The sequence below is a fragment of the Oceanobacillus picturae genome (assembly GCF_000612865.1).
In the GTDB taxonomy this organism is placed as follows: domain Bacteria; phylum Bacillota; class Bacilli; order Bacillales; family Amphibacillaceae; genus Oceanobacillus_B; species Oceanobacillus_B jordanicus.
In genome coordinates, this window is the sequence record NZ_CCAX010000002.1 from 518465 (window position 1) to 576135 (window position 57671).

Here is a 57671-nt window from a genome sequence, read left to right on the forward strand (position 1 = left end):
AGGCTGCTATATAAGATTAAGGACCTATACATTAAAAAGGGCTCTGAAGCATCCAAAAATATTGCTAGGAGAATTTCGAAGGTGTTTGCTAATCGGTTATCTGAATATGGTGCGGAATATCAACCAATCACATCACATGGACGAATTTTAGGCAGCATAAATAGCAAGGATGGTAGCACTATTAAAATGAAAGTATTTGGCCATGATTTTACTATTGAAGGCATAAAGGAGGAGTGGTTAGATCCATTACCAAGTTGGTACTTAGAATGGAAATCCAAGCAAAAGAAAAAAGGCAAAATCATTCATCTTCACAATACCCTCACGCTTAACAAAAAAAGATTAAGAGACTTCTTCCGGATTGTCGATTATTTTGATGGTGATTTAGACGGTAGAAGGTTCCTATGTTTCATGGTCCGATCCCACGCTCTATTAGCTGGATATTCACCAGATGAAGCAAAAGACATGATGTTCGAACTAAATGAACGTTTCAAAACCCCATTAAAAAAATCCTCCATCGACCAAGATACTCGGAACGTAGAACGAAAGCAGTATGCCCCTAAAAATCAAACAATTTTAGAGCATCTTAGCATTCCACCACAAATGGAAGAAAAGTTACAATTACAAACAATTATAAGTGCTGGCGAGAAAAAGAGAAGGAACCGAGTGAAGAAAGCAAGCCAGTACAGAGAAGAAGTATATGGCAACCTCCATATTAGCAAACGCATACTGATAGAGGAGGAAAAGCAAAAAATAATAAACCTCCTGTCCCAGGGTGTTGTAAAAAAAGACATTTGTATTAGGCTAAGCATCCAACCTAAGACACTACAAAGAAGAATAAGAGAGTTGAAAAAAGAAGGTAGACTATAATGACCTTCTTTTTTTAATTGATATTGTAAGCCCTAATTTAGATTTTATATTTTAGGGGCACTATTCATTCTTCCAACAGTGGACATTTTTCTCCTCTTATATGGGAGTACTTAGGCGGGACAGTGCCACCGCATAGAAGAATAAGGCATATACTAAGTAAGCCGAACTCAGTCAATTATATAAGGCACTGAGAAATAGGCTAACTTCATCGCCCAGCAACACCTGTACGTTATTTCTCTTTTATCAAGGTACTAATGCTCTAACACAGGGTTCAAAGGATTTCGTGGTACTTAATTGATAACATAGTCTAAATTTCCCACCTTATTATTTGGGTGAATATTTGGTAGTATAATAGAGGTAGGTTATATAAATTGGTTTTTACATAAAGGAGTTTCACATGATGATAAATTTTCAAGAAAAAGTTTCTTTTATATGGTCTATAGCAGAGTTGCTTAGAGGCCCATATAAGCCCGAAGATTACGGGAAAGTAGTTTTACCAATGGCTGTATTAAGACGTTTTGACAGCGTGTTGGATAGCACTAAAGAAGAGGTGCTAAATCAGTATGAGCAATTTAAGGATATCCCAGAAGAGTCAAGAGATGAAATACTTAACAGAGTGGCAAAACAAAGATTTAGTAATGTAAGTAAATATGACTTCTCTAAATTGCTAAGTGATGCAGATAACATAGCTGATAACTTGCGAGATTATATAAATGGGTTTTCTAAGACAGCAAGAGACATCATCGAGTATTTCGATTTTGATAAGCAGATAGATAAGATGGAGCGTAACGATTTGCTATACCTTGTTGTAAAACGGTTTAGTGAGATAGACTTACATCCAAGTGTCGTATCTAATGTAGAAATGGGATACATATTTGAAGAGTTAATTCGTCGTTTCAGTGAGCATGCAGAGGCTGGTGATCACTACACTCCTCGTGAGGTCGTACGTTTGATGGTAAATCTATTATTTTTAGATGATGAAGATATTTTAACGAAGCAAGGGATAACACAAACATTATATGATTCATGTGCAGGTACAGGTGGTATGGGCTCAGTTGCTCAAGAATACCTAAAGGAATTAAATCCAACAGCAGAGTTAGAATTTTTTGCTCAAGAATTCAATGAGGAATCTTATGCTATTAGTAAGGCTGATGTTTTAATTAAGGGAGAGGAAGCCAAGAATATTCGTTTTGGGAATACTTTATCAAATGATGCCTTTTCTGAAATGACCTTTGATTATCTAATAACTAATCCACCTTATGGAGTGGAATGGAAGCCAGCAGAAAAAGCGGTGAAGACTGAATATGAGGAAAAGGGTTATAACGGAAGGTTTGGAGCAGGCCTGCCTCGTATAAGTGATGGACAACTTCTTTTCTTGCAGCATCTTGTATCCAAAATGAAACCAGTCACGGAAGATAATCCAAAAGGATCCCGTCTTGCCATTATCATGAATGGGTCTCCTTTATTTACTGGAGATGCGGGTAGTGGGGAATCTGAAATACGGAGATATTTAATCGAGAACGATCTGGTTGAAGGAATTGTTGCTATGCCAACTGACCTATTTTACAATACTGGGATTTCAACGTATGTATGGATACTAACTAATAACAAAAGTTCACTTCGTAAAGGGAAAATCCAACTTGTAAATGCCGTAGATTTTTATCAAAAGATGAGAAAGAGTTTAGGTAGCAAACGTAAGGAACTATCTGAGGAGCACATTGCTGAAATAATTAGATTATATGGTGATTTTAAAGAAGGAAAACAGGTGAAGATCTTTGATAATGAAGACTTTGGTTACCAAAAGATAACAGTAGAAAGACCGTTGCGTTTAAACTTCAAGATTAATGAGGAAAGAGTAGAAGAGTTAGATAATCAAACTGCTTTTGCAAACTTAGCTAAGTCCAAGAAAAAGGGTGAAGCAGGATTAGAGGCTATAGAGTTAGGAAAACAACAGCAAAGAAATTTAGTGAATGCTTTACTATCAATGAAATCAGATGAGACATATATGAATAAAGAAGTGTTCACGAAGAAGCTGAAGAAGAAATTTAAAGAAAACGATATAAAGGTCGGTGCCCCCTTATTTAAAGCTATTCTAGCTGCATTGTCTGAGAAAGACGAGACTGCCGATATTTGTTTGGATAGTAAGGGAAATCCTGAGCCAGATGCTGATTTACGTGATACAGAAATTGTGCCATTGAAAGAATCTATTCATGACTACTTTGAAAGAGAAGTAAAACCACATGTTTCAGATGCTAGGATTGATGAATCTAAGACAAAGGTAGGATATGAAGTTCCATTTACACGTCATTTTTATGAATATAAGGAATTGAGAAGTTCGGAAGAGATAAACGAGGAAATAAAAGAGTTGGAAGAGAGTATTTTGGAGAAGTTGAAGAAGGTGATGGAGTAATGGAATCAAACTTACCACAATATGAAGCATACAAAACATTAAGAAATCCGATTTTAAATAATATCCCTTCTCATTGGATTTTTACAAAATTAAGATATGTAACAAAAATACTAACAGATTATACAGCGAATGGTTCATTCAAAAGTTTGGCGGAGAATGTAACATATTTAGATTCACCCAATTATGCTAGATTGATCCGTTTGACTGATTTAAGAACGGATTTAAAAAACAATAACGGAGTGTATGTAAATGAAGACTCATATAGGTTTTTAAGAAAGTCTAGTTTACATGGTGGTGAATTTTTAATTGCGAATGTAGGGGCATATTCTGGGCTTGTAGTACAAATGCCGGATGTTGATTACCGAGCTACGTTGGGTCCAAATATGATGATGGCTAAGTTTGATAATTCAAAAGTGGAAAATAAGTTTATGATTTACGTTGCAAATAGTGAATATGTTCAATCACAATTTTCATTAAAGGCTAATGCTTCTAGTGCACAACCGAAACTAAACAAAGAAGACTTTAGAAATATCTATTTTGCAATGCCCCCACTAGAAGAGCAATCGGAAATTTCGTTATTTCTTAATGACAAAACTTCTGAAATTGACTCACTAATCGCCAACAAAGAAAAGCTCATTGAATTACTTGAGGAAAAACGTCAAGCAATTATTACCGAAGCGGTGACAAAAGGATTAAATCCTGATGTAAAAATGAAGGATTCGGGTGTTGAGTGGATTGGGGAGATACCTGAGTATTGGGAAGTAAAGAAAATGAAGTATTTAGTCTCTTTAAGAAATCATAAGGTAGTTGATGATGAGAAATTACCTTATGTTGGTTTGGAGAATATCGAATCAAAAACAGGAAAATACAAACCGATTATTGATTTAGAAGAAGTAAGTGTAGAAGGCACATCAAACATATTTTATTCTGGTGATGTCCTATTTGGAAAGCTAAGGCCATACTTAGCTAAATGCTATGTTCCTTATTTTGATGGTAAGAGTACAACTGAACTACTTGTACTAAACGTAAATCAAAACTTAATATCAAATGAATACTTGCAATTTGTATTGCTATCAGATAGATATATTCAAATAATTAATTCTTCTACATACGGTGCTAAGATGCCAAGAACAAATTGGGAATTTGTCTCAACATTGTCTGTACCTTTACCTGATTTAAGAGTGCAACTAGAAATCGTTAGTAGTATAAAAGATAAACTTCAAGCTGTTGATGAATTAAGAGAGAAACTTAAATCTCAAAATGAAAAATTAAAAGAATACCGTCAATCTCTAATTTATGAAGTAGTTACAGGAAAGATTGACATTAGAGAACATATATAAAAATATGGAGGTGAGAAGGTGAGCATTGACTATTCTGAAAAAGGTTTTGAAGCTAATATAGAAGCTAATCTGATTAATTCAGGTTATATTCAAAGAACCGTTTCTGGTCAATCCTTAGAGGATTTTAGAAAGTACGCAATTGATGTGGGGACTTTTTTTGAGTTTCTGGAGAATTCCCAACCGAAATCACTCGAACGTTTACGAAAAGCCTATAAAGACCAATACAAAAAGAAAATCTTAGACCGAGTGCACAAGGAACTGGATAAACGTGGAATGATAGACTGCTTGAGGCATGGGATAAAGGATTATGGCGTAAACCTAAAACTGGCATACAACAAGCCTGTCAGCGATATGAATCAAATGCTAATAGATCTCTATGAGAAAAACATCTTTACGGTTAGTAGACAAGTATTCTACAGTAGTAAAAAAAATAATAGCATTGATATGATGCTCTCTCTTAATGGTTTACCCATAGTTGTTCTGGAGTTGAAAAATCAACTAACTAATCAAACGGTAGAAGATTCCAAGAGTCAGTTTAGAAAAGATCGGGATCCTAGAGAGTTGTTATTCCAGTTCAAGAAACGATCCATTGTTTACTTTGCTGTAGATACTGATGAGGTTTACATGACAACACAACTGAATAGAGATAAAACGTTCTTTTTGCCCTTTAATAGAGGAAATGATGGAGGAAAAGGCAATCCAGTTGTCTATAATGACTACCGTACTTCGTACTTATGGAATGATATTCTTCAAAAAGATAGCTTACTAGATATTCTCTTTCGATTCGTCTATGTAAACCAAGAAGACATATTGGATTCTACTGGAGAAATTATAGATAAAAGAGAAACGGTTATCTTCCCTCGCTACCATCAGTTGGATGCAGTAAGAAAAATAGAGCTAGATGTGAAAGAAAAAGGGGTCGGCCAAAACTACTTGATACAACATAGTGCGGGTAGTGGTAAGACCAATAGTATTTCTTGGTTAGCTCATCGTCTTGCTAAACTCCATGATGAAGAAGCTAATGCCATGTTTACGAGCGTAATTGTTATTACGGACAGAAGAGTATTAGATAAGCAGCTACAAGATGCCGTCTATCAATTAGAGCATAAAGCGGGAATGGTAGAGAAAATAGATAAAGATTCTGCACAATTAGCTAATGCTATTGCTGGAGGAACTAGGGTGATTATCACTACGTTACAGAAGTTCCCATTTATTATAGAAAAGTTAGGGGAGTTTTCTGCTGGTAAGTATGGAATAGTAATAGATGAAGCTCATTCATCCCAGGGCGGAAAGGCTTCGACAGCAATGACTAACATCTTATCGGATAAATCGCTAGAAGATGCTTTTGAGGCCGACAGATTAGCAGAAGAAAATATGGAAGACGTAGACGAGAAAATTGCAGAAACTATCGCAAAAAGTGGGAAACAGGCTAACATCTCTTTCTTTGCTTTTACTGCTACACCAAAACCGAAAACGATTGAACGGTTTGGAACCTATGATAAGGATGGAATGCCACATGCTTTCCACGTCTACTCTATGCGACAAGCAATTGAAGAAGGTTTCATTTTAGATGTATTAAAGAATTATACAACGTATAAAACCTTTTATAAAGTGGCCAAAAGTATTGAAGATGATCCAGAGGTTTCTAGTAAAAAGGCAACAAAGCAAATAGCGAAGTATGTATCTTTACATCCACATAACGTAGCTCAGAAAACGGAAATTATTGTGGAACATTTCCGACAAGTAACTAGACATAAGATTGGCGGGCGTGCTAAAGCTATGGTAGTTACAGGTAGTCGTCTTCACGCTGTTAGATACAAGCAAGCATTTGATAAGTATATCAAAGCAAAAGGCTATGGTGATTTAAACACTTTAGTAGCATTTTCAGGAACAGTTGAGGATAAAGGTGTACCCTATACAGAACCAGAGATGAACGGATTTGGAGAAAAAGAATTACCAGATAAGTTTCATACTGATGATTATCAAGTTTTATTGGTTGCAGAGAAATACCAAACTGGTTTTGATGAACCGTTACTTCACTCTATGTATGTTGATAAGCCACTAGATGGGATAAAGGCTGTACAGACACTTTCTAGGCTAAACAGAACTTGTAAGGGTAAGAATGATACCTTCGTACTTGATTTTGTAAATGAGGCAGAAGATATACAAAAGGCATTTCAACCATATTATGAAATCACGGGATTAGAAAGCACAACAGATCCCAACTTGCTCTATGATTTAGAAAGAGAATTAGATGCTTGTCAGGTGTACACAAAGGAAGAAATCGAAGAGGTTTGTAAATTAGAATTTAGTGAAAAAAGGAAAACAAGTAAGACACAGGAGAAGTTGAATTCTATCCTGGATAAAGCGGTGAATCGTTATAATAAAGAACTATCAAAAGAACAGCAAGAAGATTTTAAAGGAGCTACTACCAAATTTGTTCGGACATATTCTTTTATCTTGCAGATAGGTCCATTTGCAGACATTGATCTTCACAAGTTATATGTCTATCTAAATTATCTGTTAAGAAAGCTACCTAAAAATGTTTCTGACGGTGTGTATCTGGCTGATGATGTTGCACTGCAATACTATCGAAATGAAAAAGTATTTGAAGGTAACATATCACTTAATCCTGATGGAGAAACTAAATTAAAGCCTGCAAGTCATGGAAAAGGGCAATCAGGAGATGAGGAAAAAGAAAGGCTCTCTTCGATTATTGACCGATTGAATGAACGATTTGGTACTGAGTTTTCGGAAACAGATAAATTATCCCGAGAACAGATAAAAGAAGATATGATTAATAATGAGGACTTAGCTCAAAAGGCACAGAGTAATACAAGGGAGAATTTTAAGTTTTCCTATGAAAAAGCATTTTTGGATTTTGTTATTTCAAGAATGTCGCAAAATGAAAAATTCTTTATGAAGATGTTAGAAAACGGCGAATTTAGATCGTTTATTATGGATGATATGTTTGAAGAAGTTTACGATGGCTTAAATGAGCGGACAGTTTCATAAGTTAATACAGTGATGAACCACATAATAAAAAGGGACCCTTCGTTTGGGGTCCTTTATGTTTGTGTGAAGAATTAGAAGAGGTCCATAATGATCTCCTTATCTTGCTCATCAATAAATTTTTTAGCTTCTTGAGCACCTGTATTATCAATATGTAATCCGTCTTCTTTCATTCTCTTTGCTACATATTCATATATTTGCTCTAAATCTGAGGTATCTTGTTTTTCCTTGTCATTTCGAATCAATTCCCGAATATAGGCACTTAATCCAATTGACTTTCTTTTGTTCTCAATGTACTGAATCAACTCAGAGTCTTTAGAGAGAATGCTAATGGTATATCTAGCATTAGGCATATTTGACCTCGAGAATTTTGAGGAAAGAGAGGCAATTGCTGTAGAGGGGATTGTCGATAATGACTGCATGGGGAAATAGCTGCTTAATGTACCTTCTTAGAGTAATGGATCCACCTCCTACAAAGTGGATTTCCGACATATTGAAAGTATATCCACGACTCTTGGCGAATTGAACGATTTGTTGCAGGTGATCGTACTTTAGTTCTTCAATAAATACCTTACTATCTTCAAAAATTTCTCCTTTACTCGCAAAGTATCCACTTCTCAATACGTGTTCAAGGTCATCAGAGGAAACAGAAAGTCCATAGCGTTCATTGATAGCTTTTCCGATTTTGCCGAGAAGGATTTTGACACCTAAATCTGATGAAATCATTGTGTTTACCATAGGTTGCACGCCTTTAAACTGGCAATATGTACAGTTTAAACCTCCTACATCTATCACTGTTGTATATCCTTTTCTGTATTTTTCAGGTTTGGCGTACACTTCACCCATACCTTCAAATGCGATGGTAACATCCGATAAGTCAATTGAGAATGCTTTTCCATTTACGATTAAGTGGATTGTTCGATTTTCATTTTCAATCATAGATTTGAAATTCTCTTTTTGAATCTTATCTTTGTAGGCGGAAATTGGTACATTGATGGCCAAGCGGATATCAACGTAACTTGGAGCATTTGCCTTTAGGAGAAGGTTGGTAATAGCTGTGTAAATGGCTACTTTATGGATGAGTGAGTTTTTGGTTAAGTTGAAATCAGAGTAACTTTCAGAGACCATTTCTCCTAGAAGAAATTCATCTCCCTTGTACTCGACTAGATAGGAGTTCGGTTGAATTTCTACTCCGAATCTTTTAACTTGTTGCATTCTCGTTGGAAAAGTTGTTGTGTAAGTTCTACCTTTCCATTTTGCTAGGCCCTTGCTATTTGCTTTGCCGCAATCTACGGCAATTAAAATCTGTTCTTTCATGTAAAACCACTTCCTTTTATTTAATAGATTTAACAGTTCATACTATGCACTTTAGTCATAAATATAAGTAAAATTCATAATAGTAGGGTTCTAGCAAGTGTGATAATTTCATAAGTTTCTTAAATAATGCTAGAACATGGTTGAACCTAATAAACTATTTATTATAGAAGCGAGGCAGTACAATAGAAGTATAAAGAAGAAAAAAATTAATACTTTATAAAGAAAAAGGAGTGAAAGAAAATTGAATAAAAAAGTAGAAGAAATACAAAACTGGTATCGAAATGAAAGAGAACTATCTAACTACAGCATCATGGACATTGGTGATAAACTTAAGAATCTAGCAGAGAAAGGATTAATTTGGGTTCTTAAAGATGTAGATATAACTGAGTCCGAGGAGATTGTGGTTGACTACTACTTGCATAAATATAGAGCTGTTCAAATTTACGATAATCTCCAACACCTCTTCCCAATCCCCCCTTCGAATGATGAGTGTGCAAGTACTCCATCAAAATCATCAAAAAAAGTCACCCCTCTACAAAACCAGCAGCATACCCTTGAAGTAAGAGATGTAAAACAATTTAATGGCTATCAGAAAGCGAAGGAATTAGAAGAACGAATCATTGAACTATGTAAGAACTTTCCTTCATTCGAGTTTGATCATATTGTTAATCAAATTGAGAGGAGTGCAGAATCAATTAAAAAAAGAATACAAATAGGTGAGCAAATCTATATTCGAGAGAAGTTTAACCAATACAGTATAGCGATAGGATCTGCAAAAGAAACTTCTGCATGGCTCCAGGTCTCATTGGGCCAAAAGTATATCACTAAAAACCAATTCGAGGAATTGGATAACATGGTTAATCAAGTGATAGGTATTCTTACAAAAAACTTATCCAATATTAAAGAAAAAGAGGGAAAAGGATTAGATTTGCCAAGCCCATACACACCTAATGTGAAAAACTTTGGAGCGTATGATAATGCTTTGATGTTGGTAGAAAGTATATATAAAGTAACAAGAGAAAAAGCGTTTTGGAAGGAAAGGTATCTTATGAGCAAAATGAGGAAGCAAGCTACTTCATGTGTTGCTAATATTGCCGAAGCACACCAATTATATATTCCAAAGAAATTTCGTTTTTTTAATGATTCTCTGAAATCACTAAGTGGGCTTGAAAGTTCTTTAGAAACCTCGGTAAGCAAAGGCATGATTTCAGAGCAACACTTAGAAAAGATTGATGAGTTGAAAAATTCTATACGAAACGTGCTAACAACAAAAATGTCAAAGATTAGCGATGAGAAAGCAAGTTAACTTTTAGAAAGGATAAGGAGAAATAAATTGATACTCTCTATCCTTTCTTGATAAGTCAAATATACGTTTTAATTTTTATTCTACAAGACCGTATAATGTTGTTTATTTCAGTATGCCAGTTGATAGTATTAATAAGTTTATTTTAATTTAGCTTTAGTCTTTTTTATTTCATCTATTTTTTCTTTTTCTTTATATTCTAAAATATGCAAGTTCATAATTTCCTGAATATTGGAAGGGATACTGTCAAATATCAATTCATTTTTCGTAGTAAAGCCAGTTGGGGAAAGTTTATTATAATCCTCCCTCTTTTCTTGGCTACTAAATTCCCTTTTAAGTTTGTGTAGAAGGGCGAGTGGACATCGGAAATGTTTGTCGTTTAAGTCCTTTTCATGTATAAGGGTTGTAAATTTGCTAAGAATTTGGTCTATCTTATAAATTTGGTGAATTTTCTTTTCAAAAACACTATCTTCTATTCTCACTCCATAAATCACAGCTTTTTCTTTTAACTTTAATTCTTTAGGGAAGTAGTTTAAATCATATTCGGACAAATAATCAACGAAGCGTTTCTCATAATACTCATTATTATTTACAATGCAATATCCATTTTCTTTCATTGCTAAATTTATATCAAAAACATTTTCAAGACGGTAGTTGTCAACATAGGCCCAGGAACCCCACCTGAATAATCTACCAACGGGTTCAACTGGTTTGAGGTGTATTGATAATTTTTTTTTTATGGATTCCGTAGTTACTAATGAAGTTTTATCCTTCAAGTCTGTATAAATCTTTGTATCTAGGACATTTTCTACATCACTTAAACGCACGCAATTATGAAATTCATTATCTGAAAAATATATTGCAGAAGTTGGAATATTTTCTATACTGTTTAGAGGAAATGATGAAACAAGGATAGATTTTGGGATAAACTGCTCATTCCATTTCTTTAAGAATTCTAATTTACGTTTAACACAATATCTTTCAATGGAATAAACTGGGAGTGATTCTTTTTCACTATAACCAGACAAATCTACTGTATTTCCCACATAATCCAACTCAACTTCTATTTCATGAGGTATGTTCAAATTCGAAGTTTTTATAAACATCCATTTATTTATCTCTCTATAATTCAATGAGGGTTCTGAAATAACTTCCCTTTCACGTTTTTTCATATTAGAAATTTCATTTATATTAGCATCTAACTCTGAATCGAGATTAAACACAATTTCTTCATCATTATTACTCAAGTCATACTTTACACCCTCAACAACAAAGGAAAGTTCCATTTCTTCTATTAATATTTTTGAAGATGTGCTTATCCATTTTTCTAAAAAAGTCGATAAATTAGCTAATAGCTCTTCTTTAGTCAATTCCCTAGAAGATATCAGCCTCATAACGATCACCACCCTAATTAATTTACTAACTAAGCATAAAGGGAAAAGATGGCTTAGGGTATAAGTAAATAATTGTAAAACAAGAATATGATGGTATTTTAAGGAGGATTTCGTTCTATCTACATAACTTAGGGTTATTAATGTAATAGGGGGGGATTTTAATAAAAGTATAGGTTAAGAGGAGGTAGGTATATTTTTTATAGCTACCTCTTAAAGAACTACTTATATGCGTCTTGTCTAAACATTTCCTAATGAGAATTGGTTTTTTAGTTTATCCATGTGCTCTTGAATGGGTGAAACAACACCTAACGGTTGTTTGTTCATATCTACTTTAACATAAGCATTGTAACTTCTATCGACATGCGAAGGGGTATTCCTATTATTATTTATCTGTATTTGGTAAAAACGATTATAGTCTCTAATAAACCTAATTCGTTCAAGGTTCTGGTATATTTCCTCATATACATGAACAACTGGTTCAATATTTAGATCATTGTATCTAGCCATCCAAAAGCACTGACCATCAAAAAAGATAAAATGAATATAATTCCTTACTTCTATTGGAAGAGTGTCATAAGCAATTAAAGAATCAAAGTTTATATTAAAAATATTGTCCTTTGATGTCTTTAGTTCTATTAAATGCCAGATGCCATTAAGGTCGGCAATAACATCTCCTACCTTACGAATAAAGTTTTCGTTATGAATGTGAAGTGTAAACTTTTGAATTAACGTTTTATAAAAAGGGTTGCGGTTAATTGCAACATTCCATATTTCATCAAGTTCCTCTTTAATGTCAGTCGACTGATTCCTTAATAAGTCTCTCAAAGCGGACATTTCTGAGTCCACAGGATAAAGTGGTGCTTTAAAAAAATAGTGGTTGTTATTAATTAGGTATTGCAAGACTTTATCATGATAAATGGATCGTTCAAAGCTCATAAGTAAAATCTCCTATTATTTTTTATAATTCTATTCTAATACAAATACTAGAACTATATTTTAGATTCGGACGCTAAGATAGAGAAATAATTTAGTTAGAAATCCTGATACACTAGCTTAGCAACGGTTATCTACAATTTCCTATACTAAGTGATAAGAATCTAAACAATGTAGAAAACTGTGGGGTACTGGTCGATATTCAATAAATTCTGTTATAGCACTAAAACCATGAAAACCACCAATTATTATAAAAAAACATCACTAAAAAATCTAAAAGATGTACATTAATACGATTAACCAAAACTCTGAGATTGGAGTCACAAAACTATAATTTATGACAATGGATAAGAGAGTGTTAGTTCTGTATTGTTTCAGGCTGCACACATATATACTGAAACAGCAAAATACAAATGTTTATTCTGGAGGGTTTAGTGTAAAGGATGATGATTAGAGATATTGGAATAAATAGAAAATAAATTCAAGGAAATATAGTTAGTTACTGAAGCTATTGATATTTGTTTACAAAACCTTGTTCTGTAAACAAAGGAATGCCGTTAAATCAGCATTCCTTTGTTTATTGAACATGTATTGAATACTGAATGTTACTCATTCATTCGATCCATTATATTTAGTAAACATTTAATGAGGTTGGATAGGAGAGGAATACTAAGGGGAGGACTCAGCACAATATTTTACTTTCTTTCAAAAGTTCCTTCCTAAAATTAGGAATTATTATATAAATTCCTTCACTTACTTATCCATGTAATCTCTGATAAATGGTGATTCAATTCTCTGTAAACCTCCCATGTGTGCTGGTAGGGGCAACTCTTTAGCAAATTTGGAATACTTAATCCATGGGAGTTTAATTTTTTTTGTTACTCTATTATTTGTAATACTTATTAGCTGACCATCACTTTCAGTTGAATTGAAGAATTGGACTTCTCGTTCTAAGTCACTAACCTTGGGAGTATTTCTATTTCTTAGATATATTTTTCTAATATAATCTTCTTTAATTCTTTCACTGAAAAACACATTATTGTAAGCGTTTAAATAAAACAGTTCATTTAGATAATCTACTTCTCGAGCTTTATTTAGAAATAGAGTATGATTTACTTTATCTGGAATGTCATATATCAGACTATCATATAAAAGTAAACACTTTTCAGACGAAATAGGAAAAAACAATTGTAATCCCCTAGTGGCATAACCAGACCCTCTTCCATGATAATTTCTTTGAATATAGAAGTTGTTATAGCGGATTAATGGATTATCTGATGTGATGAACTTCCTAGAAGTCTTATGAACAATTATGACAGGTTGCAGATCTAAGACTAACGGAGTACTACTTAATGCAATTCCAATGGTTTGATTTGCAGGATGATTTAGTTTGACGGAGAATTTATCTAACTCTATCTCATTAAAATCTGGGTGTTCTTCTAACATTACTTTAGCAATGGTGTCGGCAAAGTGGTCTGCTGAATCAGCACTTTTTAAATTTCTTCCCTCAGTAACTAACAGAAAAGCTATCAAATGTTCATACTCTTCAAATTCAGTTTCGAAATCCGGAATAGTATTTGTATCAATTATTCTTTTTATAATTTTAGCTGCTCTTCTTTCGATCTCTATATCTAAAAACTCCTCTACTACTGCATCGTCACCGTAGAAATTATTCCTTTGACACATATTCTTTACTGAAGCATTTTTGATATATTTTGAGTTTGTTATATTAAATGTGCTTATAGAGTTATCATTTTGAGAAAAATTTCTTAGATAAAACTTTGGTACATAGTGTTGTCTACGCTTTTTCATCACAATTCAATCTCCCTTCTATAAAAAAATTATATCATATAAGGACTAGTTGGCTTGTTTATTAAAAGTAGAAATTAAAGATTATAATATTTTATCTTGTCATAGTCTTTCGAGTTTAAATAAAAGTTATTTATTGCCTAGAGGCTCTTGAGCATTCTTCAATCACCGTATACAATGATTTTGTAAGGTAGATTGGAGGTGAAATGATGAAGGTGGTGGAACCGATACGAGACTTGAAACAACTTGAGGCAGTAAAAGGTTATCTTAGAGGGAAGAACAAAAGAGACTACTTACTCTTTATGGTTGGAATATCCTCAGCTTTGCGAATTAGTGATATTCTGAAGTTGAAAGTAAAACATGTTTGGAGCCGGAAAAAAGTCGAAAGTTTCATTGAACTTAATGAAAAGAAAACAGGAAAATACAAAAGATTTCCTATAACTTCTAACCTATCAAAAGCTATAAATGAGTATATGAAAGAATTCCCTGATAAGGAACCAGAGGATTTCCTCTTTGCTAGTAGGAAGGGATTGAATAAACCAATATCAAGGCAATATGCAGCTACTATGTTGAATGAAGCATGTGATATGGTTGGCATCGCTGAAAGATTTGGAACACATGGGCTCCGAAAAACATGGGGTTTTTTTGCCTTTAAGAAAGGAATATCACTAGACTATATATGTATAGCATTAAATCATAGTTCTGTAGCCGAGACCAAAAGATACCTTGGTATATTACAAGATGATCTCGATAATTTGTACTTAGAGGTGAATTTATAAAAGTGTGCAAACCTAATTTAATAGAAATTAAAGTATTTGACTATTGATAATCAGTTCAAAAAAAACGAACTCGATTGCCAATAGTCATTTTTATTTTCAAATAAGCAGGAGGTCTTTTATGGGTGCAAATAATTGGTCAAAGGAAAAACTAAATAGGTATCTAAAAGAAGGGAGAGGTCAGGGAGTTGGAAAAGATTATCTTCCATGGAACTATACCTACAATTACAGTTCCAAAGGTAGAGTTTCCAGAATTTCTGGACTTAAAACCAGACGTATACATCACCTTCATTCTGATAATCAATATAGAGCTTTTCTATTATTCGAATTTAATTCAAATGTTATTGACATAAGAGAATCTTTCCCACTATTAGATGTCGAAGAAGTAATTGATGATAAAGAGGATTTGCGGTTTGATAAGTTCATTGATAGAGAGACTAAAGAACCTTATGTGTTAACTACGAACTTTCTCTTGACTGTAAAAAATAATAATGGTGAGGAGAGAGAAGTAGCAAGAACCATAAAAAATACGACCGAACTTAAAAGAAAAATAACATTTGATAAGCTGGAGATCGAAAGAAGGTATTGGCAGCAAAAAAAAATTGATTGGAAGGTAATTACTGAGAAACAGCTTCCCAGACAGTTAGCAAAAAATATTGAATGGATAAGAGAAACGCTGTTGGTGGGTAGTGAAGGGGAGTTGGATAAAGATAAACTCTCTGTAACAATTCTGAGATTTCTTTTGGAAAATGATGAACTTCCCTTAAAAGAGGTGGTAAAGATATTTGATAAAACGGAGGGATTACAGAAAGGAGCGGGGCTATTTCTCTTTCGCTATTTGATAGCAAAGAAGGAGATAGTAGTTGAATTGACACAAAAGATAGATTTAGAGTCAAAAGTCAAAAACTTGCTGCTATAAGGTGGTTGATTTTGTTGGAGCTGAAGGAGAACTTGTTATTACAGTATCATGATGGAAGAACAATACGGATTGTATTTTGTGAACGACTTTCTTCTATTATATATGCAATTGATATGAATAAAGTTAGATGGCCATTTCTCATTAGAGAAGATGAATTAATTTCTGATTATAATAACGAAGAAATAACTATTTTAGAAAATGACCCATACACACGTTATGTTGTTGAAGAAGAACTAAGTAATGCAGAGAAGGAAAGAAGGGGGAAAGCCTGGGAGATAGTGAAATTTGTACTTGAACAAGTAGATACAGAGGTTTTGATATTCAGAAGCAGGTATCGAGAAAAAGCCATTAAATTAGCAGTAGAACAATATAAAATCAATTATTCAACCGTAAAAAGTTACCTTGTACGGTATTGGAAAGGTGGTAAGATTCGAAATGGATTACTTCCTGCATTTAACTTATGTGGCTCTATGGGTAAGGAAAGAAAAAATGGTGACAAAAAGCGGGGAAGACCTAGAAAATCTGGAAGTAAACAAGGGATAAATATTGATGACAAAATTAAGAGATATTTCCAAACAGGGTTAAATCGCTATTACTACAATGGAAGGCAGAATTCGCTAAAAGTGACTTATGAACTGATATTAAAGGATTTTTTTACAGAAACGAAGGTTGATATAAATGGTAATAAAGTACCCGTGATTAAGGAGCCTTCAAGTATTCCTACCTACCATCAATTCTTTTATTGGTTTAAGAAGTTAAATAATCCAAAAAAGGAATTGATTAATAGAAAAGGAGCAAGGAACTATTTCCAAAACCATCGTGCTATCATTGGAAATTCAACACAAGATGCTGGATTAGGTCCAGGAACACTTTGGCAAATAGACTCTACACAGTTTGATATTTATCTGGTTTCATCCGTAGATCGTAACTTGATTGTTGGCAGACCAACTTTAATATGCGTAATAGATGTATTTTCCAGACTGATAGTTGGGGTTAATGTCACTTTTGAGTCATTTAATTCGTACACAGGCACTATGGTTGCCCTTGCAAATAGCATGTTACCCAAGAGTGATTTTTGTAAACAGTTTGGTATCACACTGGATAAAGATGAGTGGGATGTGGCTTGTGTGCCGCAAAGGATTTTTGCTGACAGGGGTGAACTAAACGGTAAACAGATTGAGGATGCTATTGGAGGATTAGGTATTTCGATACAGAACGCCCCTCCGTACAGAGCTGACTACAAAGGAATTATTGAACAGGCATTTGCACAATTAAACATAAAGGTTAAACCATTTGCTGATGGGGTTGTAAAGAATGGGAAGAACACAATAGAGAGGGGAGACGAAGATTATAGACTTAAAGCTAATCTGACAATAGACGAATTCACACGAATTGTTATCAAATGTGTTCTATTCCATAACAATCATCATGTCTTGAGTGAATATGTATTGGATGAAATGATGATTAGTGAAGAAGTTGAAAAAATACCCGTTAAGATATGGGAATACGGTGTGAACAATATGAAAGGGCAATTACGAGTATTACCTGAACAAACAGTAAAGATGCACTTACTTCCGACTGATATAGGAACCATTACTTCACGGGGGGTTAGATTTAAGAAAATGTTGTACGCTTCGGATTACTCATTGAAAAATAATTGGTTTCAGACAGCAAGAATTAATGGTAGCAAAAAAGTAAAGATTTGGTATGATCCGAGGGACCTTTCATATGTTTATACAATTAATGAGGATGGGGAGTTTCACAAGTTGAATCTACTTGAACATTTGACTAAGTATGAAAATAAAGGAATTGATGAAATAGAACAGATAATAAAGCATGAACAAACTATGGATAACAAAAGTAAGGAACAAGAATTGCAGGAAAAGATGAAGTTGTATGACGATATTCAAACAATTGTTGGACAAGGAAAAAGGAATACAGAAGCAGAAAAAGATGATTATTTAAGCAAAACCCAACGTTTGAGAGGTATAAGGGAGAACCAACGGGAAGAAAGGGAATTACAACGGGAATTGAATATACAGAAGGTAGAGGCAGGGGAAACATTGATGGAATCAGTTGAAAAACAGGGACATACAGAGGATGAACTTGATTTGTTTAGAGTTATACAAGAGCTAGATTGGGATGATGATAATGAGTAACTCTATATTTCTACCAAATGGAATGGAGGCTATTCAGGCAGAGTATAAGGAATTCCCGTTGGAAGAGTTTAATCAAAACCCGTTGATTCAAGCACTACCACCATTATTGGATAAAGCAGCAATCATTAGAAAGCTCATGGTTAAACCAATCTATAATGATGAAGAAAAACATGCTGAAAGTATTTATCGAATACACATGATAAACCGATTGTTTCAGCTATATACTCCTCTTCCGGTGCACATAGATGTGTGGAATATGATTCATACATTGATTCTACAAGGTTATTTGGCTAGGAACCCTTTTGATAAGAACTATAAAAAGTATATTAATGACTCTGGAAAAGAAATTATTAATCGTTCATATGAAATAAATAGTAGACAAAATTTCAGAACCACTTCTTCTTGCGGGACATTTATCGGTTTTTCTGGCATGGGTAAGACAACAACAATTAATAGAGTTCTAAGCGATATTCCACAAGTGATTATTCATAATGAGTATAAAGGAATCCATTTCAACCAAATCCAACTTGTTTGGCTGAAGTTAGAGGCACCGAGTAATTCAAGCCTCAAAGCGTTGTGCCTACAATTTTTCATGAAAGTTGATGAATTGCTAGGGACTAATAATTATAAGAAGTATGTTTCGAGAAATATGTCTGTAGATAGCATGTTACCTTTAATCAGTCAGGTAGCACACAATATAGGACTCGGTCTCCTTGTTATTGATGAAACACAGAATATAAAAAAACGTGGTGCTGAGCCAGTCATGAACTTCTTTGTCTATTTGATAAATACAGGAATTAATCTTTGTTTAATCGGTACCCCAGGTGCTTACGACTTATTTGGTAAGGAATTACGTATGACAAGGCGTTTAACAGGAAACGCTGAAATCATCTATAACAATATGGAATATGGTAATGAGTTTACATTCTTGTTAGAGTCTATATGGCAATATCAATGGACAAGGAATCTCGTATCCTATAATGAAGAATTCGGGAAGGTAATCTATGAAGAAACGCAGGGTATATCGGATTTGGTTGTAAAGCTATTTGTATATTCACAACAACAGGCTATAGAAAGTGGAAAAGAAGAACTGTCTATTGATCTAATAAAGAAAGTAGCAAAGGAAAAGTTTAGGTTGCTTCAACCAATGTTAAATGCTATTCGCTCTGGAAACCCTCATAAAATTGCAAAATACGAAGATATTAGGAAGATTGAATTAGACGAGACGGGTATAAGAAAAAGTAAAGAATTGAAAAAAGAAGTACCAGTTAGAAAAAAGGGGGAAGATAAGGCTAAAGCAACTAAACTGGTTGGGGAACCTAAGAGAAAGAAAAAACGTGGGAAATATAAGGAAGATGATTTACGCTATTTGCTTCAGCAGGGAAAGGAAGAAAAGTCTCCTTATCAAATTCTCCTTGAGAATGATTATATTGAGGACACTTCAAAGTGGATTGAGGTGATACAATGATAAACTTTCTCCCACAATTACACGAGAATGAACTTTTTTATTCTGTAGTTGCACGTTATCGGAGAATGTGTGGAATGGTGAGTAAAAGAGCTTTGATAGAAGATCTATTTGGAAGGTACGTTGTAGTATCTTCCTCTTATTTTCCCCAATATATTGATTCATTTATAAAATGCCTACCACCAACTTCTAAAATAACTTCCAAAGAGATTATTGTGAATCATACTTTATTTTCATTTTATACATCATTCCTAGCAAAGGATAAAACGAGTCTAATTTACGAAATAATGGGAAAATGTTCAAATGGATCTAAAATAAACATTGAAAAACTAATAGGATTTGGTGGAAGCAAAGTACGAAAACCAAGCTACTTAAAGTATTGTCCACTATGTTTTAAGGAAGATATGCATACATTAGGTGAGAGTTATTGGCGTACCAATCACCAAATAATTGGATCCTATTATTGTTCCAAACACCATGTTCTTTTAAAAGAGGGTACTGTATTAAGTACTGGAAGTGGTATTGAATTTATATGTGCAGATGAACAGGTTTGCAATGAAGAATTACTAGAAGATAATTATTCGGATACTATTAAATTATTAAACCTCCGTTACACTCATAATGCTGAACAATTATTGAATGTTAACTTTGCTAGGAAAAAGTTAACATACATTAAGGATTTTTACATTGATAGGTTAAGGGAAAGAAGGTTAGCTTCTAAAAATGGAAATTTGTATATGGAGGACATTCAAGAACGGTTCCTAAATTTTTACTCTAAACGGTATTTAGAAATGATGCAGAGCAATATTGAGCCTGAAAGTCCATCTAATTGGCTCCGATTGTTTGTAAGAAGCAACAAAAAGAATAGAAGCCCCTTGCGACATTTATTATTCCTACAGTTCTTAGGAATAAAAATGGATAGCCTCTTTCAGAATAAGAGGGTAGTAGGAAGAATATCGGTTTCAGTCCAATATAATCCAAGTTTTGATATTCAAAAAAGAAGAGAGCTTTGGTTGCAATTAATTACGGAAAACCCCGGTGCAAACAGAAGCCAACTGAAAGAGAAGGGAAAAGGACTACATACTTGGATTTATAGATATGACAGAGATTGGTATGACAAAGTAACTCCAAAGGCTGCTTTAGGAAATGAAAAAGCAGAGACTATTGATTGGGAGAAGAGAGATAAAGAATGCTTGAGGCTTGCTAAGGAAGCTGTTGAAATTATTATGAGAAAAGAAGGTAAACCAACGAGAGTAACCCCGTCCAACATTAGGAAAACATTGGGGTTTGGCTCATGGTTTCATAATGGAAAGCTAGCAGAAACCCAACAATACTTGAAACAGGTAAAAGAGGAAATAGATGATTACAGGATTAGGAAGATTAAGTGGGCAGTTAATGAAATGATAAGTAACGGTAATAAATTGACTCCATATAAAGTTCAGCTTTATGCAGGATTTGGTGGGAATAATAAATTGGTGAGGAAACTAATACTAAAAGAATTAGAGAAGATATAAAAGAAAGCTACTGGCTAAATAGTAGCTTTCTTCTTTGTCTAATCAGATATTTATCAATTATTCACTTTAATAATCTTAAAAGAAGTGAGTTTCTCCATAATAAACTATTAAATTCACTCTCATGTTCAATGATTATTAACAATTTTTCTAGCCAAAAATGAAAAGTCTGTCTATCTATCTCCTTGGCATTATAACGCTTTATTAAGGATTCAATATCTTCTAAGGTTTCGATATTTTTTTTGCTTAACATGTAGTACCCTTTTTTCTTATAAAGTAATTCATCTACTGTTTTCTCTATTTCAACTAGAGTCACATTATAGTTGCTATGGAGTATACATAGTTTAATAATAGATTTAATTTCTAATAAAGCATCATTTTTTGCTGAATCATGGAGTGAAATAAAAGAATATATTAATAACTGATAAACCACAAATATTACTCCAAGGTTTGACAAAAATTGAAAAGTTAAAACATGTTCCTTCCAAGAAAAGGATAAACCATTTTCGAGTCCTGAATATAAAGCAGTTACGGCTACTAAAAATATAATAACCTCTACTAAATAAATAATTGCTTGAGTAATTGATTTTTTCAACATTTCCTCACCCCTTACTTACTCCTGCTGATTTTTTTCATAAAATTAATGGCGATTTATTTGTTTTCAAAAAACCACTGGAGGGAGTTTCAAAAGAGCTTCTGCACATTTATACAGATTTTTTTATCATAAGATTAATTCGATTGCTTTTTTGTTGCAATATTGGAATCTTTGATACTCCCCTCTCTTTGTTGAATCAACAATCAATTCCCTTCTTTCTGCAACCTTCAGTTGATTTAGATACTCCCATGATAGTGTACGTGTAATTCTTTTAGTTGGTATAGGGGTAGTAGGACCATGCCAATAGACTGTGTCATACCCCCAATTTAAACCTTCTGTAGTTACAACAAGGAAAACATCTGCTGCATCACAAAAATCTTGAACTTTGAAATAACATTAATTGTCTGTCAATGACTTTTTTCTGAATCTATACAATCGTTTTCTGCTCGTTCTTTTACCCAGTTTGTTACTAGTTTTAATAGATTCCATTTTATAATAGCTCCTTAATCTCATAAATTTCAATAATACTTATAGAATTCACTTAAAATTGTAACAGACTTAATCATTTAAGAAGTACCAATTAAACCCATTTGTTTGCTACAATAAAACTAAAATACAGTCATCAAAGGTGACATGAGGAGGGGATGAAAGCGTAGGAAAAAATTTGTTGAAATTTCTTCAAGATAAGAAATAATTTATTATACCGATCTATGGATGGAAATATAATTGGACAATGGAGCAGTGTAAACAGTTATGGGACAATATAGTCCGTGCTTCTATGATGAAGAAGTTAAAAGGCATTTTGTAGGTTTAGTTGTTTACAAAAAAAAGGGGCTATATTAAATATCATCATTACCTCAATTACTTGTCATTGATGGCCAACAATTTTTGGTTAACTATTTAATGGAAATCAACTTGAAATTGTAGACGACATCTTAAATTATGTTTCTAAGAATCCATATCAAGAAAGGTATAGTGAAGCCCAGTTTTGCTGACTATCATGAACATTTGGTACATCTCTATTTTAATAATTGAAGTAAGGGGAATCTTGAATTTATTTTAAGTTGGGTGGAGCGATTAAGGTCTGAAGATATCAAGGCAAAGATAAAAGTAAGATTAATTGACGGGCGATTAGTTTTAGAAGTAATAAAAGATTATGTAGCAGGACATAATTCAGAAAGTTAATTTGAATTAAAGAGGATATTCGCCGATTACTTAAAGAGTTCACATGGGGTTTTCGCAACAAAGACAGAACGTTAAGCATCTTAGAACAAACGGGATATAAAAGGCACTACATAAAAGTTGAAGAATTAATAAAGTTAGCGGATGAAACTGTGATTGCAGTTAGTACTCAATGGGGAATTGGAAACATCTACAATTTTATTGAACGAGCAAGTGAGTTAGGAGTTAAAGTAGAAAGAGAAAAATAAATCCAAATAATAAGATCATAAAAATGGGAGAAGTGCTTCACTTTTTTCCTGAAGACAAAAGCTAAAAGAATTTGTTTATCCTTATCGATTCCCAGTCAACCTACGGGTTAGTAAAGTACGGCCAATCACTATGGTTCAAGAAAAGAGTGTTCATGAAATCTAATGAACATATACAAAATCTGTTAGAGGAGGAGAATAAAATGCAATACAGGTTTATTACAATACTACATAATATGAAGTTAGCTAGTATAAAAAATAAAGGTATGAGAATATTTCCTGGTGCCCGAATTTCGAATGGTTCTCAAATACAATCTGAAACATTATACACAGAATCATCGCTACAAACCATAGGAGCACTCTCTATCAATGAGTTTGAAGACAGTGTTTATATTTATATTGATGGTAAGTTTGACGGAGGTAATGAAGAATATTTAGATAGGAAAGCAGGAAGGCATACTTTTTTCTTACTACGTCAAGTGCAAAACTTTATTCACAATTTATGGGAGATAAAAGATAATAATGTTTATGTAAGAGATGGATTCCTAATAGCATACAGTACGCAATTCGAGAACGGTTCAGCTACTTATAAAGCATCTCTATCAGAAATATTTTCTTTTGCAAGTGGCGAACAGCGAGAATCATTATTCTCTGATAAAGAAATCCAGCAAGCGGCTTATAATTTTCAGCCCCATACAATTGAGGATTATGATGAAGATAGTTTTGGCGGGAAAATACCTAGTTCAGATCACTTTTTCAAAACCCATGGTACAAATAGAATGGTTAGAGCATTTTATTTCACAATCGGTGCTAGAAGAAGTGCAATATTGCCAATGAAAATAGTCCATTATTGTAATGCTTTAGAATGTTTATTTACTATAGGTACATCAGAAGTGAGTCATAAAATTGCAGAGAGAGTTGCGATTATACTTGGAACTAGTCAGGCATCAAAGAAAAACATATTTAGTCTTATAAAAAAAGCCTACGGTTTTAGATCTAAGTTAGTGCATGGGCAGTATTTAAAAGTAACCGAAGAATCTTTAGTTTACATATCGGAAGGATTAGATAATATTCTTAGAGAGCTCATGTCGGAAATCATGAGGTTTTCTCCAAAAATGATCAAGAGGTGGAGGATTTCTTCTTAGATTTATTATTTAATACTACTGATTGATATTTTTTTTGGTATTCTTAATCTTTTTCTTCTCTCTAAAACTCTTCTATCTACTATGTGAAATTAAAATAGTAATCTCTCAATCAAAATAAACATTTCCGATTCAGACCCCGATTTCGTGAAAATAAACATTTCCGATTTCAGGGTCTTTTTCATGTTCATCCCTTGTCTTTTCTCGATTTCTAGTGTTTCCATTACGCAACATTATCGGAAAACTTTATTCCAAATACGGAAAAAATGGTGAAAAAACAGGTGAAAAAGAGGCCGAAAACGTCCATTTTTGAACCAAAAAACGTCCAAAATGGGGGTTCCGTAGCAAAACTTTATTTTAACTCGAACGGTGGAATGCGGGTTGGAGGGGTGGGATTTGAGGGATGTTTAATATTTTTGTACAGAAAGTGTTGTCTAACTAAAATAAACACCTGACAATGAAAATAAACATTTGATATTTCGACCCTGATTTCGTAAAAATAGACATTTGCGAATTCGGGGTCTGTTTCGTTCAATTCCTTGCCCTGCCAGTCTTATTTCGATTCTATTCTTTCTTCCATTCTCAAAAAATGTTATTTAAATCTTGATAAAAGGTAAAAATGATTTTTTTTAAAATTATAAGTTAAATGTAGGAGTTCCTAAGTAAAACTCTATTTTAACTAAATCCTGGGCTTCGGGTGGAAGAGGAGGCGATATCAGGTGTTCGGTAGAATTATATAGCAGAAGAGAAAAATAAAATCCTTTGGGGAGTGATTTTTATTGGATACATATAATAGACGAAGAACAAGCCCCTTTGAATTAAGTCAGCCTTATATAGAAGAAAATAAAAAGGACTGTTCTGATTTAATAGGTCAGCCCTTTATTAAGGAGAAATTCTTTTATTCAAAGGGAGTTAATTCATTCTCGGTTACCCATTTATGATTTTCCACTTTTTCTCCGGTTTCCGTATCTGTATAGCTTATCATGTAGACAGTAGTACTTTTTGCAGAATCAATGGTAGCAGTAGCTCCTTCCATGCCTTCCATATGATCTGCCTCAAGAACAACTTCTTCTCCTTGCTCATTTGGTTGTTCTTTTGCATTCTCGATTTCTTCATGGATAACCCACTTATGGTCTTCTACCTTTTCTTCTCCAGAAGTTGGCGTATAGGTAACAATATAAACAGTCGTGTCATAAGCACCATGAATAGTTGCTATAGCTCCATCCATGCCACCCATATGATTGGCCTGAATTACTGCTTTGCTACCTACTGGGTATGTTGGATCTTCAGCATTTGCTAATCCTTCTGGGACTTTACCTGAGCTTGAGTGATCCATATCTCCGTGTGGATTAGATTCAGTTTCCATATCTTTATCATTTGTGCTGAATTCCGCTTCTGTGTCTGTACTTTCATCTCTACTTGTTTCCTTATTATCACCAGTACATGCAGCTAAAATAAAAATAGAGACTAAAGAAATGAATCCTATCATTAACTTTTTAATTGTCATATAAAGACTCCTTTCACAATGCTGTGCTTAAAACTTTACCTATAAAATGTGCAAAAAATATGCAGACTTAATTACATCTTCATAAAAATCCATTTTTCATAGAACAAAGGTAGTAACTAATGCAAAGTATAACTTTATAGTTGAAAAAACTTTTTATATAGAAGTTGGAAATATTGCACTTTCTTCATGGATATAAATCAATCTGTCCAATGTTAATTATGATAATTTCTTGGATGGGATTATTAGTTAGTGGGTATTTATCTCATCTTAAGCTATGTTAATGGAGGTCGAAAAAAGAATCATTAGGAATTTTAAAATAAAGAATAGCAAGGCGAAATAGATTAAATAGAGTATGAACGACTGAAATCCAATTTTAACTAAAAAAATAATTTGCATAAAAAATGGATACTTTTATTGTATTCTATTATAAACTTCACTTATTTAGGCATTTTTATGAGGGTAAGATTTCCCATGGCATTTTGTCCAACGATGTTTGTACAGGTATCCATGACATAATGCAGTCGTTATGATCACATCATATATTGTTATATTACATTCTGTTTTTTGAAATTGGGACATCCCCTCCATTTTGTTGATAATATTTTGGACTTGGTATTTTGGTGTAAGAGGAATAATCTTATAGAAAAGCAAAAAAATAAGTGATATTACTCAAAAAATCAAAGGCGGGTTTACTCCTTCTTTGTATTGTGGATACAATAACTTATTGGTTGTAGTGAGGTCAATTATGTTTAATAAAATATCTTTAAAAATAGGTTTCTTGTTTTTCATGTTTATTTTAATCATTGAGTCTATTCTATTTTTTATATTGTACACTAATTTAGTTGATGACCGGATTGAAGAAATAATGGATAGCTTATTAGCACGTGGTAATACTCATAGTGCTGTCTTAGAAGATGACTTCAGCAGTCCAACATTAGAGCATGTAGGGCTCATGGAGTCTGCTTCCGATTTCGCTGTTATCATCACTGACCCAACAGGAAGCATCATTATAAACTCTGATCCAGTCAATCAAGAAATGAGAGAGATAATTGAGCATAATGATTATGAAGATATTCCAACAGAGGGCAAAATCGTTGAAGAAAAATGGAAAGAGAAAGAATATATAGTAGCAGATAGCCCAATTACTATTAAGGGTAAGCATCAGGGGCACGTCTTTATGTTTGCACATACAAATGGTGTGAAAAAAGTTGTCGATCATTTAAGTGATCAATTTCTGATTGTTGGCATAATAACTGTATTTCTGACTATTGTTACGATTTTTATTCTTTCTAGATTCATCACTCTTCCATTGATTAAAATAAAAGAAGCGACGGAACAATTAAATAATGGTAATAAAAAAGTTGAGCTAAATTTAGGAAGAAAAGACGAACTTGGAGAGTTATCAAATTCTATCAGAACATTGTCTCAAGACTTGGACCGTTTAAGAAATGATAGAAATGAATTTTTAGCAAGTGTATCTCACGAACTTAGGACGCCGTTGACCTATATTAAAGGTTATGCGGATATAATTAGTCGCTCTGATATTAATGAGGAAAACAGAAGAGAGTATATAGGTATTATTCGTGAAGAAACAGAACAACTGAATAGTCTTATAAAGAATTTGTTTGAATTAGCCAAGATTGACAAAAACAATTTTGTTATTTACCCTGAAAAGGTTTTTTTAGAAGAGTTAATTGATACACTTGCGAATCGTATTAAACCCGCCTTGGCAGAAAAAAATATAACATTTTCAGTATACTGCCCGAAGAATGTAGTAGCATACGTCGATTCGGAAAGATTTCAGCAGGTTTTGCTAAATATATTAGATAATGCCGCAAATCACTCATTTGAAGGCGGGAACGTTAAATTAGAGGTAAATGAGACAAATCAAGACATCCATATTATTATTACGGATAATGGGGAAGGGATTGCACAAGAAGACCTACCAAAAATATTCGATCGTTTATACAGGGTTGAAAAATCGAGGTCACGAAAAAGTGGTGGTTCAGGTTTAGGATTAGCAATCGTTAAGGAAATTATAGAATCACATGAGGGAAAATTGGAAGTACGAAGTGAATTAGGGAAGGGTACAAGTGTAATAATTTCGTTAAGGAGAGTCAACAAAGATGAATAAAGTACTATTAGTAGATGATGAGAAACGCATGTTGGACTTATTAGATTTGTATTTGCAACCTTATAATTATGAGTGTATAAAAGCTCTTGGCGCGGATGAAGCCCTAATTTTTTTAGAAGAAGAATTATTTGATATTGTATTGCTTGATATAATGATGCCCAAAATGGATGGATGGGATCTATGTAAAAAAATCAGGCAAATTTCTGATGTTCCAATTATTATGGTAACTGCCCGTGAACAAAAAGAGGATATTGTTAGGGGTTTGAAATTAGGCGCAGATGATTATATAACCAAACCATTTAATGAAGATGAATTATTAGCCAGAATGGAAGCATTATTACGTAGAAGAAATCCAAATAATTCAATTGAAGTGAATGGGTTAATTTGGAATGAAACGCAGTATGAATTTTCCTATCAAAATAAACCAATTAGGTTAACCCCAAAGGAATTTGCCATGATTGGGTATTTGGTGAAAAATCCAAATCAAGTCTTTGAAAGGGAACAATTAATTGACTTAATTTGGGGATTTGAATCGGAAACAGGAGGAAGAACGATTGACTCCCATGTACGAAATATAAGAGAAAAAATCCGGCAGGCAGGATTTCCTATCGATGAACATTTTATAACCGTTTGGGGTTTAGGTTATAAATGGATTAACGCTCCCATCAATTGATTTCTAAATTGGATAAAGAGGTGTTCTTTCTTTTAAGGCCCCCTGCTCTTTTTGCTATTAATTTGCAACGCCTTCTTGATAATGAATTAATAACGTTTTTTAAAGTTACTCTAGGGATAATAAAACTATCAAAATAGGATGGTTCTTAATTAAGAGATTAAAATTACCATACTGGGGTATAGTATTATATAGTGTATTATTGAAAAATAGAGTACAAAATAAATACATATTAAAAAGGGAGAGATATATAAATGGGTGAAAATAAAACCGAAAATCAAAAGTACAATCTTAGTGAGCACAATCACCACCATGAACATGGCGGGCATGAAAGTCATGGGAATCACAATAATCATCATGGTAGTCACAGAGGTAATGGACATCATGATCATGGAGACATGGTTAATGATTTTAAAAAACGCTTTTTTATTTCATTAATTATTACTATTCCAATTCTCGCACTTTCACCGATGATTCAGGATTTTATTGGCGTAGATTGGCGTTTTACCGGTGATATGTACATTTTATTTGGTTTATCCTCTATTCTATTTTTCTATGGTGGCTTGCCGTTTATAACTGGGGCTGTAAGTGAGTTAAAGGAAAAGAATCCTGGAATGATGACGTTAATTGCGTTAGCTATAACCATTGCATATGGCTATAGTACTCTTGTTGTATTTGGTTGGGAAGGTCATCAGTTATTTTGGGAATTAGCAACACTGGTTGACATTATGTTATTAGGTCATTGGATTGAAATGCGTTCAGTAATGGGGGCCTCCAATGCACTTGAACAGCTTGTAAAACTAATGCCGAATGAGGCGCACAGATTTGACGATAATGATCAAATTCAAGATATCCCGTTATCGGATTTGAAAAACAATGATCGAGTGCTTGTAAAACCTGGTGAGAAGATTCCTGTTGATGGAAGAATCGTAAATGGGGAATCAGCAGTTGACGAATCCATGCTAACAGGGGAATCTATTCCCGTTGAAAAGAATAAAGGCGATGAAGTAATCGGCGGATCAATTAATAAAGAAGGTTCACTAACGATTCAAGTTGAAAATACTGATGAAGATTCATATTTATCACAGGTTATCACAATGGTTAAAGAAGCTCAAGAATCAAAATCCAAAACACAAGATCTAACAAATCGTGCTGCAAAATGGTTGTTTTACCTTGCTTTAATAGCTGGATTTGCTACTCTATTTATTTGGTTATTACTTGGTTATTCATTTGATATAGCAATAGAACGCATGGTAACAGTGATGGTAATAACATGTCCACATGCACTTGGGCTAGCAGCTCCACTTGTTATTGCAGTTTCTACTGCAATTTCTGCAAAAAAAGGGCTATTAATCCGAGATCGTGCAAATTTTGAAGAGGCACGAAAACTAAATGCTGTTGTATTTGATAAAACCGGAACCTTAACTAAAGGGGAATTTGGTGTGACAGACATCATACCTATTGATGGGTATAGTGAAGAGGAAATCTTGAAATTTGCAGCTGGTATAGAGCAAAACTCCGAGCATCCAATAGCAACTGGTATAGTAAAAGCAACAGAAGAGAAAGGGATTCATATAGGAAAGATTACAGACTTTGAATCCATCACAGGTAAAGGCATTCAAGGAAAAGTAGATGGAAAAAAAGTAAATGTTGTTAGTCCAGGTTTTGTGAACAGTAATAATTTGACATACAACGAAAAATTATTTAATAAAATGTCAGAAGAAGGGAAAACGGTTGTATTTGTCCTTCTTGCGGATGAGCTAATTGGCATGATTGCACTTGCAGACATGGTTCGGGATACAGCAAAGGAAGCAATTGCAATACTAAAAGAGAATGGAATCCATTCAATTATGCTTACAGGTGACAATAGAAAAGTGGCAAATTGGGTTGCCGAGCAATTGAGTATAGATGAAGTTTATGCTGAAGTGTTACCAGATGATAAGGCCAATCAGGTGAAAAGGATTCAAGAAAAGGGGTGGAAGGTTGCAATGACAGGGGATGGAGTCAATGATGCTCCTGCACTTGCAACAGCAGACTTAGGTATTGCAATCGGAGCGGGAACGGATGTAGCGATGGAGACTGCAGACGTTGTTCTTGTTAGAAGCAATCCAAATGATGTAGTCGACTTGATGGAGTTATCAAGGAAGACATATCGTAAAATGGTTCAAAATTTATGGTGGGCAACTGGTTATAATATATTTGCAATTCCACTTGCTGCCGGTGTTCTAGCCCCAGTTGGAATTGTTTTAAGTCCCGCAGTAGGTGCTGTACTGATGAGTTTAAGTACAATTATTGTTGCCATTAATGCAAGGTTGTTGAAAGCATAAAATCAACACTTAAAGTAAGTATAAACCAATAAACCCTAGGATTTGTTCTATTGTAATAGTTCTAGGGTTTTTAATCGTGAGACAAGTAGTGTTTATATCTGTTTGTAGAATAGTTAAGTTATATGTATTAACACAAAAGAACTTAATAATAAGAGTTAAGAATATTATTCTGTTTTAACTAAGCTCTATAGTTTTTACTTTTGAGTAAAATAACTGATTCGTCAATAGATATATAAATATGAAATACTTCGCCCTTTTTTAGATATAATGTTTTCATTAATTCTTCTGGAATTCGAATGGATCCCTTGTTAGAAATTATCATTATGTTTTCTAATGTTTGGCCTATTAGTTTCTGAATTAACAGCTCTTTTGAATTACTAGTTAAACCAACTATAACCTCATCCCCTGCCGTTAATGAAAGTGTATCTCTGATAATAATTGGAATTGTTATAGATTGGGTTCTATTTAAGATACAAAATAAACCTGTATCAGTTAGCTTATCAGGAAAAGTACCTATTTCATACATATTCTAACACCCCATCGTTTTAAAAAATAATAACTAGAAAATGTTAAGAAATTATGAAGAAATTGAAAATGTGTAAAGAGAAAGAATATTATAAATAAACCTTGATTAAACCCGATTCTAATAGCCCGTTTTCCTATGTTACAAAAAGAAAACAATTAGAAAATAACACTATGTTAACTGCATTGTTGTTATACAGGTATTCTCCCCTTCAAACGTCGAAATCTCAGATTCTGCTAGTTTTCCATCATATTGAATCTTTACATTATATGTTTTGTTACTAGGCAACCAAAAATCAATAAAACCATTTTTAAACGATGTCATGGTTTCATCAACAAGCACATTACCATCCTCATCTTCAATGTATACATCGAATACTGTTTCTGATAATTCTCCTTGGCAGCCAGTTAAGTTATGATTAGTACAAGGATGTGTTGTCTCAACAAATGGTGCAATGGAAACAAAAAATATATCATCAGGAAGTTCATATGTAGTCTCTTTATTATTACTATCCGTTACGATAAGGTCGTTTGAAGTAATGGAAGCTTTCACACCCTCAGAATTTCCTCCACTGTAATCTTGGACAATTTTCTTGATATCTTGTGTTTCTTCTTCGCCTGATGTACTCTTGGTTACGTTACATGCTACAACAATTAAAATTAGTAATAAACCAGTCACTCCCAATAAACTTTTTTTCATATATCGTCTACTCCTTTTCTAGTGAATCAGTTAAATTAAGTATATTTTGAAGTATGAGTTAAGGTAATACTCATTATGCAAGTTTTTTACATTGCTTAAGAAACAAATTATTATATCTAAATATATGACTATGTTTTCTTATTCATTTTATTTGCCAATAAAGAATGTTATTAATAGGAAACGGAAAAGAAAAGCCTAATACATGCCAAAATTGATATTTGTTGCAGCGAGTGACCTGTAGTTCGTCCCAAGGAGAATGCCAGGTATAAAAGTAACCTCCTGTCGATATTGAGTGTAAAAGTACTTAGAATTGGAAAGGTTAAACCTATTCCTCCCAAAAGTAAAACCTCTTGACATGTCGCTCTCTATTTTTAGGGAAGTTTGTGCATAAACTGTCAAGATTTATTGAAAATTTCATGAAATATTAAACGCTCTTTCATAAATTACTGAATTATACTGCAATGAAAATCTAAGAAAGTGGAATAAAGTAGTGTATTTTAATTTCTTAATGAGGCGGCTATTATTTAATTAACAAATGCTTTGATGAAAAATAGCTCATTAGCAATTCTTTTATTTTCTGCCTTAAAGGACTCTATTGCATTTTCATAGTGGCGATATGTTTCAACTGAACCATTTCATCTATCCAGCGCACTGGAACTTTTTATTCTCTATAGTTCTTGCTAAAAGAGAAGTCGCATGTTAAATTTATAATGATCGTTCAATATAAAAGGGAGTGGTTATACTTGAAAAAGTCACAAAAAAGAGAAGCTATATTGAATGAGGCAGAGAAATTATTTTATCAACATGGTTTTCATGCTATTGGGGTGAAAGCTATATTGGCACAAGCTGAAGTGGCACCAATGACGATGTACTATCATTTCACTTCAAAGGAAGAAGTGATTAAAGAAATATTGGTACGTAGAGAAAATCAATACTTTGAATTATTGGCGGATAAAACCAATAAAAGTGATTGTATTCACTCTTACATAGAGTCCCTGCTTCACGCTCATTTGGATTGGATAGAAGCAGAAGGCACTAATGGTTGTTTGTTCTTACGGGCAAAGCAGGAGTATGAAGGTGTAAATGAGGAAATTACTTCGATAACTAGAGAACATAAAAAAACACTGCTAAACAGGATAGAAAATGATTTAAAGGCATTTCGTGTTCCTGGATCACTAGGTATCCAGTTATCTATTATATTAGAGGGGTTAACATCAATAGCCCAAATTCAGGATTTAGAGGAAGTGAAAGAAGCCGCAATGAATTTAAGGAATAGTATAAGGGTTTCTGATAAATAAACTTTAATATTTAGTGGGAGACAAATGTTGTAAATCGTATTATTACTTTGTTCCCTATTTTTTTGGGTTGTTATTATAATGATCGTTATATATAAAAAGGAGTGAACAATATGAATGAAAAGAAACTAATAGTAGTGGGGTTACCAATGATTGCCGTGACATATGGCTTGTCTCGATTTAGTTATGGTCTAATGCTTCCATACATTAACGATACACTTAAAATGGATCAATATACCAGTGGTGTCATTTCGTCTTTATCATACATCGCTTACTGTATCGCAATCGTATTAGCAATGGGATTTTCTAATAAGGTTACCTCCAAGTTTATAGTGGTCACAGCTGGGTTAACATCGATTATTGGTTTGGCGATTATCTCTAGCTCGCCTAATGCAGGCGTACTAGGCCTAGGTATATTTTTGGCAGGATTAAGTACGGGTTTTTCATCGCCACCATACGCTAATATTATTGATCAAAATGTAGAACCAAAATTACAGAATCAGACTAATTCTTGGATTAACTCTGGTACGAGTATAGGTACTGCTTTTACAGGGCTAATTGCTATCATAATGGCAGATAGTTGGAGAGAAACGTATTTTATATTTATGATCATTGCTATATTTGTATTGATCTCTAATTACAAAGTGCTTCCAAAAAACCAACCTCTAGCAGGAAAAGAAGCAGGTCGTTTTGTAAAAGAAGAGTGGAAAAGCGCCACACCTTTAATCCTAGCTTCTTTATTATTAGGAATTTCCTGTTCGGCCTATTGGACGTTTTCAAGAGATTTTATGTTAAATAACGACAGTGTACCTGGATACCTTGGAGAGTGGCTGTGGGTAATTATAGGACTTGCAGGTTTAGTAGGAGGAGCTGCTGGGGCGTTTATAAATAAGTTTGGGTTAATGCCTGCATATAAGATTTCTGTAATAGCACTCTCAACCTCGTCTCTACTACTCGGGGCATTTGCAGATCATATTGTAACAGGATTTTTATCTCCCTCCCTTTTTGGTAGCTCGTATATATTTATGACAGGTGTTTTAATCGTGTGGGGAATTTCCTTGTTTAAGTCCAATCCATCATTTGGCCTAGGAGTACCCTTCTTAATACTAGCACTGGGTCAGGCAATAGGGGCCGTTTTCTCCGGAATGATCGCAGGTATAATGGGGTATCAAACTCTTTTTATAGGGGCTTCTATCATAGGTTATATATCGTTAGTATTTAAACAAAAAAATTAATTTCGTAGTCTGTATAATAAAGGAAGCGCAGTTTAATTCAAGATGACATAATTAAACTAATTTAGTTTTTTAAGGAGATATATAGTTTTGGATGAAAAAATTATTAGATTCTATGAATTCGGTAGTCCTAAAGATGTATTGAATGTTGAATATAAAAGCATTAAACCACCTAAAAAAGATGAAGTCCTTGTTCGAATGTTAGCACGTCCTATCAATCCTTCTGACTTAATCCCGATTAGAGGAGCATATTCTCATCGAATTATACTACCAACTATTCCTGGTTATGAAGGAGTTGGAGTTGTAGAAGATGTGGGTTCTCTTGTTTCTCCTAATCTTATTGGTAAACGTGTTTTGCCTATACGTGGGGAAGGAACTTGGCAAGAATTCGTTAGGACTAAAGCAGAATTTGCAGTTCCTATACCAGATTCTATTGATGATTTCACGGCAGCACAGATGTATATCAATCCAATTACAGCATGGGTGACTTGCACGGAAGTTTTAAAATTACAGCCAAATGATATTTTATTGGTTAATGCATGTGGTTCTGCTATTGGTTGCATTTTTGCTCAATTATCGAAGATTTTAGGATTTAAATTAATTGCAATAACTAGAAATGGCAACTATACAGAGGATTTACTTAATCTAGGTGCGTCTTATGTTATAGACACCTCTATTGTTCCACTCTATAAAACAGTTATGGAATTAACAAGTGGAATTGGTGCAGATGCTGCTATTGATTCTATTGGAGGTTCATCTGGTAACGAATTAGCTTTTTGTATCCGCCCCAACGGCAATTTTTTAACCATCGGCCTTTTATCCGGGATACAAGTAAACTGGGCAGATATTGTAAATAAAGCCAAAGTTAATGCTAATATGTTTCATTTGCGGAATTGGAATAAAGATGCCTCCCTAAACAAATGGCAGGAGACCTTTAGTCATTTGATAAAGTTAATAGGTGAGGGAAAATTACAACTTAGTAGCATAGATTCTAAGTATGACTTATTGAGTATAAAAACAGCTATTAATGTGGTTGAAACTAAAAAGACTAAAGGGAAAGTGTTTTTAACAAGCTACTGAGTTAATTCTTATTCAATTAACAGAGTGGATTTGTAACAAAGTTAATAAACTCCTTCGTAAAATGAATATGTATTAGTAGAAGTATTTCACTCTGTTTAAAACTTCTTTAACTAATCATCAATATTTTCTTCTACAAATCCATACACATATTCATCGATTTCAGTCGCTGTGTTTATACTAATCAAAAACTTCATTACATTGAATGGGAAGGAATAGCCAGGAGACATCCCATCATATACATAGGTCACCGCACGAAAAGAAGTTCTGAGTCCTAGTTCTTGTTTCAACTCATTAATAACGTCCACTTTATCTTTAAATGTATCTACTACTTTATTTAAAGCCATATCGAAATCTAATGTTTCAATTTTTCCTGTACTATATTTCCATTGTGTATGACCATATTGTCTTTTTGAATTAGCCCATTCTCCGACTTTCTGAGTATTGGTTGGAGAGATTCCTAACTTATTTGTTACAGTTTGTAAGGAAAAGTCCCAATCTGGTTCATAATCAATAGAATCTAAATAAATGTCTTTTGTAAAATCCAGATAAACTTCAACTAATGTATTTTTACTCAGATATATTCCTCCTTTTCTTGTAAGTATTTATAATAATCATACTATATATCTAGCTTAATTAATATTCCGTAGAAGAAATAAACATTTCAACCAGATTGATAAAAGGTACCGAAACATGGTATAAATATAGAAGGAGCAGGGACATTTTCTGCTTTTTTTATTTTGTGAGATTAAAGTTTGACTTGTTATTCCGTAATGAGAGGATTTGAATATATATGAAAGAGAATTTCTGGCGTGATTTACCACGGCCGTTTTTTATATTAGCACCAATGGAAGATGTGACAGATGTAGTTTTTCGTCATGTAATAAGTGAAGCTGGAAGACCTGATGTATTTTTTACTGAGTTCACTAATTCTGAAAGCTATTGTCATCCAGAAGGAAAGCAAAGTGTTCGTGGGCGTTTGACCTTTACAGAGGATGAACAACCGATTGTTGCGCACATTTGGGGAGATAAGCCTGAATACTTCCGCCAAATGAGTATAGGGATGGCAGAACTAGGATTTAAAGGCCTAGATATCAATATGGGCTGCCCTGTAGCAAATGTGGCTGGGAACGGAAAGGGAAGTGGCCTTATTCGTCGTCCGGAATTGGCAGCAGAGCTGATCCAGGCTGCCAAAGCGGGTGGATTACCTGTAAGTGTAAAAACACGACTAGGTTACACACAGGTAGATGAATGGCATGATTGGTTGAGACATCTCCTAGAACAAGACATAGTGAACCTATCCATTCACCTGCGTACAAGAAAAGAAATGAGTAAGGTAGATGCTCATTGGGAGTTAATCCCAGAAATCAAGAAACTTCGTGATGAGGTAGCACCAGATACACTACTGACAATTAATGGGGATATCCCAGATCGTCAAACTGGTATGGAACTTGTTGAGAAATACGGTGTTGACGGGGTCATGATTGGACGCGGTGTCTTCACAAATCCATTTGCCTTTGAAAAAGAGCCGAAAGAGCATAGTAGTGAAGAGTACCTTGATCTCTTAAGAATGCAGCTGGATCTTCATGATAAATATGCCAAAATAGAACCAAGGCCGATGAAGCCTTTGCGCCGCTTCTTTAAGATTTATGTGCGAGGATTCAGAGGGGCTAGTGAGTTGAGAAATCAACTGATGAGCACAGAAACAACAGAGGAAGTACGCGCATTGCTTGATAGCTTCGGGGAGCAAAATGCTGAAGAGTCTGTGGAACAGGGAAGCGTTAATTAATTTGACAACCATAAGAAAAATATATATAAAGCAGTTAATTGGCTGGTGTGTAGTGGTAATAAACCGCTCACTTCAGCCAATTTTTCTATTTTTGTGCTTTTACTGATTTTTTACGTTTTAGTCTGGTTTTTTCAACACTAGTAAACTGACGAATAAGCGTGTACATTTCCTCATGTAAGGGGATCTTTAGTAACAATTATGGGCAATATAAATGTACTCTTTCTTGTAATTTTTTTGAAATTATTTCTGGCAATTCCCTAATCTTAATATCGTCACCTAAGAAAAGTATCCAATTTGTTATTCCGTCCACCTCGTCAGTTCTATAGACGTCTACAAAAGTTTTTAGAATGGCTGCAGATTGGTAAGGATCAACGTAGGAAATGGTTATTTTAAAGGGATGGTACTTTTTAAACTGGTTAATCGCTTTTGGACCAAGTTCAAGAATGATATTGACTTCTTCATCCTGCTCACTTAGCTTTTCTACTATCTCTTGCTCACTTAATGCTTTTTTTGACGAGTAGTTTTTGACATCTGTTAGATGGTTAATTGAGATAATTCGTTTCTTTTCTTCTTTTAAGTCAAATCCTTCAAGAAACCAATTGCCATTTTCTTGATAAAGGTGAAGAAGGAATATTGGGTACGACTTCGTTACGTTATCTTCTTGGATCGTGATCAGGAAATATCTATCCAAAAGCAAGGTTAGGAAAAGTTTTTCTAATATAGGGTCTGGAATATCTGAAAGTTCAAGTATGTCGGGGTTGTGAGGATTGGTCCCTTCAAAAAGCAAGATTTTATTTAAAAAGATAAGGTCATCTTGCTGGTTTTCTGAGATAAGGCTTAGTAATTTTTCAGCTATAGACTGGCGGCTTTTCAGATAGGGAAGTTGTTGATTTCTTGTAGCTAAAAAGGCAATAAAAAGTGCTTTGACTTCATTGTCGGTAAAACGTACCTCAGGCAGTAGAGAATTGTGCATGACAGCGTAGCCCCCATCCCTTCCAACTTCCGAAACCAGAGGCATCCCCATAGATTCAATTTCTCTAATATCTCTAATTGCTGTTGAACGGGAAATACTAAATTCATGCATAATTTCAGAAACTGTAAAGTGAGCCCGATTGTTAATATACCGCATGATCAAATTAATTCGTTCAATTTTTTTCATAGAGGTCTCCTTAACAGTATCACTTTTTGACACAGTTTATTGTTATTATATACACATCAAGTGATGTTAACAAATCGTTTGATAAATTTATTAGAAGGCAGGTTTTGAATATGGCAGATTATATCCTTGAAGAAAAAGATGGCTTTACAGTAATAGGGTTGGGAACAGAGTTAAAAAGCCATTACACCGACTTTTCTGGATTAAGTAAAGAAAAGGCAGACTTTTGGCAGGAAGTTAGCCAAGATGGAAAACTTGAAACATTAAAAAGCATGGCGAAAAATGATTACATTTTTGCAGTGAACGAAGCGGTTAATAACAAGATGATGCATTATGCCGGCGTTTTGGCAGAAGCATCAGCGGCACCTGAAGAAGCGAGAGTGATCCAATTTCCTAAGGGAGAATATTTAGTTGTGAAAGGAGAAGGTGAAACAGCTGAAGAACTAAACAATAAAGTTTCTGCTATTGCCTTCGGCGAAGTTTTACCAGAAGCAAAAGACATTGCCTATGTTGGTGGGCCAAATACAACAGTAGAGATGGGCCGGAAAAACGGCTTGGTTTTTGGAGAAATGTGGATCCCAGTAGTTAGAAAATAAGAGATTAATGACATACCTATTTAAAGAAAAGTTAATACTTCTGATAAAGCAGTGCGATTATAATTTTGTTAAATCTGCACTGCTTTTTTATTTGGAATCATTTAAGCCCAACAAATTTCAATTGAGTTTATGTAGGGTTTATAAACTTACAGCTTATCTGAAGTTCTTGCAATTCGTTTACTAGCTCCTTTCTATTTTTTATTGAGATTTATTTTTTCCTCCACCCAAACTAACGACTTTATTTAATCTTCAATAAACCCATTTCCAGTTATATTTATGTTGCAAATGCATCATAAATAGGTTAAATTTAATTTGTGTATACTTTGTTGTATTTGCAATAAAATTGTTTTGAAGGAGCATTCTTATGAAAGAGATTCTACGCGAAATTGGCATGATAGCAAGGGCATTAGATTCTATAAGTAATATAGAATTTAAAGAATACGACCTTACCAAAGGGCAGTATTTGTATATTGTCCGCATTTGTGAAAATCCAGGAATCATTCAAGAGAAGTTAGCGGAACTGATAAAAGTGGATCGAACTACAGCAGCGCGGGCTATAAAAAAACTTGAAATTAATGGTTTTATTGAAAAGAAAATTGATTACCATAATAAAAAAAACAAGAAACTTTTCCCTACGAATAAAGGACAAAGCGTTTACCCTTATATAAAAAGAGAGAATGATTATTCGAATAACGTAGCATTAGGTGGATTTTCGGAGGATGAGGAGGAAACCATGTTCCATCTTCTTCAAAGAATGAGAAAAAATATAGAAAAAGACTGGGAATCTGTTAAAAAAGGAAACAAGAGAAATTATTAATAAAGGAGTGACATATTTAAATGACTGTGAAATTAACTAAATGCAACCTTGAAGATTTAAAAATGCTCCAAGAAATAAGTATTGAAACATTTAAAAACACATTCGAAGCCCAAAATTCACCTGAAAATATGAAAGCTTATCAGGAAAAAGCTTTTAATTCTCAACAGTTGGAAATGGAATTGGCCAATATCTATTCAGAATTCTTCTTTGTTTATTACAATAATGAAGTTGTCGGTTACCTAAAAATCAATACAAACGATGCTCAGTCTGAAGAGATGGGTGATAATTCACTTGAAATTGAAAGAATTTATATAAAGAACGAATATCAAAAACATGGCCTGGGTAAATATCTGATAAATAAATCCATAGAAATTGCAATAGAGCATAGTAAAAAGGAAATTTGGTTAGGGGTATGGGAAAAGAACGAAAATGCTATTGCTTTCTATAAGAAAATGGGGTTTGTTCAAACTGGATCGCACTCTTTTTATATGGGTGATGAAGAGCAAACAGACATCATAATGGTCAAAGCTTTTATTTAATTTCTATGTTAATAAGTATTCTAAAGTTATCCTACTTTGGTTTATACATGATATATAAGATTATCGTTTAAAATATTAAGGAGTAAAACATTATACTAATATTTGAAGTGAACGTCCTTTTAAGAAGTCCAGATAATAAAACTGAAGAATATGAAACCATCTATTTTTTTCAGTAAAACAAATAGATGGTTTTGCACTTAAATGATCATGTACTTTCCTTCGGCCAACTCCTGTCATCTGCTTGAACCATACCTCGTAACTTTTTTCTCTTGTTCTTAAGTTGAGCTAAGCAACTTTCAAACTCCTCATCAGTGACTGTAGGTAAATTTGCGGAACGAAGCATAGTTATATCTGGTGCTGGTGGAACATTGTCTGCTGGATTGATAAACGCTGCATGAAGCGTACCTAAATAGCTTTGAACACTTGAGCGTGCTTCTTTAATCCAAACTTTATTGAGTTGATACTGTTTAGGGACCCCGAAAGTATATAAGGTTAAAGCTTCGTCGAATATGGCCACAGCCACGGAAGAAGCTTGTTCGTCCTTTTCACTGTGAAAGTAGTGAAGGATTGGATATGCTTTATGTTGCTGGGTTAGAGTAGTTAGCTGTGATGCATGTTCCTTTAAGAATAAATCGATACTATGAAAGTCCGTTCCATCCCATCCTTGCTTAACGAGAGTCTCTGCATTTTCAGCTTGACCTGTTACACTATCTGCAAAGGAGCGTTTCTGTGTTACGGCTCCAACAACAGACAGGACATAAGATACGCCAAAGGTAACAAATAGCATCCCACTCCCAGTTGCAATCGATGTAGCAATTTGCCAGAAACCTTCTTTAGGAATGAAATCTCCTATTCCCAATGTAAACAGTGTAAACCCAGTAAAGTAAATTCTATCTGACCAGGATATAGGCCCCCTATTCTGTGTATCTATGAGAGATGCTTCTTCCGCTGCAAAAAACAATGTCCATCCCGTCCATATTAATAAAACCCACATAAGTAACGTCATTGTTAGGATGAGCGGGCCAGATAGGCTCAAAAGCTTTGACTTCTCTCCACTTATTTTGTGCAGGCCCTTCCAGCAAATCGTGGTTAGCGTTTTAGAAAGCGGGCCTGCTGCGCCATCCACCCATAATGCTGTCCAAAAGATGTCAATGAAGGTCACGATCAGAATAATAGCTCCTATAATAAGAAAAGTTGTATTCAACGAATTTATCCCTCCCTTTGAAAACAAACTGCGATTAGCATGACTGGCTGTACAATTTCGAGTGCAACCAATTATATACAGAAAGGCCTCTTTATAAAAATCAATCAGTGAATTTTTTACCCCTCTTGATTAAAAATAAACGTTATATACTCTATCCTATTGTTTGTAATTGAATTCATATATTAAATCAGTTTTTCTTTCCATTGAAAATAAGTAAACAATAGTATAAAATGTTTACTATAATTGAGATATTTATAGGTGGTGTTTGCAAATTAATGCGGAAGAACGCTTTTGGAATGCAACGGTAGAGGAAATGACTAATGGGTATGTTTACGACGACTTGAATGATGCGTATGTTTGCCTTCTTTGCAACGAAGGTTTTGAAGATGGAATCATTTATCCACTTGATGGCACTTTGTATGAAGCCAAAAAAGCCGTTAAACGACACATAGAGGATGTCCATACTTCAGTATTTGATTATTTAATACACTTAGATAAAAAGTACACAGGATTAACCGAACAACAAAGAGAAATTCTTGATTATTTTATGAAAGGATTTAGTGATAAAGAAATCGTAGAAGCGCAAGGTGGGGGAAGTCCTTCAACCATTCGTAATCACAGATTTAAACTGAAAGAAAAGGAAAAGCAAGCAAAGGTATTTCTTACACTAATGAATTTACTGCATAAGAGCTCGGACAAAAAGAATGATGATAAGTTTATACATTTTCACAAGGGGGCAAAAATGGTGGATGATCGTTATGCAATCACAGAGGAAGAGAAGGAAAAAGTGTTATCAACCTATTTTAAACAAGGCTTAGATGGCCAATTAGATACATTCCCTAGTAAGGAAAAACGAAAGGTCATTGTCCTACAAAACATTATGACTCGATTTAAGGTAGATAAAGTTTACACAGAAAAAGAAATAAATGAAATACTAAAATCCATATACAGTGACTATGTAACAATAAGGAGATACCTTATCGAGTATGGGTTTATGAATCGAAGTAGAGATTGTACGGAGTATTGGGTGAAGGGATAAATTCCATTCTATAGGAATGCAATAGCAAAAGAAGGGTGATCTGATCCAGGGGATTGGCCTTCTTTTGTTATTGCAAAGGATATTCCTGCATAGCTGTAGAAAAGAATAATAGAAGTGCTAAGCTTGTGTTGGAATATCTATCATTTAATCAGCATAATTTCACATCAAGCAATAGCGAAAATGATCGTCTTTGCCTTGTTTATTTATAGGGAAAGGTTGAAGGAGGGCTATATATGAATTTTAATCTCAAAGAAGCAATTGAGGTTTTAGAAAGAACGCCAAAGACATTAGAAAGCTTATTGGTTGGCTTATCAGACGAATGGTTGCAATGCAACGAAGGGGAAGGAACATGGAATTCAACCCAGGTGGTTGAGCATTTAATTGAGTGTGAGAAAAGCAATTGGATCCCAAGAATAAAAACTATTCTGGAGGAGAGGGGAAATACGGGAAATAGAGTATTCCCACCATTTGATCGAGATGCACATCTAACCAATCCTTCGCAGAGCTCTATAAGTGAAAAGCTGGAGGAGTTTAAACGTCTGCGAGGACAAAATATTGCGTTTGTTAGGGCAGAGATTACCGGTGATTCCCAGTTTGAGTTAACAGGAGAACATCCCTCATTTGGAAAAGTGAAACTGAGAGAATTACTCTCCACATGGGTGGTTCATGATTTAACACATGTATCTCAAATAGTGAGAGTGATGTCAGAAAGGTATAGAGAGGATGTCGGGCCTTGGGTAGAATATTTAAGTGTGCTCAAAGGCTGAAGGTTATTCATCTTTTTAAAGAAGATGCTAACATAAAAAATACGAAGCATACCATTTTTGTAGGGGTCCTGTTTATATTTTTACTGACAGGGTGCTTTGGGGAAGATTATGATGTTGGTGTGCCAATTGCTCATTTGCAAACTGGTTCAAAAATTAATCTACAATTAACAGAAGCAAATGTTAGCTGGCGTTCATCGAGTGGAGAAGTAGATGAAACAATCGATAATATCGAAGAATTTGGATCAGCACAAGATGAAATTAGGGTTTCTCCAAATCAAAAAGCCTCCTTGGAATTTAAAGAGAACGAAGAAAATGGTGGAGATATTTGGACGGATCCAACGATAAAAGCCTCCTTATGGAAAAATGGAAAGCAAACGAACATTAATTTAAAAGATAATAGAGAATTTCATTTCCCAACAAGTGAAGGGAATTATGTATTAGAGATTAACTTTATTGATTCGGCTAATAAGGCTCAATACATAGCAAATATTGTTATTGATAAAACAAGCCAGCAGAATGAAGTAACTGGAGGAAAGCTTCCGAACTTTACATTTATGGCAATGCCTACTGTTAAAAAAATCAATTCAGATGGTCTGGTATTTGATAATAGTTATGACGAAGTATGTTGGAATAATTGTAGTGACGATAGCACATATAAATACTCGGAGATCCATTCTGGCGATGTGGAACTAGGCGATAAGTTATTAATTGAATGGAGCGAAATGGAACCCCATCCTACTGAAGTAAATTTACATCAAATTGATACCAAGGATTATAAAGTAATAGAAAAGGTTGAAATAGACACGAACACTGCTTCTATAGAGATTGGAGTGGGGGAAGAGAATAGCAATGCACAGTATGCTATAGAATTTTTGTGGAAAGAAGGAAACGAGATTATCGGAAAAAGTATGTTGAACTTTAGATTGGAATGATTACTGCCTATAACTACTGAATATTTATGTTTGGGATAAAAGCTTAGAGTCTCGGATTGTGACAAGGTTATTTACAAAGAAGATAATTTAGAATAACTCACTAAATTTATGCTGGATTCAAATAGGATCCGGTTTTTTATTTCCGTCTATAACATTTTCAACTGCATCTAAAGGTGAAAATACTAAATAGATTATTTTGAATATATGGTAAAATATACTTGGTAAAAATACAATTGTTAAAAGGACAAGAAGGAGTGATTGCAGTTAGCATTTTTGAAAAATATAAAACGTTTAAAGTTGAAGATATACAAGGGTACTCGCCTCAAATAGGACATCTGGTATTAATGATGAGTTATGCTAGGTATACAACGTTAAAAGCGGTAGAAGGATTAACTGTTGAGCAATTGGATTTTTTGCCACATCAGAATGGCAATTCAATTGGTGCTTTATTGCTGCATATGGCTGCGGTTGAATTTGGATTTCAAGTTGAGTTCTTTGACAATAGAAAGCCAAATGAGCGAGAGACGGATGAATGGGGAGCTGCTTATGAACTTGGTAAATTAGGCAGAGGGCAGATTAAAGGTAACCCCTTAAAATTCTATATCAAAAAATTGGAAGATGTTCGTAGTAGAACGTTGGAAGAGTTTAAAAGCAAACAAGATGAGTGGTTATATGAAGAGGCACCTTGGGGCGGTGTGTCTGCCAATAATTATTTTATATGGTTCCATACCTTTGAAGATGAATTAAATCATAGGGGCCAGATTCGGATATTAAGGAACACGCTACCTTCTAATCTTTAATGGTAAATATAATTGAATAGTGATAGTGCGAAATAAATTGGTTAGGAGGTGTCTGGAATTAATATAAATTATACTTTTAATATAATAACGATTATAACAGTGGTTTTAGCATGGAGCGTCATTGCCTTTTTTACATATCGTATTTATAAGAAGCAAATGGTAAAACCAAAGATATGGAAGATTTTAATTGTTACCGTGGTTGGGCTTTTCTCATTCTCTATTAATTGGAAGATGTTTAACGCATTAATAGAGTTTGCGGTCCTGCCACTCGGTGTATGGATATTGTATTTATTTCTGAGAAGAAAGAATGGGCGGTGGCAGGTTTATCGTCCTTATGCCTGGTTAGGATTTTTTGCGAATTATCTATTCTTGGCATCTACTTTACTTGCGTTACCAATCCACGAAGTTATTTATCCAAAAGATGATCCAACTACATATATAGCAAACCTTGATGACGCGTCTCTGATAACGATCCACCCATCAGGGAAGGAGGCTTCAATAGATAAAGAAACTCTATTAAATCAACTCCCAACCTTAGATCAAGAAGACGTTGATAGTATCCAATGGTACGAAGATACAGTCATAGATATTGACTTAAATGAAATAAATGAACGTTTTCCCTATCAGCTCATTGGAACTTCACCTAAATGGGGAAGTGGTCTTCTTTCTATGATCTATATTGAAGCGGATGGAAAAGGCATATTACTTTCAACAACGAATGAACAACTTTATTTTCGCGCCGAAAAATCGGTTATAGAGGAGGTGGAGCAAAAGTAATGAAAAAAAGACTTTGGCTTATCGTAATTGGTATTCTAACTCTTGCAGTGCTTGCAATTATATATTGGTTTTATTTTTCTAAGCCTACTTCTTTTCCAACGAATGAACGACTAATCGAAGAAATGAATAACAGTTTTCCTAGTGCGGCAGCAAGCGAGATCCAAGAGACGATTTCTGTTGATGACAACAACGTGCTTGTACCTTTTATTTCCAAAAACGATGATTACAGTTTGAGCTATTGGGTGTGGAAAAGACATAAATGGAGAATTGCCTCCATTGATACGACAGGAACACCAATGCTTTGGAAAGTCGATAGAAATCACCCTTCTTCCTATAGGGTAGTATGGAATATCCATCCCGAAGATCAATTGAGCTATGCAGCGTTTTATTTACGGAAGGATAGAGGATACCATATTATTAAAGGGATAGAACATTACGAACCAGGAGTACAAATGATGAAGGAAGTCTCCTTTGAAGAGAAATCATACGGCATGTTCCAACTACCAGAGGAATGGGCGGCCTTTATGGATTCACTTTCAGAATTTGGAACAGCTAAACAAGAGGATACATTTTATTATCGTTTTTCCCCCGAACAGTATATGTCTATAGGATGGATTCCATATGATCAACAGAATCACGAAGCCTATCCAGATCGTTCTGTAAACGGGAGCGGATTTTCAAATGAAAATGTGTATTTGGACTACATAAGGATATTGGATGAAAGCGAGATTGAAACTGTGGAGTAATTCTAATTTCGTAAATGAATACATCAAACAGGCTTTCCGATGAATAAGATCTTAAAAAACGAAAGTTATATAAAGGTATAAAAGGCTTTTATCATGTAATGTAAGGGGGAGAACATTTAAATGGATACTCTTAAAACTGGGTATGGTTTAGATACTAATGGTTTTATTATAAGTGATGTGAGTAGAGACAAGATTGATAATGTTTATATGCCATCCATCCAAGAATCAGTTGAGCGTCTTAGAAAAATGTTTCCTCACCAGCTACACAGTGTCTATGTTTACGGCAGTGTAGCCAGGGGGGAAGCAATTCTAAAAGAGTCAGATTTGGATCTTATTGCTATGTTTGTTAAAAAGTTAAGCTCCGATGAGTTGGTTGAGTTAAAGAAACTTGCAAAAGTTCTTTCTCAAAAGTATCAAGATCTGGTTCGTGATGTAGGCATCGCTATTGCCGATTATGACTATACGATGGATCCTTCAAGTTACTTTGAAAATGCCTTTCTTAAGGAAATAAGTGTTTGCGTTTACGGGGAGGATGTAGGAGATCATTTTGGACCATATAAGCTTACAGCCGAAATACCCATCTCCTTCAACGGGGATATTGGTGATTCCTTAAAACGCGCGTTAAATAAATTAGAAGCACCATCGACCCAAGACTTTAACATAACTTCACAAGGCTTCGCACGAAAACTAATCCGAACATATTATTCGATGGTAATGGTTCGTTCTCAAATCTGGACTACTAGACTTCAACAACAAGCTCAAGTTTTCCTCAAATACTTCCCAGATAAGGATCCTATTGTTCAGACACTATTGAATTGGTTAAGTGAACCACCAACTAATCGTAAATATGTATATGCGTTGTTCAAGAAAGAGGGAGAGTGGGCCCGTGATAATTTTGCAAAGGAAGTAATAAAATCTTCTTATTCTAAAGAGTAGTAATTATTCATTGCCTCTAATTTAATTTTAAAAGGTAGGCTGTTATTTGGTTTTCTGTAATTGTAAAAACGTTTAAGCTCTTATGGTAATATTAAGCTAAAAACACTGGAGGACCAGGACTTAATGGATAAGGTTGCCGAGTTTATTCGCATCACAAAAAAATTAAATGAAATGGATATTATTCCACTGTTAATGGGCTCTGTTGGATTAGAAGTTGTAACAGGTGAAGACTGGGACGCCCAGGACTTAGATATCCATGTACCAGGAGATGAAAGAGGATGGGAGGCTCCGCCTAAACTATCAATACATAATTGGGAAAAGATTGTTGAAATAATGATTTCAATAGGCTACACCTTAGTTGACTTACATGAGCATGAATTCTCAAATGGAGAGCTGTCAGTTGAATTTGGTATTATGGACACATTACCAGAGTTTGCAGGGGTGCCTTTAGAGGATTTAGAGATCCATCAAGAAGGGGATATTAAGTATTATTTATTAACTAAAAGTCAATACTTAGCCGTTTATGAGGCGTCCTCCCTGGATAGTTACCGGGCAGATCAGAATAATAATAAAGACCTTAGAAAGATTGATTTTTTAAAAGGTGTGATAGATAAATAAGGAGGGAATAAATATGGCTCAGAGTAATAAGAAGGAACTATCGCAAGAACAACGTGAAACATTATTAAATGCATTGAAAGCACGTTTTGAAAAAAACATGCATCGTCATGAAGAGCTGCAATGGGAAAAGGTACAAGCAAAGCTGGAAGGAAGCTATGAAAAACTATGGTCACTGAATGAAATGGAAAGAACAGAAGGAGAGCCAGATGTAGTCCATTATGATGGTGAGAAGGATGAGTATATTTTTTACGATTGTTCAAAGGAAAGCCCTAAAGGTCGCAGAAGTGTTTGCTTTGACCGGAAAGCCTTAGAGTCAAGAAAAAAACATAAGCCAGAAAATAACGCGATAGATATGGCGGCAGATATGGGTATTGAAATGCTAACGGAAAAACAATATAGAGCATTACAAGAACTTGAGGAATTTGACAAGAAAACATCAACCTGGGTGGCAACTCCAGCTGATATTAGAGAGCTTGGCGGAGCTCTTTTTTGTGACCGTCGCTTTGGGCACGTCTTCCTGTATCATAATGGAGCGGAATCCTATTATGGTTCCAGAGGGTTTCGTGGATCGTTAAGGATTTAATTAAAAGATATATATGGAAAACAAAATCTAGTCAGGAGAGTTTTTATGCCTAATTTAACGTATTTACGAAAGAAGTCTCCCTTCTTCAAGCGTGTGAAGGGCATAGCCCAACGGTAAGTAGGGGATGAATTTCGTTTGGGAGATAGCCCAAAAGCATTCTCTTCTAGCTCTTTGCTTAACATGTTATGATCAGTCGTATAAAGTATAAGAACTAATATAACAATGAAATTAGACAGCAATAATCATTCGGTATTCTTGATGTATTACCACCTTGTGCTAGTTGTAAAATATCGAAGAAAAGTAGTAGATGATACGATTTCAGACTATGCTAAAGATAAATTTGTGTCTTTGTGTGAAAAATATAATATTACATTGGTGGAATGGAACCACAATATGGACCATGTCCATATTGTTCAAAGCACAACTCAACAGTGAATTATCGAAGTTTATCAATGCCTATAAAAGTGCCAGTTCAAGACTTATCAAGAAGGACTTTCCTCATGTTCGTAAAAAGTTATGGAAAGAAATGTTTTGGTCAAGACGCTTTTGGTTCTTAACGACTGGTGGTTCTCCTATTGAAGTGGTGAACAAATACATTGAAAATCAAGGGATAAAGTGAGGTATTTGATATGGCTAAACAACATAAAGCATATAAGTTTCGACTTTTTCCAACAAAAGAACAGGAATTCGTTATACGAAAGACCTTTGGTTGTGTTCGCTTTGTTTATAATAAAATGTTAGCAGAACGAAAAGAAACGTATGAAACCTTAAAAGAGAATAAAGAAGAATGGAAAAAGGTAAAACATCCTACTCCTGCTAAATTCAAAAAAGAATACGAATGGCTAAAAGAAGTGGATTCTTTAGCGTTGGCAAACGCACAATTAAATTTAGATAAGGCATATAAAGCCTTTTTCAAAGGAAATGCTCGATTTCCGAGATTCAAAAGTAAACGACATAAACAAAGCTACACAACGAATGTCGTTAATGGAAATATTCAGTTGTTGGATGGTCATATCAAATTACCTAAATTGAAAAGCCTTAAAATGAAACAACATAGAAAGATACCATTAGAATACAAAATAAAATCTTGTACCGTATCTATGAGTGCATCAGGAAAATACTATATTTCTATTCTTACAGAATATGAGAAGGAGATAGAAAGCAAAGAAATTGAAAAAGTGGTGGGATTAGATTTTGCGATGGATGGGTTGTTTGTCGATAGCGAGGGTGAGAAAGCCAATTACCCTAAATTTTATCGACTAATGCTTGAAAAATTAGCAAAAGAACAACGTAAACTTTCCCGTAAAAAGAAAGGCTCTTCAAATTGGAATAAACAGCGTATTCGAGTAGCTAAGATTCAAGAGAAAGTAGCAAATCAACGGAAGAACTTTCTGCACTATAAATCAAAGGCGTTAGTTTCTAAATTTGATGCTGTCGTAATTGAAGATTTAGACATGAAAGGAATGGCACAAGCACTTAAATTTGGTAAAAGCGTTGCTGATAATGGATGGGGAATGTTCACTTCATTCTTACAGTACAAACTCAAAGGACAAGGGAAACACCTTATCAAAATTGACAAATGGTTCCCATCTACCAAAACGTGTTCAAGTTGCGGAAAGACCCAACCAATGCCTATGGAAGTGAGGATATACACTTGTTCGTGTGGACTAAATCTGGATAGAGATTATAATGCAGCACGTAATATCAAAAAAGAAGGCATTCGCTTGTTAACAACTACCTAATGAAAATACAAACTCTTGGAACAAGAGGGTTAGCTTGGTCTATTTCGTCAGCTACCAAAAGTGATGATTACCCAAGAAGCCCCCACTTCAAGCAACCCATAAGGGTGGGAAGTGGTGGGAGCAGTTCACAAGATCTTGTCATTCTCATAACAGGAGTGAATCGGGGACAAGGGAAAGCAATTGCAGAACATTTAGCAGATTTAGGTGGAAATGTAATCGTTTTATACTACTTATTACAGGGTATACCAGTCAGATTTAGGGTAAATAAGGGATTTTAAAATTCGTTATTCAATGAGGTGATATTTTTGGTGAATATATTGGAAAACGTATTTCAATTATCGGCTATAATACTACTCTTATGCTCATTTTATTATTATAGACATTTTAAAAAGGTAAAGAGAGAAAGAAAATTAACTGCATCGGAACTGTTCACTTATATTATAACGCGAATTGCAATGGTTCTCTGTGCAGGCAGCTATCTTCTCTTGTTCCTGGATAGAAATTTTGGTTAAAGATGTAGCGATAAAGTTTCTTATACTAATCAATTAACCCTTTCTTAAAAGCATAATTTGTTAACTGCACACGATTATCTAAATGTAGTTTACTTAGTATGTTTTTCAAGTGGCTTTTAACAGTATGCTCCGATATGAAAAGTGTCTTTGAAATCTCTTTATTTGATAACCCTTTTGCCACTAACTGTAATACCTCTATCTCTCGTGTAGACAAGGGGATATTTTCTTTGGTCGTTTTACTTTGCGGGAATTCTTTCAGGACTTGCAGGGCAATTTCTTTGGACATAGGAACTTCATCCAAGGCAAAAGCTCTTAAATGTTCTAGCCATGTATCGGATTGAATGTTTTTAAGTAAATATCCTTGAGCACCTTTCTTTAATGCATCAAACAGGTCCGTGATATCATCAGAAACCGTAATGATAACAATCTTTACATAAGGGAATAGAAATTTAATTTTTTTTGTTGCTTCAAGCCCATCGATGACAGGCATGTTGATATCCATTAGAATGATATCTGGCATAAGTTCTTCAGTAAGTCGGATCGCTTCTTCGCCATTCTTTGCTTCTCCTACGATAAGAAAGTCGTTATATTCTTCTAAAATTTCGCGGATTCCTTCTCTTGCATGTGAGTGGTCGTCGGCAATAAGTATTCGAAAAGGCTGCATCTACATTTGCTCCTTCTTTAATGTCATAATCGTTTCATTGTCTATCCTCTTTAGAGTAAACTCCCATTCCATATCTCGGGCTCTGTTTTTAAGGATGTCTAGTCCGTAACTGTTATTAGCCTCAAGCCTTTGATCCGTGAATCCGATTCCTTGATCGATAACTTGGCAAACCCAGCCATGATTTGTTTCTCTTGCATGGATCCATATCTGATTTGTTTTCGCATGCTTTATAACATTCATGACTGCTTCTTTTATACAGGCAAATAATTCTACTTTTTCTTTCGGTGATAATATATTTTCATCTAGTGACCAATCTGAGTGAACATCCACCATATGATGCTCCTTAATTTTTGAAACAAACTGATTGATCGTTTCTGTCCAACTTAAGGCTTCATTATTTGGTATGTATCTTAAATTTGTAATAGCTTGTCGGGTATCTTCATGAACGTGCTGCAATGTTTGTTCAATCTTTTGCAGGTCTGGGTCATATTCCAACTGATTCTTTTTAATAAATTTCTTCGTTTTAACGGACAGTAAAAACAGTGACTGGGCAATTCCATCATGGAGCTCTCTTGCTAGTTTTTCTCTTTCCTCGAGTGCTGCCTTTTTTGTTTTTTCCATCCTAAGTTCTTCTTGTATCCTTTCTAACATGGAAAATAGATGGCGCAGAAATACGAGTGTAACAATAAATACTAATATCGGAGAAAGATAATTTCCCATATCCATGGAGATATATGGTAAGAGAAACTCATGCCGGACATACTCCCACAAGGCAATTGTGATGGTTGGCGTAATTAAAATAAGCCATTTAATCTGTTTATACTTCATTTTCCCACACCTCTATTCACATCAAAATATGTCTATATTTTATCAATAATACATACCTTTAAGCTGTTTTGGATTCATAATCACTCTTTCGAGGTATTATGAGATTGCTTTATTCTATTTATAATGTTTTTGAGTAGCTTTAAAAGAGCTTCTAAAAAAGTATAGCATCATAGCTTAAGGGAGGAAATTTTTTTGAAACGTATATTTTTTGCAGTAGCATTGTTTTTATTTATAACGTCTATCACCAATAGCGCGTTTGCTCATTCACACATAGAAGGATCAAATCCAGAAGATGGAGAAGTTGTCACAGAAGCATTACAAGAAATTGTACTCACATTCGACGGTAGCATTGAAGAAGGAAGTACGGTAGAAGTAACAACAGCCGAGGGGCAATCCATTGAGGTAGAAGAGATTGCAATAGATGAAAACACAGTAACAGCTACTATTGCTAATTCCCTTTCTAATGGTGAATATCAAGTAGATTGGGATATCATTAGTGCAGACGGTCACCCACTAGATGGAGAATTTTCATTTACGATGAACGCTCCAGAGGAAGAAACTGCTGATGAAGAAGAGACCGGAGACCCAGCAGAAGCAACTGAAGATGAAGAGACAACAGAATCACCTGAACAGTCTACACGAGACCAAGATACCGGTACAGAGGAAGGTTCCTCTTCTATCGTAATCGTCCTTGTTGTCCTTCTTGTTATTATCGTGGCAGGCGGTGTTATGTACTTTATTAAAAAAAGGAAGTAATGGATGGAAATTGTCGTTATAATTAGCCAGATACTTTTATATTTATCTTTATCGATTTTAGTTGGAAGTTTTATTCTCTTTCTGGTACCAAACAAGTACCGCCCGGAAATAAGGGTCGCAAAGAAATACCTACTAATTAGTGCCATAACAGTTCCGATTTTTTCATTTGTACCTGTTTTGGATATTATTTTATATATTGCACCGCGTTTAGGTGGGATTGAGTCTTTCAAACTAGTGCTAACAACGTATACAGTGGGGAACGCTTGGAATTTCACGCTTGTAGGCTCTGTGGTGCTAATACTATTCATCTATATGATTTGGCCACCTCATAAAAAGCTCTATTCGTGTTTAGGATTGATCTTGACATTTGGGTTGATCTTAAGTCTTGCTTGGTCAAGTCATAGTGGTACAATAGATCCGATTATAGGGGTTATAAGTGACTTCACCCATTTAGCTGCTGTGAGTATTTGGGTGGGCATTGTGCTTGTTATGGGGTGGGGGGCACGTAACTATAAAAATTGGGTTGAATTTTTAAATTGGTTCTCCATTGTTGCGTTTAGCTGTTTGGTTATGACGGCTATAAGTGGTTTATTAATGATGGATTTAATAGTGGATCATTATGTTGAGTCCTGGATGGTGTCGTATGGACAAGGAATCTTATTTAAACACTTATCCCTATTACCACTTGTTTTTTACGCATTGATTAATGGTTTGCTGATGAAGTTCTTAATATCGAAGAATTATAATTTTAATCCTATTCCGTGGATTCGTTTAGAAGGACTTATATTATTGGGCATTTTTGCCATAACAGCCTTTTACTCGATACAACCACCACCTCATGGCAATTATTTATCAAATGAAGCGGTGTCACCTTTGTTTCGGCTTTTTCACGATGCTCCAATTGAAGCGAGAACTACTATTGGTTTCGCTGGAGGCCCAAATACCATATATTTTCTTTTCCTATCCTTTTTGTTCATAGGATTAATGATATTGTCCTTTTTTAAAAAAGCACCGATGGTTCTTTCCTTGCTTTTTAGTTGCTTATTTATAGTTTGTATATATGTCACACTAATGCTATCGGTAGAAGTTCACTAAATAGATATACAGTATGAAGTAACTGCTTGTACGATATTTTCATACCGATATAAATAGAGCTGTATCCAAACTTGGATGCAGCTCTATTTTAATGTAGGATAAGGTTGAACAACTATATTTATCATTTGGAGGGGGAAACCATGGAAACGTTGGAGGAATATGTAGACCAAATTGACCCACAACATCAAGAGAGAATGATAGAGGTTTTGACTTGGGTAAAGGAAACTTTTCCTAATCTAAAGTCCAGAATAGCTTGGAACCAGCCTATGTTTACTGATCATGATACTTATATTATTGGATTTAGTGTTTCCAAAAAGCATTTAGCTGTGGCTCCAGAGGCGGTAGGAATTAACCATTTCACCCATGACATTGTAGAGGCTGGTTATGATTATACAAAGCAGCTTGTCCGCATCCCTTGGGACAGTGCTGTTGATTACACATTACTCGACAAGATGATTCGTTTTAATATGATGGACAAGGCAGAGTGTTCCACGTTTTGGCGGAAGTAAGGGGAAAGGTGACCATAAACAGGAAATCTTTCTATATAATTTTCTAATTAAGGAGAAGTTTCGATGAATAGTAAGAAGAAAACAGGTATGATATTAGGTATTGCTTCCCTACTAATGGTGTTTATTTGCTTCATTATATTCCTCTTTAGGGGACCGAATCCTAATATTCATATAGACGCTACCATTTTTATTGTTTTATCAGCCATTGGAATTGTATTAGCTATCTTTTCTTGGATTAAGTCTAAAAGACTTACCTTTTTAATTGTTGGATTGCTAGGGAATGGTGTTGTGATGGGGTTTGGATTTCTATTGTTATTAGCGATGGGGTTAAGTGAAGCAATGAATGAGGTAGACAGGAATCTTTTCTTATAGAAAGAATCAACTGGAATTTCGGTGTGAATGAAATGTATAACAAAACCAATCGACAAAAAACAATATTCTTGCAATTATAAAAGTAGACATGTATAGTTATACTGAAAAATTTAATAATTACCTTACCAACTCGGTGAGGTAGAGGCGCGAACATTATCAGTAATCAATTGGAGTATGACATCAGAGATGATTGATGAAAGGGATGCTCGCCGAAGTGTAATAAGGGTCAAGCTTATTATTGCTGGGATGTCTTTTAACAAGAGGCATACTGTCATGCACGTCTGCATGGAGGACTACTGATCGAATGGAAGATACCATATTGTTAACAATGATAGGTTATTTTTCTATCATTGTTTTTTTTGTGTGTTTTTTTAACCTCCATTAGACGAAAAATACTAACAAAGAATGGAGGGGTTTATTATTGAAATTAATCACAATCATATGTTTTGAGTTTATGGTTTGCTTTGATATGCGACCTTGTATAAAGCCTTAGACTCTAATTACTTATTTTCAACAATGAACTAAGGAATTAAACACAAAGGAGAACTACATTATGAATCTTTCAACATGGAAAGCTATATTACTGCTTATCTTATCTTTTTCCGTCGTTTTAGGTGGGATTCTATATCTTGATGCCCCTACAACAATTGTCTTAATTACGGCTGGAGTAGTCGTTATCATATTGTCCCTCATTTGGGGAATAAAGTGGAAGAATATTGAAGAAGACCTAATTGAAACATTAAAATCCATGCTTCCTCCGATTTTGATTTTACTCGCTGTTGGGATGCTTATTGGTGCATGGATGATGTCTGGGACCATTCCACTAATTGTATACTATGGACTGAAAAGTATTGATCCATCCCTATTCTTACTTATTACAGCAATTATTTGTTCGGTTATGTCCATTATGGCAGGAACATCATGGGGAACGATTGGTACAGTAGGGGTTGCGCTAATGGGCGTTTCCATTGGCCTCGATGTACCGCTACATTATACGGCTGGAGCAATTGTGGTCGGTGCATTTTTCGGAGACAAACTATCTCCTTTATCTGATACGACGATCATGGCACCAGCGATGGCTGGTGTGAGACTAGTGGACCATATTAAACACATGCTCTGGACCACAATACCAGGTTATGTCATCTCATTAATTTTATATTTCATTCTAGGATTTCAATTTGATGGGCAAATTGAAAATAGTGAGAATGTGGAGCTTATTTTATCCACTTTAAACGAAAATTTTAATTTGAATCCTCTTTTAATTTTTCCACCAATCCTTGTGTTGGTATTGATTTACTTTAAAAAACCGACACTTCCTGTATTTGGAGTAGGTATCATTGCAGGTGTGTTGTTGGCTATTATTTTTCAGGGAAGAGAGCTTCTGGAAGTATTTACAGTATTAGATGGAGGTTATACAGACGTAACAGACGTACCGATTGTAGATGAGATCTTGCAGCGTGGTGGATTGTCGAGTATGTTAGGTACAGTCGCTTTGTTGATAAGTGCTGCTATTTTTGGCTCTCCATTAAAAACGGCGGGTGTCATACAAGTGTTACTTGATAAAATTGTGGAATTTGCTAAAAATGGGAAAGCCATGATGACCTCTAGTTTAACACTGCACGGTATTTTATTTACCATAACAGGTAGCTATTATGTAACCTATGCGGTTATTGGTCCTATCATTAGTCCGCTATACGATAAATTTGGTCTGCAAAGAAAAAATTGGTCCAGAACGATGGAGGATACCGGAACCGCTCTATCCCCAATCATACCGTGGGGTGTAACAGGAGCATTTGTTGCGGACACTCTGCAAGTCTCAACAGGAGAATTTTTCCTCTATGCACCTATGACATACCTTGGAATTATCTTCGCGCTTATTTATATATTTAGTGGGATTGGGATTTCAAAAACCAAACATTCAGTTGCCTAAAAAGTATTATTAAAATTTTTTTTAATATAACTTGCCATTCTGTATTTTATCTGTTATTCTAAAGAAGAATTATTTTTGTTCGGTCTCGATCTGAGAGGAAAGTATCGCAAGACACGCTTCA

At 34.6% G+C, this 57671-nt stretch carries 51 protein-coding genes, 1 pseudogene and 1 riboswitch (1 of these 53 cut by a window edge); of the genes and pseudogenes, 38 read left to right on the forward strand and 14 right to left on the reverse strand.

What is annotated here, in order from left to right:
* From BN988_RS13625 to BN988_RS13640, 4 genes are all read left to right on the forward strand, one after another.
* On the forward strand, positions 1–867 hold the 3' portion of the coding sequence (locus tag BN988_RS13625; RefSeq protein ID WP_036577313.1) for a hypothetical protein. The gene continues 726 nt to the left of window position 1, outside the view; only the last 867 of its 1593 coding nucleotides appear in the window; its start codon lies beyond the left edge, outside the window; the stop codon is at positions 865–867.
* Between the two features lie 400 nt (positions 868–1267).
* Entirely contained in the window at positions 1268–3277 is a 2010-nt protein-coding gene (locus tag BN988_RS13630) for a type I restriction-modification system subunit M (protein WP_036577314.1), read from the forward strand.
* Positions 3277–4617, forward strand: a complete 1341-nt coding sequence (locus BN988_RS13635; protein WP_051557949.1) for a restriction endonuclease subunit S — start codon at positions 3277–3279, stop codon at positions 4615–4617. The genes BN988_RS13630 and BN988_RS13635 overlap by 1 nt, the downstream gene beginning before the upstream one ends.
* A gap of 18 nt (positions 4618–4635) precedes the next feature.
* A complete protein-coding gene (locus tag BN988_RS13640) occupies positions 4636–7632 on the forward strand; it encodes a type I restriction endonuclease subunit R (protein ID WP_036577315.1) in 2997 nt (998 codons plus the stop codon).
* A gap of 71 nt (positions 7633–7703) precedes the next feature.
* Here the strand turns inward: BN988_RS13640 and BN988_RS13645 are convergent, their stop codons facing one another.
* Together BN988_RS13645 and BN988_RS13650 are read right to left on the reverse strand one after the other, a co-directional pair.
* Entirely contained in the window at positions 7704–7982 is a 279-nt protein-coding gene (locus BN988_RS13645; RefSeq protein ID WP_036577316.1) for a hypothetical protein, read from the reverse strand.
* Positions 7975–8946, reverse strand: coding sequence for a ParM/StbA family protein (locus BN988_RS13650; protein ID WP_036577317.1), 972 nt, complete (start codon positions 8944–8946; stop codon positions 7975–7977). Before BN988_RS13650 ends, BN988_RS13645 begins: the two co-directional genes overlap by 8 nt.
* A 241-nt stretch (positions 8947–9187) precedes the next feature.
* On the opposite strand from BN988_RS13650, the gene BN988_RS13655 reads away from it, so the two are divergent.
* Entirely contained in the window at positions 9188–10252 is a 1065-nt protein-coding gene (locus BN988_RS13655; RefSeq protein WP_036577318.1) for a four helix bundle protein, read from the forward strand.
* Positions 10253–10389: 137 nt separating this feature from the next.
* Here BN988_RS13655 and BN988_RS13660 read toward each other — a convergent pair whose 3' ends face one another.
* The 3 genes from BN988_RS13660 to BN988_RS13670 all read right to left on the reverse strand — a co-directional run bounded on the left by BN988_RS13660 (position 10390) and on the right by BN988_RS13670 (position 14388).
* Entirely contained in the window at positions 10390–11643 is a 1254-nt protein-coding gene (locus BN988_RS13660; protein WP_036577319.1) for a hypothetical protein, read from the reverse strand.
* 237 nt (positions 11644–11880) lie between these two features.
* Positions 11881–12579, reverse strand: coding sequence for a hypothetical protein (locus BN988_RS13665; RefSeq protein WP_036577320.1), 699 nt, complete (start codon positions 12577–12579; stop codon positions 11881–11883).
* A gap of 750 nt (positions 12580–13329) precedes the next feature.
* Entirely contained in the window at positions 13330–14388 is a 1059-nt protein-coding gene (locus BN988_RS13670; protein WP_231495243.1) for a DUF4238 domain-containing protein, read from the reverse strand.
* A gap of 206 nt (positions 14389–14594) precedes the next feature.
* On the opposite strand from BN988_RS13670, the gene BN988_RS13675 reads away from it, so the two are divergent.
* The 5 genes from BN988_RS13675 (at position 14595) to BN988_RS13695 (ending at position 21218) form a co-directional block, all read left to right on the forward strand.
* On the forward strand, positions 14595–15164 hold the full coding sequence (locus BN988_RS13675) for a site-specific integrase (RefSeq protein WP_036577322.1): 570 nt from the start codon (positions 14595–14597) through the stop codon (positions 15162–15164).
* Positions 15165–15282: 118 nt separating this feature from the next.
* Positions 15283–16080: a heteromeric transposase endonuclease subunit TnsA gene (locus tag BN988_RS13680; RefSeq protein WP_051557951.1), complete on the forward strand. Its 798-nt coding sequence runs from the start codon at positions 15283–15285 to the stop codon at positions 16078–16080.
* A 14-nt stretch (positions 16081–16094) separates the two neighbouring features.
* The gene (locus BN988_RS13685; protein WP_147629722.1) at positions 16095–18239 is read left to right on the forward strand and encodes a Mu transposase C-terminal domain-containing protein; all 2145 of its coding nucleotides are present in this window, start codon (positions 16095–16097) and stop codon (positions 18237–18239) included.
* Entirely contained in the window at positions 18232–19707 is a 1476-nt protein-coding gene (locus tag BN988_RS13690; RefSeq protein ID WP_036577324.1) for an AAA family ATPase, read from the forward strand. The genes BN988_RS13685 and BN988_RS13690 overlap by 8 nt, the downstream gene beginning before the upstream one ends.
* Positions 19704–21218 carry a TnsD family Tn7-like transposition protein gene (locus tag BN988_RS13695; protein WP_036577325.1) on the forward strand — a complete coding sequence of 505 codons (1515 nt, stop codon included), beginning with the start codon at positions 19704–19706 and terminating at the stop codon, positions 21216–21218. Before BN988_RS13690 ends, BN988_RS13695 begins: the two co-directional genes overlap by 4 nt.
* Before the next feature lie 61 nt (positions 21219–21279).
* Here BN988_RS13695 and BN988_RS13700 read toward each other — a convergent pair whose 3' ends face one another.
* The gene (locus BN988_RS13700; protein WP_036577326.1) at positions 21280–21813 is read right to left on the reverse strand and encodes a hypothetical protein; all 534 of its coding nucleotides are present in this window, start codon (positions 21811–21813) and stop codon (positions 21280–21282) included.
* 1627 nt (positions 21814–23440) lie between these two features.
* Here BN988_RS13700 and BN988_RS13705 point away from each other — a divergent pair.
* Positions 23441–24382 (forward strand): HEPN domain-containing protein, encoded by a 942-nt coding sequence (locus BN988_RS13705; protein WP_231495244.1) that lies wholly within the window; start codon positions 23441–23443, stop codon positions 24380–24382.
* 895 nt (positions 24383–25277) lie between these two features.
* On the opposite strand, the gene BN988_RS13710 is transcribed toward BN988_RS13705, so the two are convergent.
* Positions 25278–25886: a YdhK family protein gene (locus BN988_RS13710; RefSeq protein ID WP_036577327.1), complete on the reverse strand. Its 609-nt coding sequence runs from the start codon at positions 25884–25886 to the stop codon at positions 25278–25280.
* Positions 25887–26631: 745 nt separating this feature from the next.
* Here BN988_RS13710 and BN988_RS13715 point away from each other — a divergent pair.
* The 3 genes from BN988_RS13715 (at position 26632) to BN988_RS13725 (ending at position 31017) form a co-directional block, all read left to right on the forward strand.
* Positions 26632–28020: a sensor histidine kinase gene (locus BN988_RS13715; RefSeq protein ID WP_036577328.1), complete on the forward strand. Its 1389-nt coding sequence runs from the start codon at positions 26632–26634 to the stop codon at positions 28018–28020.
* Positions 28013–28693 carry a response regulator transcription factor gene (locus BN988_RS13720; RefSeq protein ID WP_036577329.1) on the forward strand — a complete coding sequence of 227 codons (681 nt, stop codon included), beginning with the start codon at positions 28013–28015 and terminating at the stop codon, positions 28691–28693. The genes BN988_RS13715 and BN988_RS13720 overlap by 8 nt, the downstream gene beginning before the upstream one ends.
* 251 nt (positions 28694–28944) lie before the next feature.
* Positions 28945–31017, forward strand: a complete 2073-nt coding sequence (locus BN988_RS13725) for a heavy metal translocating P-type ATPase (RefSeq protein WP_036577330.1) — start codon at positions 28945–28947, stop codon at positions 31015–31017.
* A 178-nt stretch (positions 31018–31195) separates the two neighbouring features.
* On the opposite strand, the gene BN988_RS13730 is transcribed toward BN988_RS13725, so the two are convergent.
* The gene (locus tag BN988_RS13730) at positions 31196–31543 is read right to left on the reverse strand and encodes a hypothetical protein (RefSeq protein WP_036577331.1); all 348 of its coding nucleotides are present in this window, start codon (positions 31541–31543) and stop codon (positions 31196–31198) included.
* A gap of 168 nt (positions 31544–31711) precedes the next feature.
* Positions 31712–32239, reverse strand: coding sequence for a CueP family metal-binding protein (locus BN988_RS13735; RefSeq protein WP_036577332.1), 528 nt, complete (start codon positions 32237–32239; stop codon positions 31712–31714).
* A 743-nt stretch (positions 32240–32982) separates the two neighbouring features.
* Between BN988_RS13735 and BN988_RS13740 the strand changes: the two genes are divergently transcribed.
* The 3 genes from BN988_RS13740 to BN988_RS13750 all read left to right on the forward strand — a co-directional run bounded on the left by BN988_RS13740 (position 32983) and on the right by BN988_RS13750 (position 35846).
* Complete coding sequence (locus BN988_RS13740) at positions 32983–33537, forward strand: TetR/AcrR family transcriptional regulator (protein WP_036577333.1); 555 nt, start codon at positions 32983–32985, stop codon at positions 33535–33537.
* 110 nt (positions 33538–33647) lie between these two features.
* Positions 33648–34769 carry an MFS transporter gene (locus BN988_RS13745; protein ID WP_036577334.1) on the forward strand — a complete coding sequence of 374 codons (1122 nt, stop codon included), beginning with the start codon at positions 33648–33650 and terminating at the stop codon, positions 34767–34769.
* Positions 34770–34856: 87 nt separating this feature from the next.
* Positions 34857–35846, forward strand: a complete 990-nt coding sequence (locus BN988_RS13750) for a zinc-dependent alcohol dehydrogenase family protein (RefSeq protein ID WP_036577335.1) — start codon at positions 34857–34859, stop codon at positions 35844–35846.
* A 110-nt stretch (positions 35847–35956) separates the two neighbouring features.
* On the opposite strand, the gene BN988_RS18710 is transcribed toward BN988_RS13750, so the two are convergent.
* Positions 35957–36448, reverse strand: coding sequence for a DUF4279 domain-containing protein (locus BN988_RS18710; protein ID WP_081779456.1), 492 nt, complete (start codon positions 36446–36448; stop codon positions 35957–35959).
* Positions 36449–36636: 188 nt separating this feature from the next.
* On the opposite strand from BN988_RS18710, the gene BN988_RS13760 reads away from it, so the two are divergent.
* Complete coding sequence (locus BN988_RS13760; protein WP_036577337.1) at positions 36637–37632, forward strand: tRNA dihydrouridine synthase; 996 nt, start codon at positions 36637–36639, stop codon at positions 37630–37632.
* Between the two features lie 196 nt (positions 37633–37828).
* On the opposite strand, the gene BN988_RS13765 is transcribed toward BN988_RS13760, so the two are convergent.
* Positions 37829–38791: a helix-turn-helix transcriptional regulator gene (locus tag BN988_RS13765; protein ID WP_036577338.1), complete on the reverse strand. Its 963-nt coding sequence runs from the start codon at positions 38789–38791 to the stop codon at positions 37829–37831.
* 110 nt (positions 38792–38901) lie between these two features.
* On the opposite strand from BN988_RS13765, the gene BN988_RS13770 reads away from it, so the two are divergent.
* From BN988_RS13770 to BN988_RS13780, 3 genes are all read left to right on the forward strand, one after another.
* On the forward strand, positions 38902–39384 hold the full coding sequence (locus tag BN988_RS13770; RefSeq protein ID WP_036577339.1) for a GyrI-like domain-containing protein: 483 nt from the start codon (positions 38902–38904) through the stop codon (positions 39382–39384).
* A gap of 364 nt (positions 39385–39748) precedes the next feature.
* Complete coding sequence (locus BN988_RS13775) at positions 39749–40201, forward strand: MarR family winged helix-turn-helix transcriptional regulator (protein ID WP_036577340.1); 453 nt, start codon at positions 39749–39751, stop codon at positions 40199–40201.
* A gap of 20 nt (positions 40202–40221) precedes the next feature.
* Positions 40222–40740, forward strand: coding sequence for a GNAT family N-acetyltransferase (locus BN988_RS13780; RefSeq protein ID WP_036577341.1), 519 nt, complete (start codon positions 40222–40224; stop codon positions 40738–40740).
* 205 nt (positions 40741–40945) lie between these two features.
* On the opposite strand, the gene BN988_RS13785 is transcribed toward BN988_RS13780, so the two are convergent.
* Positions 40946–41944 (reverse strand): ion channel, encoded by a 999-nt coding sequence (locus tag BN988_RS13785; RefSeq protein ID WP_036577342.1) that lies wholly within the window; start codon positions 41942–41944, stop codon positions 40946–40948.
* A gap of 313 nt (positions 41945–42257) precedes the next feature.
* On the opposite strand from BN988_RS13785, the gene BN988_RS13790 reads away from it, so the two are divergent.
* From BN988_RS13790 to BN988_RS13845, 12 genes and pseudogenes are all read left to right on the forward strand, one after another.
* Positions 42258–42983 carry a DUF2087 domain-containing protein gene (locus tag BN988_RS13790; protein ID WP_051557998.1) on the forward strand — a complete coding sequence of 242 codons (726 nt, stop codon included), beginning with the start codon at positions 42258–42260 and terminating at the stop codon, positions 42981–42983.
* 233 nt (positions 42984–43216) lie between these two features.
* The gene (locus BN988_RS13795) at positions 43217–43750 is read left to right on the forward strand and encodes a DinB family protein (protein ID WP_036577343.1); all 534 of its coding nucleotides are present in this window, start codon (positions 43217–43219) and stop codon (positions 43748–43750) included.
* Positions 43717–44682 carry a hypothetical protein gene (locus tag BN988_RS19100; protein ID WP_187120251.1) on the forward strand — a complete coding sequence of 322 codons (966 nt, stop codon included), beginning with the start codon at positions 43717–43719 and terminating at the stop codon, positions 44680–44682. The genes BN988_RS13795 and BN988_RS19100 overlap by 34 nt, the downstream gene beginning before the upstream one ends.
* A 344-nt stretch (positions 44683–45026) precedes the next feature.
* Positions 45027–45482 (forward strand): DinB family protein, encoded by a 456-nt coding sequence (locus BN988_RS13805; RefSeq protein WP_051558001.1) that lies wholly within the window; start codon positions 45027–45029, stop codon positions 45480–45482.
* Positions 45483–45581: 99 nt separating this feature from the next.
* Entirely contained in the window at positions 45582–46259 is a 678-nt protein-coding gene (locus tag BN988_RS13810) for a hypothetical protein (RefSeq protein WP_231495245.1), read from the forward strand.
* Positions 46259–47005, forward strand: a complete 747-nt coding sequence (locus BN988_RS13815; protein WP_036577345.1) for a hypothetical protein — start codon at positions 46259–46261, stop codon at positions 47003–47005. The genes BN988_RS13810 and BN988_RS13815 overlap by 1 nt, the downstream gene beginning before the upstream one ends.
* Positions 47006–47125: 120 nt before the next feature.
* Positions 47126–47941 (forward strand): nucleotidyltransferase family protein, encoded by an 816-nt coding sequence (locus BN988_RS13820; protein WP_036577346.1) that lies wholly within the window; start codon positions 47126–47128, stop codon positions 47939–47941.
* A gap of 123 nt (positions 47942–48064) precedes the next feature.
* Complete coding sequence (locus BN988_RS13825; RefSeq protein WP_036577347.1) at positions 48065–48559, forward strand: hypothetical protein; 495 nt, start codon at positions 48065–48067, stop codon at positions 48557–48559.
* Positions 48560–48572: 13 nt separating this feature from the next.
* Positions 48573–49142 carry a DUF4256 domain-containing protein gene (locus tag BN988_RS13830; RefSeq protein WP_036577348.1) on the forward strand — a complete coding sequence of 190 codons (570 nt, stop codon included), beginning with the start codon at positions 48573–48575 and terminating at the stop codon, positions 49140–49142.
* Positions 49143–49364: 222 nt separating this feature from the next.
* A pseudogene (gene tnpA / locus BN988_RS13835) lies at positions 49365–49761 on the forward strand (IS200/IS605 family transposase).
* A gap of 10 nt (positions 49762–49771) precedes the next feature.
* Positions 49772–50884, forward strand: a complete 1113-nt coding sequence (locus tag BN988_RS13840) for an RNA-guided endonuclease TnpB family protein (protein WP_036577349.1) — start codon at positions 49772–49774, stop codon at positions 50882–50884.
* Positions 50884–51162: an SDR family oxidoreductase gene (locus tag BN988_RS13845; protein WP_036577350.1), complete on the forward strand. Its 279-nt coding sequence runs from the start codon at positions 50884–50886 to the stop codon at positions 51160–51162. The genes BN988_RS13840 and BN988_RS13845 overlap by 1 nt, the downstream gene beginning before the upstream one ends.
* A 259-nt stretch (positions 51163–51421) precedes the next feature.
* Here the strand turns inward: BN988_RS13845 and BN988_RS13850 are convergent, their stop codons facing one another.
* Together BN988_RS13850 and BN988_RS13855 are read right to left on the reverse strand one after the other, a co-directional pair.
* Positions 51422–52060, reverse strand: a complete 639-nt coding sequence (locus tag BN988_RS13850; RefSeq protein ID WP_036577351.1) for a response regulator — start codon at positions 52058–52060, stop codon at positions 51422–51424.
* Positions 52061–52888 carry a sensor histidine kinase gene (locus tag BN988_RS13855; protein ID WP_036577352.1) on the reverse strand — a complete coding sequence of 276 codons (828 nt, stop codon included), beginning with the start codon at positions 52886–52888 and terminating at the stop codon, positions 52061–52063.
* A 192-nt stretch (positions 52889–53080) separates the two neighbouring features.
* On the opposite strand from BN988_RS13855, the gene BN988_RS13860 reads away from it, so the two are divergent.
* From BN988_RS13860 to nhaC, 5 genes are all read left to right on the forward strand, one after another.
* The gene (locus BN988_RS13860) at positions 53081–53644 is read left to right on the forward strand and encodes a copper resistance CopC family protein (RefSeq protein WP_036577353.1); all 564 of its coding nucleotides are present in this window, start codon (positions 53081–53083) and stop codon (positions 53642–53644) included.
* Positions 53645–53647: 3 nt separating this feature from the next.
* The gene (locus BN988_RS13865) at positions 53648–54739 is read left to right on the forward strand and encodes a copper resistance D family protein (protein WP_036577354.1); all 1092 of its coding nucleotides are present in this window, start codon (positions 53648–53650) and stop codon (positions 54737–54739) included.
* Positions 54740–54879: 140 nt separating this feature from the next.
* The gene (locus BN988_RS13870) at positions 54880–55248 is read left to right on the forward strand and encodes an iron chaperone (RefSeq protein ID WP_036577355.1); all 369 of its coding nucleotides are present in this window, start codon (positions 54880–54882) and stop codon (positions 55246–55248) included.
* A 63-nt stretch (positions 55249–55311) separates the two neighbouring features.
* Positions 55312–55620: a hypothetical protein gene (locus tag BN988_RS13875; protein WP_036577356.1), complete on the forward strand. Its 309-nt coding sequence runs from the start codon at positions 55312–55314 to the stop codon at positions 55618–55620.
* Positions 55621–55751: 131 nt separating this feature from the next.
* Positions 55752–55924, forward strand: a riboswitch (Lysine riboswitch).
* A 249-nt stretch (positions 55925–56173) separates the two neighbouring features.
* Entirely contained in the window at positions 56174–57550 is a 1377-nt protein-coding gene (gene nhaC, locus BN988_RS13880; RefSeq protein ID WP_036577357.1) for a Na+/H+ antiporter NhaC, read from the forward strand.
* Positions 57551–57671 lie beyond the last annotated feature (121 nt).

Coding starts and splice junctions, on each gene's coding strand:
- BN988_RS13630 (WP_036577314.1), top strand. CDS start 1,268: ATGATAAATTTTCAAGAAAAAGTTTCTTTTATATGGTCTATAGCAGAG.
- BN988_RS13635 (WP_051557949.1), top strand. CDS start 3,277: ATGGAATCAAACTTACCACAATATGAAGCATACAAAACATTAAGAAAT.
- BN988_RS13645 (WP_036577316.1), bottom strand. CDS start 7,982: ATGCCTAATGCTAGATATACCATTAGCATTCTCTCTAAAGACTCTGAG.
- BN988_RS13650 (WP_036577317.1), bottom strand. CDS start 8,946: ATGAAAGAACAGATTTTAATTGCCGTAGATTGCGGCAAAGCAAATAGC.
- BN988_RS13660 (WP_036577319.1), bottom strand. CDS start 11,643: ATGAGGCTGATATCTTCTAGGGAATTGACTAAAGAAGAGCTATTAGCT.
- BN988_RS13665 (WP_036577320.1), bottom strand. CDS start 12,579: ATGAGCTTTGAACGATCCATTTATCATGATAAAGTCTTGCAATACCTA.
- BN988_RS13670 (WP_231495243.1), bottom strand. CDS start 14,388: ATGAAAAAGCGTAGACAACACTATGTACCAAAGTTTTATCTAAGAAAT.
- BN988_RS13675 (WP_036577322.1), top strand. CDS start 14,595: ATGAAGGTGGTGGAACCGATACGAGACTTGAAACAACTTGAGGCAGTA.
- BN988_RS13680 (WP_051557951.1), top strand. CDS start 15,283: ATGGGTGCAAATAATTGGTCAAAGGAAAAACTAAATAGGTATCTAAAA.
- BN988_RS13690 (WP_036577324.1), top strand. CDS start 18,232: ATGAGTAACTCTATATTTCTACCAAATGGAATGGAGGCTATTCAGGCA.
- BN988_RS13695 (WP_036577325.1), top strand. CDS start 19,704: ATGATAAACTTTCTCCCACAATTACACGAGAATGAACTTTTTTATTCT.
- BN988_RS13700 (WP_036577326.1), bottom strand. CDS start 21,813: ATGTTGAAAAAATCAATTACTCAAGCAATTATTTATTTAGTAGAGGTT.
- BN988_RS13705 (WP_231495244.1), top strand. CDS start 23,441: ATGCAATACAGGTTTATTACAATACTACATAATATGAAGTTAGCTAGT.
- BN988_RS13710 (WP_036577327.1), bottom strand. CDS start 25,886: ATGACAATTAAAAAGTTAATGATAGGATTCATTTCTTTAGTCTCTATT.
- BN988_RS13715 (WP_036577328.1), top strand. CDS start 26,632: ATGTTTAATAAAATATCTTTAAAAATAGGTTTCTTGTTTTTCATGTTT.
- BN988_RS13720 (WP_036577329.1), top strand. CDS start 28,013: ATGAATAAAGTACTATTAGTAGATGATGAGAAACGCATGTTGGACTTA.
- BN988_RS13725 (WP_036577330.1), top strand. CDS start 28,945: ATGGGTGAAAATAAAACCGAAAATCAAAAGTACAATCTTAGTGAGCAC.
- BN988_RS13730 (WP_036577331.1), bottom strand. CDS start 31,543: ATGTATGAAATAGGTACTTTTCCTGATAAGCTAACTGATACAGGTTTA.
- BN988_RS13735 (WP_036577332.1), bottom strand. CDS start 32,239: ATGAAAAAAAGTTTATTGGGAGTGACTGGTTTATTACTAATTTTAATT.
- BN988_RS13745 (WP_036577334.1), top strand. CDS start 33,648: ATGAATGAAAAGAAACTAATAGTAGTGGGGTTACCAATGATTGCCGTG.
- BN988_RS13760 (WP_036577337.1), top strand. CDS start 36,637: ATGAAAGAGAATTTCTGGCGTGATTTACCACGGCCGTTTTTTATATTA.
- BN988_RS13765 (WP_036577338.1), bottom strand. CDS start 38,791: ATGAAAAAAATTGAACGAATTAATTTGATCATGCGGTATATTAACAAT.
- BN988_RS13770 (WP_036577339.1), top strand. CDS start 38,902: ATGGCAGATTATATCCTTGAAGAAAAAGATGGCTTTACAGTAATAGGG.
- BN988_RS13775 (WP_036577340.1), top strand. CDS start 39,749: ATGAAAGAGATTCTACGCGAAATTGGCATGATAGCAAGGGCATTAGAT.
- BN988_RS13780 (WP_036577341.1), top strand. CDS start 40,222: ATGACTGTGAAATTAACTAAATGCAACCTTGAAGATTTAAAAATGCTC.
- BN988_RS13790 (WP_051557998.1), top strand. CDS start 42,258: ATGACTAATGGGTATGTTTACGACGACTTGAATGATGCGTATGTTTGC.
- BN988_RS13795 (WP_036577343.1), top strand. CDS start 43,217: ATGAATTTTAATCTCAAAGAAGCAATTGAGGTTTTAGAAAGAACGCCA.
- BN988_RS13805 (WP_051558001.1), top strand. CDS start 45,027: ATGATGAGTTATGCTAGGTATACAACGTTAAAAGCGGTAGAAGGATTA.
- BN988_RS13815 (WP_036577345.1), top strand. CDS start 46,259: ATGAAAAAAAGACTTTGGCTTATCGTAATTGGTATTCTAACTCTTGCA.
- BN988_RS13820 (WP_036577346.1), top strand. CDS start 47,126: ATGGATACTCTTAAAACTGGGTATGGTTTAGATACTAATGGTTTTATT.
- BN988_RS13825 (WP_036577347.1), top strand. CDS start 48,065: ATGGATAAGGTTGCCGAGTTTATTCGCATCACAAAAAAATTAAATGAA.
- BN988_RS13830 (WP_036577348.1), top strand. CDS start 48,573: ATGGCTCAGAGTAATAAGAAGGAACTATCGCAAGAACAACGTGAAACA.
- BN988_RS13840 (WP_036577349.1), top strand. CDS start 49,772: ATGGCTAAACAACATAAAGCATATAAGTTTCGACTTTTTCCAACAAAA.
- BN988_RS13845 (WP_036577350.1), top strand. CDS start 50,884: ATGAAAATACAAACTCTTGGAACAAGAGGGTTAGCTTGGTCTATTTCG.
- BN988_RS13850 (WP_036577351.1), bottom strand. CDS start 52,060: ATGCAGCCTTTTCGAATACTTATTGCCGACGACCACTCACATGCAAGA.
- BN988_RS13855 (WP_036577352.1), bottom strand. CDS start 52,888: ATGAAGTATAAACAGATTAAATGGCTTATTTTAATTACGCCAACCATC.
- BN988_RS13865 (WP_036577354.1), top strand. CDS start 53,648: ATGGAAATTGTCGTTATAATTAGCCAGATACTTTTATATTTATCTTTA.
- BN988_RS13870 (WP_036577355.1), top strand. CDS start 54,880: ATGGAAACGTTGGAGGAATATGTAGACCAAATTGACCCACAACATCAA.
- BN988_RS13875 (WP_036577356.1), top strand. CDS start 55,312: ATGAATAGTAAGAAGAAAACAGGTATGATATTAGGTATTGCTTCCCTA.
- nhaC (WP_036577357.1), top strand. CDS start 56,174: ATGAATCTTTCAACATGGAAAGCTATATTACTGCTTATCTTATCTTTT.